General features: G+C 49.1%; 47 protein-coding genes and 1 pseudogene (2 of these 48 only partly in view). 36 read left to right on the top strand and 12 right to left on the bottom strand.

Going from position 1 to position 57,671, the window contains the following annotated elements:
* The 3 genes from XPG1_RS00940 to XPG1_RS00950 all read left to right on the top strand — a co-directional run.
* Positions 1–892: the 3' portion of a M16 family metallopeptidase gene (locus tag XPG1_RS00940; RefSeq protein ID WP_045957418.1), read on the top strand. 578 nt of this gene lie to the left of the window's left edge; 892 of the gene's 1,470 nt are visible here — the last part of the coding sequence; its start codon lies beyond the left edge, outside the window; the stop codon is at positions 890–892.
* Positions 893–1,062: 170 nt separating this feature from the next.
* Positions 1,063–1,797, top strand: a complete 735-nt coding sequence (locus tag XPG1_RS00945) for an AzlC family ABC transporter permease (protein WP_084717243.1) — start codon at positions 1,063–1,065, stop codon at positions 1,795–1,797.
* Complete coding sequence (locus XPG1_RS00950; protein ID WP_045957419.1) at positions 1,794–2,105, top strand: AzlD domain-containing protein; 312 nt, start codon at positions 1,794–1,796, stop codon at positions 2,103–2,105. The genes XPG1_RS00945 and XPG1_RS00950 overlap by 4 nt, the downstream gene beginning before the upstream one ends.
* A gap of 175 nt (positions 2,106–2,280) precedes the next feature.
* Here the strand turns inward: XPG1_RS00950 and XPG1_RS00955 are convergent, their stop codons facing one another.
* The 5 genes from XPG1_RS00955 to XPG1_RS00975 all read right to left on the bottom strand — a co-directional run bounded on the left by XPG1_RS00955 (position 2,281) and on the right by XPG1_RS00975 (position 10,919).
* Entirely contained in the window at positions 2,281–2,487 is a 207-nt protein-coding gene (locus XPG1_RS00955; RefSeq protein WP_045957420.1) for a 2-hydroxymuconate tautomerase family protein, read from the bottom strand.
* Positions 2,488–2,560: 73 nt separating this feature from the next.
* The gene (gene yhjD, locus XPG1_RS00960) at positions 2,561–3,466 is read right to left on the bottom strand and encodes an inner membrane protein YhjD (protein ID WP_269450578.1); all 906 of its coding nucleotides are present in this window, start codon (positions 3,464–3,466) and stop codon (positions 2,561–2,563) included.
* 128 nt (positions 3,467–3,594) lie between these two features.
* Positions 3,595–7,977 carry a hemagglutinin repeat-containing protein gene (locus tag XPG1_RS00965; RefSeq protein WP_045957421.1) on the bottom strand — a complete coding sequence of 1,461 codons (4,383 nt, stop codon included), beginning with the start codon at positions 7,975–7,977 and terminating at the stop codon, positions 3,595–3,597.
* A gap of 100 nt (positions 7,978–8,077) precedes the next feature.
* Positions 8,078–9,769, bottom strand: coding sequence for a ShlB/FhaC/HecB family hemolysin secretion/activation protein (locus tag XPG1_RS00970; protein ID WP_045957422.1), 1,692 nt, complete (start codon positions 9,767–9,769; stop codon positions 8,078–8,080).
* Between the two features lie 631 nt (positions 9,770–10,400).
* Positions 10,401–10,919: an Hcp family type VI secretion system effector gene (locus tag XPG1_RS00975; RefSeq protein WP_045957423.1), complete on the bottom strand. Its 519-nt coding sequence runs from the start codon at positions 10,917–10,919 to the stop codon at positions 10,401–10,403.
* A 919-nt stretch (positions 10,920–11,838) separates the two neighbouring features.
* On the opposite strand from XPG1_RS00975, the gene tssB reads away from it, so the two are divergent.
* The 20 genes from tssB to XPG1_RS01075 all read left to right on the top strand — a co-directional run bounded on the left by tssB (position 11,839) and on the right by XPG1_RS01075 (position 40,633).
* Complete coding sequence (gene tssB, locus XPG1_RS00980) at positions 11,839–12,336, top strand: type VI secretion system contractile sheath small subunit (RefSeq protein ID WP_045957424.1); 498 nt, start codon at positions 11,839–11,841, stop codon at positions 12,334–12,336.
* A gap of 20 nt (positions 12,337–12,356) precedes the next feature.
* On the top strand, positions 12,357–13,835 hold the full coding sequence (tssC, locus tag XPG1_RS00985; protein ID WP_045957425.1) for a type VI secretion system contractile sheath large subunit: 1,479 nt from the start codon (positions 12,357–12,359) through the stop codon (positions 13,833–13,835).
* Positions 13,836–13,837: 2 nt separating this feature from the next.
* Complete coding sequence (tssE, locus tag XPG1_RS00990) at positions 13,838–14,278, top strand: type VI secretion system baseplate subunit TssE (protein ID WP_045957426.1); 441 nt, start codon at positions 13,838–13,840, stop codon at positions 14,276–14,278.
* A complete protein-coding gene (gene tssF / locus XPG1_RS00995) occupies positions 14,279–16,111 on the top strand; it encodes a type VI secretion system baseplate subunit TssF (protein ID WP_045957427.1) in 1,833 nt (610 codons plus the stop codon). It begins immediately after the preceding gene.
* Positions 16,075–17,127 carry a type VI secretion system baseplate subunit TssG gene (gene tssG, locus XPG1_RS01000; RefSeq protein WP_045957428.1) on the top strand — a complete coding sequence of 351 codons (1,053 nt, stop codon included), beginning with the start codon at positions 16,075–16,077 and terminating at the stop codon, positions 17,125–17,127. The genes tssF and tssG overlap by 37 nt, the downstream gene beginning before the upstream one ends.
* A gap of 5 nt (positions 17,128–17,132) precedes the next feature.
* Positions 17,133–18,428, top strand: a complete 1,296-nt coding sequence (tagH, locus tag XPG1_RS01005; protein WP_045957429.1) for a type VI secretion system-associated FHA domain protein TagH — start codon at positions 17,133–17,135, stop codon at positions 18,426–18,428.
* Positions 18,412–18,966: a type VI secretion system lipoprotein TssJ gene (tssJ, locus tag XPG1_RS01010; RefSeq protein WP_045957430.1), complete on the top strand. Its 555-nt coding sequence runs from the start codon at positions 18,412–18,414 to the stop codon at positions 18,964–18,966. Before tagH ends, tssJ begins: the two co-directional genes overlap by 17 nt.
* Before the next feature lie 2 nt (positions 18,967–18,968).
* The gene (gene tssK, locus XPG1_RS01015) at positions 18,969–20,321 is read left to right on the top strand and encodes a type VI secretion system baseplate subunit TssK (protein ID WP_045957431.1); all 1,353 of its coding nucleotides are present in this window, start codon (positions 18,969–18,971) and stop codon (positions 20,319–20,321) included.
* A 2-nt stretch (positions 20,322–20,323) separates the two neighbouring features.
* The gene (gene icmH, locus XPG1_RS01020; protein ID WP_045957432.1) at positions 20,324–21,091 is read left to right on the top strand and encodes a type IVB secretion system protein IcmH/DotU; all 768 of its coding nucleotides are present in this window, start codon (positions 20,324–20,326) and stop codon (positions 21,089–21,091) included.
* A gap of 9 nt (positions 21,092–21,100) precedes the next feature.
* Positions 21,101–23,782, top strand: coding sequence for a type VI secretion system ATPase TssH (gene tssH / locus XPG1_RS01025; protein WP_045957433.1), 2,682 nt, complete (start codon positions 21,101–21,103; stop codon positions 23,780–23,782).
* Positions 23,782–24,579, top strand: coding sequence for a Fis family transcriptional regulator (locus XPG1_RS01030; protein ID WP_045957434.1), 798 nt, complete (start codon positions 23,782–23,784; stop codon positions 24,577–24,579). The genes tssH and XPG1_RS01030 overlap by 1 nt, the downstream gene beginning before the upstream one ends.
* On the top strand, positions 24,576–25,265 hold the full coding sequence (vasI, locus tag XPG1_RS01035) for a type VI secretion system-associated protein VasI (protein WP_045957435.1): 690 nt from the start codon (positions 24,576–24,578) through the stop codon (positions 25,263–25,265). Before XPG1_RS01030 ends, vasI begins: the two co-directional genes overlap by 4 nt.
* A 5-nt stretch (positions 25,266–25,270) precedes the next feature.
* Complete coding sequence (tssA, locus tag XPG1_RS01040; protein ID WP_045957436.1) at positions 25,271–26,743, top strand: type VI secretion system protein TssA; 1,473 nt, start codon at positions 25,271–25,273, stop codon at positions 26,741–26,743.
* Positions 26,740–30,348 carry a type VI secretion system membrane subunit TssM gene (gene tssM, locus XPG1_RS01045; protein ID WP_045957437.1) on the top strand — a complete coding sequence of 1,203 codons (3,609 nt, stop codon included), beginning with the start codon at positions 26,740–26,742 and terminating at the stop codon, positions 30,346–30,348. The genes tssA and tssM overlap by 4 nt, the downstream gene beginning before the upstream one ends.
* Positions 30,349–30,449: 101 nt before the next feature.
* The gene (locus XPG1_RS01050) at positions 30,450–31,817 is read left to right on the top strand and encodes a VasL domain-containing protein (protein WP_045957438.1); all 1,368 of its coding nucleotides are present in this window, start codon (positions 30,450–30,452) and stop codon (positions 31,815–31,817) included.
* Positions 31,818–31,832: 15 nt separating this feature from the next.
* Positions 31,833–34,001 carry a type VI secretion system Vgr family protein gene (locus tag XPG1_RS01055; RefSeq protein WP_045957439.1) on the top strand — a complete coding sequence of 723 codons (2,169 nt, stop codon included), beginning with the start codon at positions 31,833–31,835 and terminating at the stop codon, positions 33,999–34,001.
* 15 nt (positions 34,002–34,016) lie between these two features.
* Positions 34,017–35,234, top strand: a complete 1,218-nt coding sequence (locus XPG1_RS01060) for a DUF2169 family type VI secretion system accessory protein (protein WP_045957440.1) — start codon at positions 34,017–34,019, stop codon at positions 35,232–35,234.
* The gene (locus XPG1_RS01065; RefSeq protein WP_045957441.1) at positions 35,227–35,583 is read left to right on the top strand and encodes a DUF4150 domain-containing protein; all 357 of its coding nucleotides are present in this window, start codon (positions 35,227–35,229) and stop codon (positions 35,581–35,583) included. The genes XPG1_RS01060 and XPG1_RS01065 overlap by 8 nt, the downstream gene beginning before the upstream one ends.
* 12 nt (positions 35,584–35,595) lie before the next feature.
* Complete coding sequence (locus XPG1_RS01070) at positions 35,596–40,293, top strand: RHS repeat-associated core domain-containing protein (RefSeq protein WP_157879411.1); 4,698 nt, start codon at positions 35,596–35,598, stop codon at positions 40,291–40,293.
* 19 nt (positions 40,294–40,312) lie between these two features.
* Positions 40,313–40,633 carry a DUF7716 domain-containing protein gene (locus tag XPG1_RS01075; protein WP_045957442.1) on the top strand — a complete coding sequence of 107 codons (321 nt, stop codon included), beginning with the start codon at positions 40,313–40,315 and terminating at the stop codon, positions 40,631–40,633.
* A gap of 70 nt (positions 40,634–40,703) precedes the next feature.
* On the opposite strand, the gene XPG1_RS01080 is transcribed toward XPG1_RS01075, so the two are convergent.
* Together XPG1_RS01080 and XPG1_RS01085 are read right to left on the bottom strand one after the other, a co-directional pair.
* A complete protein-coding gene (locus XPG1_RS01080; RefSeq protein WP_045957443.1) occupies positions 40,704–41,024 on the bottom strand; it encodes a SymE family type I addiction module toxin in 321 nt (106 codons plus the stop codon).
* A gap of 73 nt (positions 41,025–41,097) precedes the next feature.
* Positions 41,098–41,502, bottom strand: coding sequence for a helix-turn-helix domain-containing protein (locus XPG1_RS01085; protein WP_045957444.1), 405 nt, complete (start codon positions 41,500–41,502; stop codon positions 41,098–41,100).
* A 121-nt stretch (positions 41,503–41,623) separates the two neighbouring features.
* Here XPG1_RS01085 and XPG1_RS01090 point away from each other — a divergent pair, with 121 nt between their 5' ends.
* The 5 genes and pseudogenes from XPG1_RS01090 to XPG1_RS01110 all read left to right on the top strand — a co-directional run bounded on the left by XPG1_RS01090 (position 41,624) and on the right by XPG1_RS01110 (position 47,202).
* Entirely contained in the window at positions 41,624–44,290 is a 2,667-nt protein-coding gene (locus tag XPG1_RS01090; protein WP_045957445.1) for a CHC2 zinc finger domain-containing protein, read from the top strand.
* A 10-nt stretch (positions 44,291–44,300) separates the two neighbouring features.
* The gene (locus XPG1_RS19040; RefSeq protein WP_269450575.1) at positions 44,301–44,432 is read left to right on the top strand and encodes a hypothetical protein; all 132 of its coding nucleotides are present in this window, start codon (positions 44,301–44,303) and stop codon (positions 44,430–44,432) included.
* Between the two features lie 100 nt (positions 44,433–44,532).
* Positions 44,533–45,495: a site-specific tyrosine recombinase XerC gene (gene xerC, locus XPG1_RS01095; protein WP_045957446.1), complete on the top strand. Its 963-nt coding sequence runs from the start codon at positions 44,533–44,535 to the stop codon at positions 45,493–45,495.
* 841 nt (positions 45,496–46,336) lie between these two features.
* Positions 46,337–46,747: pseudogene (locus tag XPG1_RS19115) on the top strand (toxin C-terminal domain-containing protein); the annotation flags it as partial.
* Positions 46,747–47,202 carry a hypothetical protein gene (locus XPG1_RS01110; RefSeq protein WP_045957448.1) on the top strand — a complete coding sequence of 152 codons (456 nt, stop codon included), beginning with the start codon at positions 46,747–46,749 and terminating at the stop codon, positions 47,200–47,202. The pseudogene XPG1_RS19115 and the gene XPG1_RS01110, both read left to right, overlap by 1 nt.
* Positions 47,203–47,334: 132 nt before the next feature.
* Here the strand turns inward: XPG1_RS01110 and tnpC are convergent, their stop codons facing one another.
* The 5 genes from tnpC to XPG1_RS01135 form a co-directional block, all read right to left on the bottom strand.
* Positions 47,335–48,840, bottom strand: a complete 1,506-nt coding sequence (gene tnpC / locus XPG1_RS01115; protein ID WP_045957449.1) for an IS66 family transposase — start codon at positions 48,838–48,840, stop codon at positions 47,335–47,337.
* 70 nt (positions 48,841–48,910) lie between these two features.
* Positions 48,911–49,264 (bottom strand): IS66 family insertion sequence element accessory protein TnpB, encoded by a 354-nt coding sequence (gene tnpB / locus XPG1_RS01120; RefSeq protein WP_012986901.1) that lies wholly within the window; start codon positions 49,262–49,264, stop codon positions 48,911–48,913.
* Positions 49,261–49,590: an IS66 family insertion sequence element accessory protein TnpA gene (gene tnpA / locus XPG1_RS01125; protein WP_231853008.1), complete on the bottom strand. Its 330-nt coding sequence runs from the start codon at positions 49,588–49,590 to the stop codon at positions 49,261–49,263. The genes tnpB and tnpA overlap by 4 nt, the downstream gene beginning before the upstream one ends.
* Before the next feature lie 37 nt (positions 49,591–49,627).
* A complete protein-coding gene (locus XPG1_RS01130; RefSeq protein ID WP_084717245.1) occupies positions 49,628–50,077 on the bottom strand; it encodes an IS3 family transposase in 450 nt (149 codons plus the stop codon).
* A 60-nt stretch (positions 50,078–50,137) separates the two neighbouring features.
* Entirely contained in the window at positions 50,138–50,833 is a 696-nt protein-coding gene (locus XPG1_RS01135; RefSeq protein WP_045957451.1) for an IS6 family transposase, read from the bottom strand.
* A gap of 431 nt (positions 50,834–51,264) precedes the next feature.
* Between XPG1_RS01135 and XPG1_RS01140 the strand changes: the two genes are divergently transcribed.
* The 8 genes from XPG1_RS01140 to recC form a co-directional block, all read left to right on the top strand.
* A complete protein-coding gene (locus XPG1_RS01140; RefSeq protein WP_045957452.1) occupies positions 51,265–52,596 on the top strand; it encodes a PI-PLC domain-containing protein in 1,332 nt (443 codons plus the stop codon).
* Between the two features lie 28 nt (positions 52,597–52,624).
* Complete coding sequence (locus tag XPG1_RS01145; RefSeq protein ID WP_231853035.1) at positions 52,625–53,179, top strand: hypothetical protein; 555 nt, start codon at positions 52,625–52,627, stop codon at positions 53,177–53,179.
* A complete protein-coding gene (locus XPG1_RS01150; protein ID WP_045957453.1) occupies positions 53,180–53,506 on the top strand; it encodes a lysozyme inhibitor LprI family protein in 327 nt (108 codons plus the stop codon).
* Positions 53,507–54,110: 604 nt separating this feature from the next.
* Complete coding sequence (locus XPG1_RS01155) at positions 54,111–54,617, top strand: prepilin peptidase-dependent protein (RefSeq protein ID WP_231853036.1); 507 nt, start codon at positions 54,111–54,113, stop codon at positions 54,615–54,617.
* On the top strand, positions 54,614–55,225 hold the full coding sequence (locus XPG1_RS01160; protein WP_045957455.1) for a prepilin peptidase-dependent protein: 612 nt from the start codon (positions 54,614–54,616) through the stop codon (positions 55,223–55,225). Before XPG1_RS01155 ends, XPG1_RS01160 begins: the two co-directional genes overlap by 4 nt.
* Positions 55,226–55,242: 17 nt before the next feature.
* Positions 55,243–55,707, top strand: coding sequence for a YgdB family protein (locus tag XPG1_RS01165; protein WP_045957456.1), 465 nt, complete (start codon positions 55,243–55,245; stop codon positions 55,705–55,707).
* On the top strand, positions 55,707–56,084 hold the full coding sequence (locus tag XPG1_RS01170; RefSeq protein WP_045957457.1) for a prepilin-type N-terminal cleavage/methylation domain-containing protein: 378 nt from the start codon (positions 55,707–55,709) through the stop codon (positions 56,082–56,084). Before XPG1_RS01165 ends, XPG1_RS01170 begins: the two co-directional genes overlap by 1 nt.
* Positions 56,084–57,671, top strand: the start of a protein-coding gene (gene recC, locus XPG1_RS01175) for an exodeoxyribonuclease V subunit gamma (RefSeq protein WP_045957458.1). The gene runs 1,835 nt beyond the window's last position; the window shows 1,588 of its 3,423 coding nt (coding positions 1–1,588); its start codon is at positions 56,084–56,086; its stop codon lies off the right edge, out of view. Before XPG1_RS01170 ends, recC begins: the two co-directional genes overlap by 1 nt.

Genomic DNA, 57,671 nt, shown 5'->3' on the forward strand with positions numbered 1-57,671 from the left:
TATGCCGGTATCAATCCCGGTGGATGTGAAGAAAATCGAAAATTTTTATCGTCAATGGTATACGCCAGATGCGATCACCCTGTATATCGCGGGGCATGTTGATAGTCGATTAGTGTCAGAGCAGATTAACCGGGCATTTTCGTCATTGGCAGGCAGACGGCAGACACCGGTTTCCGTGCCAACATTGTTGCCATTGAAAGCAGATACCATTAGCGTCGTCAGTGATAAAGCCAAACAGGATCGCCTCTCTTTAACCTGGAGTCTGAACTGGCTGCCGATTAACGATTCGCAGACGCTGATTCAGTACTGGCTGAATGACCTGGCGCGTGAGGCACTTTATCGTTATCTGCAATTGGGGCTGCAAGAAAAGCAGAATGACATGCATCTGGGGCTGGATTGTCGGGTACTCTACCAGCGGGCGAATTGCTCATTAAATCTGGATGTGCCGAATGATAAGCTGAAGGATTCTGCGCTTTATTTAGCGTCTGAATTGTCATCATTGCGTGAAAGCGGATTACCGCAGGAACAATTTGATGAACTCTATGCTCAGAATCGTAATCAGCTCCAGCAGCTATTTGCCATGTATGCCCGTACAGATACGGATGTTTTGATTAATCAACGTTTGTTATCGCAACAAAATAACGTGATAGATATCGCCCCTGAACAATTTCAGCGATTGAGACAGGCGTTTTTAGCCTCTCTGACCCCCCAGCTGTTGAATAAAAACTTGCAAGAGATGCTGTCTCAAGAGATCTCTTTTATTCTGGTGCAACCCAAAGGCGAAGCGCCAGTAGATGTGAATGAAATTAAAAACAGCTTTAACCAGATTATGCGACCGGGACCACTGCCAGAGAAGCCGAAAGCGCCTGAAATGGCAAAAGATGGGGAATAGAGATGTAAACTGGCGTGAATATCCGGCTTGCAACTGACAAAGGGAATTCATCATATCCGGATATGAGAGGCAATGAATATATTATACCCTGCATGAAAAACTAGCCATGTCAGGAACGCATTGATATATTTTGTTGCCTGGAAATTAATAATAATAACGGTATAAATGAAATGGACGATAACGCGATTGTTAAACCTCAAACGCCTCATACGATAAATTCCCCCTGGCGAGAGTTTTGGTCTGGCATGTACAATATGATACCCCTTTGTCTCTCTGTCATCCCCTGGGGGATACTTGCTGGTTCAATGGCGATCCAATCGGGTTTAACGGTTGGACAAAGCATCGGTATGTCGGTGATCTTATTTGCTGGTGCCGCTCAATTAGTGACGCTGGGATTATTGTCATCCGGTGCGAGTATTATCAGTATTATTATTTCTATTTTTTTCATTACGTCACAGCATTTTCTTTATGGATTAACATTACGTGAATATGTCGCCAAATTTAAAATTCACCGCCGTATACCAATAGGGTTTTTATTGACGGATGAATTATTTGCACTCAGTTGTGCCAAGAATAAAAAACAACCTTTAACTTCAAGTTACCTCATTGGGGCGGGTCTGTGTTTTTATTTATGTTGGAATCTATTCAGCTTGATAGGCATATTGATGGCGTCAAAAATTCCAAACCTGGCAGACTATCATCTTGATTTTTCTATCATTGCTACTTTTATCACCATCATTGTTCCTATGATCAAAAAAATCAGCGTATTGTGTGGTGTTTGTTTTTCATTAATTTCATCCATGTTATTGTCTTATTTTCATATTGAAGGCGCTATCATTATTTCTGGCATCGGTGGTATGTTTTTTTCAGTATTTATTTCAAGATTAATAAAGGAGCCAGCATGAGTTGGTTTTTGATTTTGATTTTAGGTGGAATTATATTTTTTAATCGTTATGTGTTTTTAGAACCAAAAATGCCAATAAAATTGCCTAAAATAATTCAAGAGTCGTTAAAATATTCTGCACCTTGTTTGCTAATCGCGATTTGTGGCCCAATTATTTTAATGGAACACGGGGAATTAAGATCATTTCCTAATAATGCTTATTTATGGGGTGCATTGCTGACGGCATTGTTTGCTTTTTTTATCCGCAATCTTGTTGCCTGCGTTATAATTAGTTTGATGGCATTTTATCTATTAATTTTTATTCTATAGTATGATATTGAAGATAATGCACGATTGCGATGTGAACCCGCCACCCAAAATAAATTGCAGACGAAAAACCGGTTTATGATCGCCAGCGGTGGTTGATATTTTGTGGGTTACCCGGGATAGCTTTCCGTAGGATTAAAGGGCAGAGGGATCTGCCCTTGATAATGAAGCGCCGGGATTACTTCTTCGCCGCTGCCCTTAACTCCGTCACATTTTTACCCCCAATTCCCCAGTTATCCGTTTCAACTTCATCGATAATGACAAAGGTGGTTGCCGGGTTTTTGCCAAGCACATCCACTAACAATTGAGTTGCACCTTCAATTAGTTGCTTTTTCTGCTCAGCGGTCGCACCTTCACGGGTAATTCTGATGTTCACAAATGGCATAAAAATGACTCCTTTTAGGGTTGTTATATCACAAGTGGGTACAGCCAAAAAAAACCGTTTTATTTATTGATATTTAATCATTTTTCTTCTCTTCTGCGGTTGCAATCCATGCGGCGCAAAACAGCGTCAGGCGGGCGAAGAAATAGAAGAATGCCATTAAGCCAATCACTGAGCCGAAAGCAGCACCAGAAGGAGAGCTGGCAAGGCGTGGCAGCATCATGGTCATCATATATTTGATCGCTTCAAATCCAATGGCGGCGATTAACGTGCCTTTGAATAGCGCTTTTCTTTCAGGGCGATGGCGCGGCAAAATCCACAATATCCATAGGAATAGCAAATAATTGGCTGAAATGGAAATGGTCATGCCAATGGATGTCCATGCCGGGCGTAACCATTCTATCCCTTCCAGCCCGAGGGCATGGACGATGGAAGCCTGGGCAGAGCCGGCAATGGATGTCAGCGAAAGGGTGATAATTAACGCAAAAAGCAGACCAAATAGAGAGAAAAAGTCGCGAATATACTGAGAATAGATTTTCTCTTTATCTTCATGATGGCGTTCCCAAACGTCACGAGATTGGGCGAGTATCGCTTCGCGTAAGTTGCTGACCCAGTTGACACCGGAATAAAGTGCGATAGCTAACCCCGTCAATCCCACGGTTGTTCTTTGACTGACTGCCGTGTCTACGCTGTTTTTCAGTGTGCCGGCGAGAGCGGGATCGCTGATGCTATTGGCGATGCTATTGATTAAGCGGGTAAGCAAATCTGGGTTGGAAGCCAACACAAAACCCGCGATGGCAAAAGAGAGCATCAGAATGGGGATTAAGGATAGAAATGAGAAATAGGTGATAGCAGCCCCAAACTGGCTGCCCATTCGGTCGTTAAAGCGTTGTGCTGCCCTGATGAAGTGGGCGATGACAGGAATACGTGTGAAACGTTTCCCGATCTTGAGTTGTTCTTTTTTTTCATGATCACTTGGCATTACATCTCCCCTAAATCTGGTCATGCCTTTAAAGATAGCACTTAAGATATCCGGCACTGAACGTCGTTTAAAGCAGTACGGTAGCCTTTTTTGGCTACCGTAAGAAGATTATGCGTTGATCATGATAATCAGTCTAATTGGCGACCTTTCACTTCACTGTGCACAGGGGATATCTCGGTATCGTGGTGCTCATTTTTCACAAAAGGCACTTTACCGGAGAAAATATCTTTTTGGGCAGTGACAGCCAGACTTGCCATCGAGTCTGGGACGTTAATGCCTAAATTTTTACCTCTGTCATAGCCTGCCACAGCATGTTGATTAATCTGCTGGGTATTCAGTGAGACAGATCCTTGTGCGCTGTCAATTTTGCTGCCTGCCAGAGACGTTGTGCCAGAAACATCCAGATTCACGCTTTGAGCACCGGTCAATGTTGTTTGCTGACCAACGGTTTCTTGGTCGAGGGTATCGTAATTACCGTTGAATTTACCCTTAAACCCCTTGAAAGCAGCGGACAATTGATCTTTCAAACTAGGGGCTTCACTGCCGGTTTTGGTATTGTTGGCATCTGCCGATGGCGTTATTTTCGCCGGATTATCGCCTTTGACCGTTTTACTGTAACCCAGACCCGCATCCAGCGCTGTATTCAGGCTATGAGTGCTGTCTTTGAGGCTTTCGACATTAAAATGACCGCCAACGTTGCCCGTGACCTGATCGGCAGTCACATTAACGCCTTTGAGTGAGGTGTTTCCTGTACTGGTCAGGGTGACATGACCACCAGAAATATGAGTATTACGGTGAGTGGTTTTATCCAACTGGTTAACACCGAATTTCACTTCACCCCCGATGTTATATTTGCTGTCGATAATTTTGTTATCCGCCTCTGTGGCCGAACCCCCTCCTTCACTTTTACGCGCAGTAGAAGACATGCCGCCTTGCGCTTTAGCGCCAACGTTCCAGCCATTCTCGTTGACAGTCTCTTGCGCAGACGTTAGTTCGATTTTGCCCTGCTGTGCGGTCAAATCCACCTGTTTACCGGACACGTCGGTGCCTTGTAAGGTCAGATGATTGCCAGCATTCAGATTTACACCCTGTTTCCCCGTCAGATGACCGGTTTGAGCGGTGGTGTGCTGTTTCTCATTGGTGTGATAACCCCCACCGAGACTCCCACTGAAATTCTTGCCATCAGGTTTAGTTCCTACGGTCAGGGACATTTCACCATTGTAGCCATTGCTGCTTTGTTCATTGCGGTTGTTGGCTTGCTGGAATTGGATATTGCCACCCGCATTGACGTTGGCTGAACCGTTGCCCGCATTCATTGACGTTCCCTGGTAGCGTGCATCTCTGGTGACCTGGGTATTGATGCCATTTTGGGCATTGATGCTGCCGGTTACGGCGTTGGAATTTTTGTCAGTGGTTTCCTGATAGCGACCATGACCTTGACCACTGACGGTGATATCTGCTCCCGTTGTCGTGTGAACCCGCAGGCTGGCATTACCGGTAGTATCAGACGTGTGCGTGCTTTGGTGGTTGTATGCGGTTTCACTGGTATGACTGCCGGCCGTTAGCGAAACTCCGCCTTTATTCGCTTGATATTGCGTACCTTGATCGTAGACGTCGCCAGTGGTGGTGACGTTGATATCGCCAGCCTTGATGGTCGTCACCACTGCATCGGACTGATGCTTATTGGTGTCATGGCTGTTACCATTCATCGCCAGTTCAATACCTGCATTGGGTAAGCCAGTCTTCGTGATGGATGTATCCAGTTTCTTATCTGCGGCGGCCTTAGCGGTTTTTTCTACCGGGCGGGTCGTTGCGCTGTAATCGGCAGTCCCACTGATCTCACCCCCAACTTGTAATTGATGGGTTGAGCTGGACTCGGTATTGGCTGTTGCCACATTTTTTATATTACCGGCATTGGCCTGATAGGTACCGTGTACTTGATGCTCCGTCCCCTGTTGCTTCAACTCCCCTCCTGCGTGTAACGCAAGGCTGCCATTGACGTCGGTTTTAGCCACGACGGCTGTGGTCTGGTTCTGGGATTGCCCATTGTTGCTGTAGTGACCTTCAACACCGGTGCCAAACTTGTCCATGCCGCCAGTGGCAAACACGCTGTTATTCAGTTTTTCTTGAGAGGTTGAGGTTGACGTGCTGTTTTCGCCGGCCAGCAACGCAATGTTATCCCCGGTAATTGTTGCATCACCCTGAGTGGTGACCAATTTGGAGCCAGTGACGGTGACATTTTTGCTGGCATTGATCCCCAGGTTGCCCCCGGTCAGCTCTGATGGACGCTGTGTGGTACTTTCAACGTTCTGTTTGTCGGTCACATGTTCAAAGCCTACCCCCGCACGATATTGTTTATCTTGCATCTCCTTAGCGTAGTATTTCCAGTCAAGGTTGGTTTTTTCCTGTTGATTCTGGTTTTTCTCACCATAATTCAGGATGTTGATATTGTCTGACGTTTGCAATTGCAGTTCACCGGCACTTTTTACCAGACTGCCGATGACATTAATATCTTTATTACTGATTAATTTCAAATCTGCTTCGGAAACCAAATGGCTGCCGGAAGATTGCTGCTGCTTGTCGTGTTTTTGGTGGGTATTTTTGGTGATATTAAAGATCGTTCCCTTTCTTTCATCCACATTTTGATAAGTATGGCTGACTGCATTATCAATAGTGAGTTGCCCTTCATTGGCTTCGACATAAGCCCCTTTTTGCGCGTTGACTTTACTCCCTGTAATGGTGACGCCATTGAGACCAGTCAAAAACACATGCTCGTCAGACGTGATGTCGGAAATACGATGCGTTTCTGATTTATCGTGGTTATCTTTCTGGCTGCCACCGAGCATACCGCCCAAAGATGTTTGATCTTTCACCAGACTTTGACCATCGACAAGGGATTGAACCGTAATATTGACTTGTTGACCAGCAGAAATAATCAGATCCTTGCCTGAGTGGAGGCGCGTTCCAACAATATCCGCATTTTCGCCGGCTCGGATGCCTAAAACCCCCCCTGAACTCAGCTCATTGCCCGTGCTGCTTTGGGTCGTCTTGGATTCGTTCCAGTAGCCTGTTTGCAAGGAGGCCGAATGGCGTTTTTTATATCCTTTCTCTGAGCTTTCTTCTGCTTCCACCAGCCCGGCCAGTTTCACCGCTTTGTTCGGGGCAGAGATAGACAATGTGTCTCCGGCTTTGATTTTGCTGCCAAGTATTTCTGCATTGCCTTCCTGGGCAGTGAGTACCACCTTGCCACGGGCGTTGACGGTATTACCTTCGTACTGAGCCTTTTTATTTTTATTGGCGAAAGTATATTGCCAGAACATTTTCCATTGATTGTCAGTGTAATGATCAAGCTGGTGCAGCTGTTGCCCATCCAGCTTCAGATTAGCGCCGATCAGTTCGACATTATCGCCGTCAATATCCGTTGCCATCACATGGTTGTTTTGTTTCGCAATCAGCGTGATATGCTTACCGGTCAATTGGGTACGGGAGACAGATTCACTGATCTGTTTTTTTTCGATATAAACGCCACTGAAGGTACTCTGGCGATTATCACTGCCCTTGGTGTTGGATAAAGACTGATGCAAGCGGCCTTGAGAAAAGAGATTGTTGCCCCGTAAAGCGATATCCCCGCCTGTTAGCGTCGCGGCTTCCAGCTTCACATCACCGTGAGATTCAATGTCAATGCTATCATCGGCCGTCATTTTACCCTGTAAATTGACGCCGCTTCCTTCGGCTGTATTCAGCAGACGAATGCGTCCGGCCTGCATACTGCCAAAATAATAGCTGTCGAGTGTACCAGGATTGGCTTGTTGAGAGGCTAACACGCTGCCATCGGCCGAAATCTGATTATTCCCGGTGATGATATTGAGATTTTTGACTGTGACCACCTGGCCATGGTTGTCAATCTTGGGGGCAATCAAATTCAGAACATCCGTGTGAGACAGGCCATTTTGTCTGATATTCAGGCTGTTCTGATTATCAAAGGTGTTGAAACCTTGTAGCTTCCCATCCTCCACCAGCGGGTTACCAACAACCAGTGATGCCTGCGTCGTATTAATAAAACCACAGCCGTTACAGGTGATGCCGTTGGGATTTGCCAGCACGTAATCGGCGGCTATGCCAAATATTTCCTGTTTTCCGAGCAAGAACGAAGGGTTACGGCTAATCACTTCATTTAAGATCACACTGGCAGCCTGCCCGTTCAGGTTGCTGTTAGCAGACAATTGGCCTGCCAGTTGGGATGTGCCATCTTCCAGGGCGTTATTTAACACCACCCCTGTCGGATCGACATTAAAATCCTGATATTGGTTATGGGATAACCCTGACGCGGAAGGCGCAACGATATTCACCACGGTTGCCCCCGTGTCTGCCTGAATAACATCCGGGCGGTGTTCGGCATCGCCACCAGGCGTAATACCATTGGCAAAACTGACTGAGCAGGTTGCCAGGATAATGGCCATCGATGCGGCCAGTCTTCCCGTTGGAGATAATTTAAATCCTTTAATTTTCATATAATTACCTTTATCTACTTTTTTACTGCCATGTACAGTGTCCTGGGGATTATCCCCAGAACAAGCTGCGGTTAAAAAAACATCAAATAGGTCAAAAAAACTAAAAAGTGTAAGAAAAACGGGTTAACAGTTGTATAGGTTCATCCGTGTGCCTATTTTGATGAGAGAATAATTTGCCCCGGCTTACTTCAACGTCCGCAAACAGATTCTGATAACGTAAAGTCAGGCCGGCACTCAATCCGATGCTGCTGTTCCAGCCATCCTGACTGTGGTGGCCTTTAACTTGCCCAAAGTCTATCCCCGTGTGGAGTGACAGTGAGCCGGTGGAAATGGGAATGACGTGAGAAAGGGTATTGCGCCAATACCAGCCATTATCTGCTGATAACGCATTTTTGCTGATCCCCCGCACGGCATAACGATCGGCAACATTGAGCCACTCAATACCCGGTAGCCCACTTTGACTGTACTGAGCGTAAAACTGGCTATTCAATCGGTAAGGTATCGACAAGAGTGTGAAACGCTGCTGTAAATTTGCCGACAACTTCCCTTTGGTAAATCGTTTATTGAGATCGGCGGTTGCCGTTTCGGCATCAAACCATGGCATTCCCTTCTCAACGCTGATGTTGACGGTGATCAGTCCTGAAGGGATGAGTTGTAAATGGTTCATCCCCAGTTCGAGCACACTTAATGTCTGACTGTTGATCGAAACTTTGCGGTCGATGAAATAGTTCCGGTAATTTTTATAAACAAACTGGCTGTTTAATGTGCTGATTTGCGTTTGATTACGATGGAAAACCCAATCGGTACGTAGCCCTGTTTGTTGTGAATTTCCATTCAGTTTGACGGAGGTTATGTGTAAATGGGGGTGGCTGGTATATTGGGAATAGCTATTAAATCCGCTGAACGTCATTGCGCCATAAGGGAGAGAATAGATCAGGGTATAAGCGCGTTGGTATTGCGTATCAGGTTTATCAATGGTACTGCTGCCGGTGAGACTCACAAAATCAGATAATCCTAATGGGCTATCAACGCTGGCATTGAGTCGCGTGATCCATTTCCCGGTGCTTTTTTGCCCATAATTATCGGTTGTGGTAGTGATTTTCCACGGAGAAGAATGCCGATTATGTAGTCTGACGATGGAGCCGCCATTGACCGTACCCGGTAGAATATCAAGCGTTGTTTTGTTCGATTGCAGACGATTAGCTTGATCCAGCCCTTGATCAAGTTGGTTTAGATTGAGAGGCTTCTTTATTACACCCGGGAACAGTGTCTGGCTGTTCACCCAACGGTCACTTCCTTCTATCGCTTCGACAAAGCCTTCAACGATATTGATCCCCAATTCGCCATTTGCGTTGGGCGGGATAAATTGTACCCGCGCGGTAATGTAGCCTTTAGCAATATAAAGATTGGTGATTTCCGCTGATAGCTGATTGATGCTATTACTGGTGATACAGCTATCGGGCAAGGCGCTGAGTGTATTCAGATCCTTCAACGAGAGTAAGGTGATTCCTTGGAGATAAACCCCGTTGATGGCCAGACAAGGTGGTGCTTCCACCAGCATTGGTGAAACTGTTTGTCGTGACGTGCTGTTGGTGCGATTTATCAATCCTTGATGACGTCGTTCTTCAATGAGTTGGTCTATTTCCCGTGAACTATCCTGTAGGGTTCTTCTTGTCTCATCTGTCGAGAAAGAGTCATTGATTGCCGGAAAAGTGGAATTAAGCGCATCGGACGATGCCCCCGCCGGCAATGAAAGACAGAATAAGATGAAAATGGTCGTCCTGTTAATCATGGAAATACCCAAATGATAAATAGTTGATGGAAAATGTATCTTGTTGGGTTAGAGTTCAACATCCTGGTTTATGAATCATGCATTAGAACATAGAAAATATTTTATGTTGCTCTGATTAATGACGGTATTTTGTTCCGTACTATCATTTATAGTTATAAATTTAGTTTAGTTATTTATAACAAGGCATTTTAGTTATGGATTAAATACCGGATGGTCAGTCAGCGGGATTTAATTTTTTGTTAATCAATATCTCAGCATAATAATAAAAAGAATTGAGTTGTTTCACCCTGTTTTGAATTTTTCATGTATAAATTTAACTTATGTCATTTTGATGCATGGCAATAAACAGAAGATCAGCCAAAATATAAGAAAGCGAGTTTCTTCATTGCTGGGATGGTTTGTTTATTAATTACACATAACAATGATAAATGTTTTCATATTTATTTATGGCACAAATAATGACGGGATAAAAAACTGACAACGGGAATAAATCAGAAACGTCAATATAGGAGGGGAAAAGAGGAATTAATGTAAATTGGCAGGGAATTCAAGATATCTCTGATGGTGATTCAGCCAATGAATAAGATTCATTGGCTGAAAGGTGATTACTTAATACTTAATAAATAAGCGATTAAGCAACAATTGGCGCGCGCCAGTCGTCAGCACCAGAAGTACCTGCAGTTGTGTGTTCCCACTCAATCTTACGGTAAGAAAGAGAAACACGAACTAACTGAGTGAATTCAGATTTCGCAGGATCTTGGCAGTGTGGCATTTTGCAATCGATATCAACGATAGTGGCATCAACCAGTTTAGTGGAGAAGAAATGCTCTTGTTTACCTTCGATTGAAGTGCGGTACCATTTCAATTCTACTGTTGTCAGCATTTCACCAGAAGCCAATGCGTTATAAAGCAGAGGAACGGCTTTATTTAATGCAACGGTAAAGCGGAATGGTTTATGCGCACGCTGGCCAGAAGGCTGTCCTGACTGTGGATCAGTTGGAACAGTAACAATGTGGTCAAATTCTTGAACCAGCATTTCGTCTTCGTGGCCTTGAACAAAGATATTACCTACGGATTCAGCAGTGAATGCGCCAGCGGTAATATTACCCTGAGTTTTACCATTGATAGAAATATAACATGGAGTTGGCATATGAATATCCTATAAAAATTTACCAATATTAGTGTAAGTGTTCGTTCATTTCCTACGTGATAATTCCATTTATTTATCACCAGGAATTATCGCTTACCAAACACTCGGGGCGAATAATAAAGCTGAAATTGTCTCATGCAAAGTCATTTGGAAAATGCAACATACGCGCTCATTCAATGACAAATAAAAATTTTATAATCATTGCCGTTATGAAATTTATCGCTGTTTTTTTATAAAAAATAAGATTATTTAACTGTCTTAAAAATGAGCGGCGATGTTGTTGTTATTTTAACTTATTGATATATAATTGATTTATTTTTATTGTTGAACTATTTTTTATGATCATTTAAAAAGTGTTACCTAGATCAAAAAAATGAAAATAATTGAGATTGTTATGAAACATAATTAATCAAGATAAAATAAAAAATGATATTGATGCGCATAATTAACGCGAATTTTGATGGTTGTATTTTATTCGATTGAAGGATGGGGACTATTTTTCATCCCATATATAGGGAATGAAGTTGCATACTCATACAAAGGGTAAAACCAAACTTTTCTCCATTTTTAGAGGGAAAAATGTTTATAATTTTCTGTGAATTGCAATAAATAGATTAAAAGCGAGAATAGAGGACGTTATCAATTTGTGTTTAGGCTTTACATCAAAAAAATAAAATGTCAAACTCGAAGTCGACGATTTTTAATATCGATGCTATTTCCACGAATGGATAGGGCATGTCTGATCATTTAACTATATGTTGATATAGCCCTATTCATGCCGACAAATAGAATTATCTTCTTTTTCTGTTTTTTTAGGGAGATGTTCTGTATTTGTTAAATGAGTAAACATTGGAAACATTCTCTCACCAATAATGGGTTGTTAGACAGTTCATGGTTGTATTAGCCAAAGGATTCAAATATGAGTAAGAATAGTCCAGGTAGCGTAGCTCCGAAAGAAAGAATTAATATTAAGTATGTTCCTAATACGGGTGATCAGACAGCAGAAGTAGAATTACCTCTGAATCTGTTGGTTGTTGGTGACTTGAAAGGAAAAAGCGAAGATACGCCCATTGAAGAACGGCCAACCGTTTCTATCAATAAGAATAATTTTAATGCCGTCATGAATGAGGCAAACATCAACTTGACTTTTAATGTCCCTAACCGCCTCGATGAAAAAAGTGAAGAAGATTTACCGGTTAATCTGGAAATAAAATCACTGAGTGATTTTTCACCCGATAACGTCGCGAAGAAAGTCCCCGAATTAAAAAAACTGCTTGAACTGCGTGAGGCATTAGTTGCACTAAAAGGCCCATTGGGAAATATCCCAGCATTTCGTGCTCGCTTGCAGTCACTGCTGGATGATGAATCCGTTCGTGAGCAACTCCTGAAAGAACTTGAAATCGTCAATAAAAAATAACTGGTTAAAGGAATTTTTAAATGGCTCAGCACGAAGAAAACGGCACCGCTATTGCTTCTGGCGCAACAACCTCCCTGCTTGATGAGATTATGTCTCAAGCGAGAATGACCCCGGAAAATGACGGCTATTATATTGCTAAGCAAGGTGTTGCTGCGTTTATCGGTAGCATTCTGGATACCGGCTCTAACGAAGAACCCATCAACAAATTGCTCGTTGATAAAATGATCGTTGAGCTGGATAAAAAACTCAGTGAGCAGATGGATGAAATTCTGCACGCAAAGCCGTTCCAGGAACTGGAATCTTCTTGGCGTTCACTGAAAATCCTGGTGGATCGTACTGATTTCCGCGAAAACATCAGAATCAACATTATTCATGCGACGAAAGATGAATTGCTGGAGGATTTCGAATTCTCCCCTGAGATTATTCAGTCCGGCTTCTACAAACACGTTTATTCCGCAGGTTACGGTCAATTCGGTGGTGAACCGGTTGCAGCCGTCATCGGTAACTACGCGTTCAGTAACACCACGCCTGATATCAAATTGATGCAGTATGTCAGTTCAGTGGGTGCGATGGCTCATGCGCCATTCCTCTCCTCTGTTTCACCTGAATTCTTTGGCATTAACAGCTTTACTGAACTGCCAGCCATTAAAGATCTGAAGTCTGTCTTCGAAGGCCCTTCACATACAAAATGGCGTGTACTGCGTGAGTCTGAAGATTCACGTTACTTAGGTCTGACTGCTCCTCGTTTCTTGTTGCGTCTGCCTTATTCCACAGTTGAAAACCCCATCAAAAACTTCAACTATCAGGAAAATGTCAGCCGTGATCATGAACATTTCCTGTGGGGTAATACCGCATACCTGTTGGCGGGTTGCCTGACTGACAGTTTTGCTAAATATCGCTGGTGTCCGAACATCATCGGCCCACAAAGCGGTGGTGCTGTCAGCGATCTGCCTGTTCATCTGTACGAAGCAATGGGTCAGGTTCAGGCGAAGATCCCAACGGAAGTGCTGGTCACTGACCGTCGTGAATTCGAATTAGCAGAAGAAGGCTTTATCACCTTGACCATGCGTAAAGGTAGCGATAACGCGGCATTCTTCTCTGCAAACTCAGTGCAAAAACCCAAAGTATTCCCGAATACCCGTGAAGGGAAAATCGCGGAAACCAACTATAAGTTGGGCACTCAGCTTCCTTATATGTTCATCATCAACCGTCTGGCTCACTACATCAAAGTGTTGCAGCGTGAACAGATCGGCTCCTGGAAAGAGCGCCAGGATCTGGAGCGCGAACTGAACATGTGGCTGAAACAGTACATTGCTGATCAGGAAAACCCACCGACTGACGTTCGTAGTCGTCGTCCTCTGCGTGCTGCTGAGATCAAGGTGCTGGACGTTGAAGGCGATCCAGGCTGGTATCAGGTTGCAATGCAAGTTCGCCCGCACTTCAAATATATGGGTGCCAGTTTCGAACTGTCTCTGGTTGGACGTTTGGATAAGGAATAATCATGGCTGCGCTGTACAGTTGGAACAGAGGCAGCTCTGCCAGTCTGTTTGAGCGCATTCAAGGGAAGAGCTCCGGCTCTTCCCGTCAATCAAGGATGCGTGCATTGCTTGATTCTATCAAGAAGCATTTGAATGAAGTGCTGAATTCCCGTCCCGGTGCCTGCCAGAGTGCGGTTGAATTAGGGGTGATTGATCTGAATGATGCGACCGCGACATCGGTGGATTTCAAGCAAAATATCGAATGGGCGATTGAAGAGTGCATCAGAAATTATGAGCCAAGAATATCAGCGGTTTCTGTCAGTGCCATTCATGATGATTCAGATCCGTTGCTGTTGAGCTTTCATATCAGTGCTGAAATCTCTCTGGATGAGATCAACGATCTTGTGGAATTTAGCATCCAGTTAGATAACAACCGGCGCTATTGCCTGGAGCGAACTCAATAAATGTCATTTGAAAAATATTTCAGAGATGAGCTGAACTATCTGCGGCAACTGGGAAAAGAAGCCGCCGTTGAACGTCCTCATCTTGCTGCATTTTTGTCAGAACAAGGATCTGACCCCGACGTTGAACGTTTGCTTGAAGGTTTTGCCTTCCTGACGGGTAATCTGCGGGCAAAGATTGATGATCAGTTCCCTGAATTGACCCACGGTCTGCTCAATATGCTTTGGCCGAACTATTTGCGTCCGACGCCCAGCATGACCATCATCGAATATACCCCTGATGAGAGTGTTGTGACGAAAGCGACGCAGGTTAAGCGTGGCACGCAGATTATGAGTCATACGCTGGCAACTCAAGATGATATTTATTCAGACGAAAAATCAGGTGGCAAAAAAGAGGATCACGGCCGTTGTACTTTTACCCTTTGCCGTGATGTTTGGCTGTTTCCGTTTTCTATCCGTGATATCACCGTCAATAACAGTAATGAAACCGGGATTATCAACCTGAATTTTGCGTCGAAAACGGAACTGGATCTGCATGAATTGGATCTGGGTAAGCTGCGCTTCTATCTGAGTGGTGATAACTATACAACGTCCCAGCTCTATTTCTGGATCTGTTACTACTTTAGAAAAGCCGAATTGGTGGTCGGGGATACCATCATTCCTCTGCCGGATTTTGATTTTGTGCCGGTGGGATTTGAACGGGAAGATGCGTTATTGCCGTACCCGAAAAATGCCTATATGGGATATCGCATTTTGCAGGAATACTTCTGTTTTGCAGAAAGTTTCCTGTTCTTTGATGTGAAAGGCTTTCCGCAATTGCCTGACAATCTCAAAACTAAAAATTTCAAACTGAATTTACATTTTTCTCAGGCGCTGCCACCTGAAGCCAAAATTCGTCATGACACTTTCCGTCTGCACTGTACACCGGCAATCAACCTGTTCCCCACGGACAGCGAAGCGATTGAACTCAATGGTAGCCAGACTGAATATCCATTGAAAGCCAGTTATAGCTTTCCTGATAACTACGACATTTTTTCTGTCGATAGCGTAGAAAGTTGGCTCACCGGTGAAAATGGCGAACGCAGTCGTGCCCGTCTGGGTGAACGAATTTATACCCCGTTTGAAAGTTTCAACCATCAAATGGATACCGACGATGTACATTCAATGCGTTATTACCGTCTGCGGGTGAAAGAGTCGCCCTTCCGTCGGGGGCTGGAACATTTCATCTCATTTGTACGGGGCGATGAGTCAGATTTGCTCAGGCTCAAACTGAAAGAAAATGTTTCGATCAGATTAACCTGTACCAACCGGGAATTACCTTTGGCGCTACGTGTTGGCGACATTAATTATCCGTCAATCGGCAGCCCGACATTTGCCACATTCCGCAATATCACGCGCCCATCAGTGCCACTTTATCCTCTGCTGGACGGCGGATTGCACTGGTCATTGCTGTCAAATATGTCACTTAACTATATGTCCTTGCTGGATAAAGATGCACTGAAACAGGTGCTGCGTACCTACGACTTCCCAAGCATTCATAATCGACAATCCAAGCGGTCATCGCAGAAACGGCTTGATGCCATTGAGAGGATTGAAACAGAGCCGACAGATCGCTTATTCCGGGGTCTGCCTGTGCGTGGATTGCGTTCAACCTTATATATCCGGCAACAGGCATTCAGTTCGGAAGGTGAGCTTTATCTATTCAGTACGATTTTGTCTCGGTTTTTCTCACTGTATGCCAGCGTCAACGCTTTTCATATGTTGAAGGTAATCAATTTAGATAATCAGGAATGTTATGAATGGCCGGTACAGATAGGTCAACACTCGTTGATGTAATCACTGAGCAGGAATCTGCCACACCGCTGGCATTGGACATCTCACGGTATAACTTTTACCAGTTAGTTGAATTGCTCAATCAGCTGGCGGTAGCGTGGGATAAAACCGGGGAAACAGATCGTCCTGATTTGGAATCCGTCCGTTTCCGTTCCAGTGCCAGTCTGGCTTTTCCGACTCGTGATGTCATCTCACTGACGCAATCCAAGAAGGGGTACTTCGAACTGGAAGTGTCCTTCATGGGATTGCATGGCAGCCAGTCGCCGATGCCGGGTTATTACCTGGATTCACTGGCATGGGAAGATGCTCAAGGGGAAAATCGCCTGACGGATTTTCTCAACCTTTTCAACCATCGTTTAATTACGCTCCTGCATCAGATTTGGCGGAAATACCGCTATTACATCTGTTTTAAACCAGGGGGAGAAGATAACTTTTCCCAACGTATGTTCTCCCTTGTCGGGTTAGGCAGTGATGTCAACCGCCGGATGCTGAACATTAATCACAGCAAAATGTTGGCATATGCCGGATTACTGGCCAGCCCCGGCCGTTCACCGGAAGTGATATGTAGCCTTGTTTCCCACTGTTTTGATTTGCAGGACGTCACGTTGCACGGCTGGCAATTCCGGAAAGTGGCTGTTCCAGAGGCTCAACAGAATCGGCTGGGAGGAACCAATAAGGGACAGAAAATCAGTGATCCTGAACTGTCCGTATTGGGGCGCAACTTCACCATCGGCTCCTGGGTCGGGGATTACAGTGGAAAATTCCTTCTCAGCATCAACAACTTGACGCGTGATCGGTTTCTCTCATTCCTGCCTGACGGCAAGAATTATCTCCCATTGGTGATGTTCATTTCTTTTGTCATGCGCAGCCAGTTCGCCTGGGAACTGCGGCTTGGTCTGGCTGAAAATCAGGTCAGTGGCATGGTATTGGGGGCGAAGCAGAATAATCATCTGGGGTGGACCAGTTTTCTCGGCGAACCGGACAAGAAACCCTTTGTCACAATTTCAGTTATGGAATAACGACTATGGAAAAACATCAACCCACCCTTTCACTGCGGGTGCTAAATAGTGAACAGCTAGAAAGTGGTAAATCCGCCAATTGCCAGTTTTCGGTACAGGGCGGCACGGTCGGTAGCAGTGAAAGCCATCTGTGGTCCGTGCAGGATCAGCAGGGCAATATTCCCCCATCGCAATTCGCTATCAAATGGCAGGACGGGGCATTCTGCCTGCAAGTACTGTCTGAATTCGTGCAGATCAACAGTGCAATGCTGCCCCCTGAATCGGGTTTGATCCTCTTGCAACAAGGCGATCAAATCAAAATGGGGAATTTGACGATCAAGATCCATATCAGTTTCTCTGAAACCGATCGCGTAGATCCCTCAACGATATCTCCTGAATCACTGGTATCCAGCTATAGCAACCCACTGGATGCCATGATGGAAGGCATACCCGCGCAAAAATCGCTATTTGCCCGCGATGAAAGCATTGCGCCGACGGTGATGCACCGTTTCAGTGATGATCCACTGCGGGTACTGGATAGCGAGAGCCTGACGACGTTGAAACCTCAGGTGGAGGCCGATGACACGGAACAGCTTTTACCCCCGGATCATGACTTATCCCCCCCATTTGCTAACCCTATTTCTGATAACCGAGGCAGTGTTATGGATCAGGAGTTCCTTGATTTACCGGACATCGATTCCGCTAGGCAGTACGAAAATATGGATGTTGACCATGTTGCTATTACGCCCCTGATGCGGGGACTGGAAGCGCGTTTGCCGTTGCAAGACAGCCAGCAGGCGAATGATTTTCTGCAAGAGATGGGTAAAGCCATGAAAGCGGCCATTGAAGGGCTATTGGCGCTTCAGCGTGAACAACATGGATTACGTGATAAACAGCTTCGTCCTATTGAAGATAACCCACTGCGCCTGAACATGGATTATGACACCACCATGCAGGTGATGTTCTCTGATCAGAAAAGCCCGGTACATCTCTCCGCACCGGCAGCGGTAGCAGAAAGTCTGCAAAACCTGAAACTGCACTATCAGGCTAACCAAATTGCCATTTCTGCCGCGCTGAACACCATGTTGGACGCTTTTTCCCCAGAGCAATTACTCCGTCGTTTCTCTCATTATCGTCGTAGCAACGAAGTCAGAAACCAAGATGCTTCCTGGGCCTGGGAAATGTACACCAATTATTACCGTGAGCTTGCGTCCAGCCGCCAGCAGGGATTCGAAAAATTATTCCGCGAGGTTTATGAACAAGCTTATGACCGCGCATTGCGTCAGGGCTTGGAGGAATCCAGCAATGACACATTCCGCTAGTCGCCGTGTTTGGGCGGTAGGGATTTTATTGCTGTCAGTGATGTTGTTGAACGGCTGTAGCAGTGCATGGAACGCAACAAAAAAAGTGGGGCAGGTTATCTGGGACCCTTCCACGCCGGTAGGTAAACCCGATGAACAGGCTTCTGTTGCCAACATAACATTGTTAGCCGAACCCGACATCAACCCTAATGCCAGCGGTGAAGCGGCGCCTGTTGAGATGAATTTGGTTTATCTCAGTGAAGATTCACGTTTTCTGGCGGCTGATTATGACCAGCTTGTCAGCGACAAACTCGAAAAGGCACTGGGGAAAAACTATCTCGATCATCAGGATTACACCCTGCTGCCGGGGCAATATAAGCCTCTGGAAGCCATCACACTGGAAAAGAAAAACCGTTACATCGGTGTCATCGTTCACTATGCAGATGCAAATCAATCTGAATGGAAAAAGATCATCCGAGTAAAAGACATCGGCCGCCATTATCACATCTTGGTGCATGTCAGAAATAACGACGTCGAACTTAGAAGAGAGGAGGAGTAATCATGCCGGGTAAAAATCGGGTGATTTGGCACGAAGGATTATTCATCAAGCCACAACATTTTCAGCAACAACAAAAACACATTGATTATCTGGCTCACAGCCTTGTTTCCATCTTGACGCCTTATGCTCACGGTTTTAGCTCCCTGAGTATCAATGATGATTTGCTTAAACTGGGACGTATCGGCATTACCGAAGCCAGCGGTATTATGCCGGATGGCACCGTTTTTTCTGCGCCGGGTCAGGATTTGCTGCCAAAACCACTGGATATCGAAAATATTAATGACCTGAAAAGCAAAGATATTTATCTGGCATTACCGATGTCCAGCGAAACCATTCGGGAAATTGCAGATCTGGATGCAGACACTCAGAGCGCGGTGCGTTACCGGAAATTGCCGACGGATGTCCGTGACCTGCATACCAAGGGGGGAGACTCCTCAGCACTGGAGCTTGCACAACTGACCCCCGTTCTGATGCAAGGTTCCGAGGATATGAGCGCTTACACGTCTATCCCCGTATGCCGCATTCTGGAAAAACAAAAAGATGGCAAAATTGTACTGGATGAAGAATTCATCCCAACCTGTTTATCCATTTTCGTCGCCGACAAACTCAAGCGTTTCATGGTGGAAATCGACGGGCTGCTGACTGAACGTTCCAGAACATTAGCTAAACGTATTGGTTCACCGGGTCAGCAAGGGGTTGCGGATGTGGCGGAGTTTATGATGCTGCAACTGCTTAACCGTGTTCAGCCGTTGTTCAACCATTATGCAAAACAAACCGTTCTGCACCCACTGCATTTATATACCGAGTTGCTCCAGACTTGTGGTGAGCTGAGAACGTTCACCGATGCGAGTCGCTTGCCGGGGAATATGCTGACCTATGACCATAATAACCTGACAGACACTTTCCAGGATGCGATGCATTCGATCCGTGATGCGCTGAACGTCGTACTGACTCCTCGTGCAACATCGATTGCCCTGAAACAGAACGAAGGTGGCATTCGTGTGGCAACGCTCCATGATAATGACCTGTTGCGCAAAGCGGAATTTGTTTTGGCAATCAGTGCCAGCACGCCGCAAGAACAGTTACGTCGTCAGTTCGTCCAGCAGACCAAAGTGACCTCAATGGAAAGGATCCGCGATCTGGTCAGCGTTCAGCTGCCGGGCGTTCCTCTGATTGCCCTGTCCGCAGCGCCTCGCCAGTTGCCGTATCACTCTGGATATACCTATTTCCGCCTGGATCAGAAGAGTCCGGCATGGAAGGAGATCCAGCAAGGAAATTCCATCGCATTCCACGTATCAGGGGATTTCCCGGACTTAGATATGCAGCTCTGGGCGATCAGGGGTGGTAAGGAATAATCATGAGCGATATCAATGTTGACAGTCTGTCGCTGGAAAAATCTGACACAGTGAAAACGTTTCAGCGTCAGTACCAGCTACCGTTGCGTGGTGAAAGCCTCAATCCCATGATCGATGCCGCCACTCCTTTGTTGGGGATGGTTTTGCGTTTGCAGGATATGAATGATCAGGCACTGCCAGACAAACTTTATCAACAGGTGGTGACGGATATCCGGGCGATTGAGCAGTACCTGCAAACCAAAGGCTATGAACCCGGTGCGATTGTGTCATTCCGTTACGTACTGTGCACCTTCATTGATGAAACCGCATTGGGGCACGGCTGGAACAGTCAGAATGGCTGGTTAAAGCAATCACTCTTGGTGCACTTCCACAATGAAACCTGGGGAGGTGAGAAGGTCTTTGTATTGCTTGAACGCCTGATGGGAGAGGCTCAGCGCTATCAGCACTTGCTGGAGTTTATTTTTCTCTGCCTCTGTCTGGGGTATCGCGGACGCTACAAAGTCAGCACCCAAAAAAGTGATGATTTTGAGCGTTTGTTCCGTCGCTTACAGCAACAACTTCACGCACTGCGTGGGGAGACACCACCGACCACGCTGTATGTCAATATTAACGAAAGTGACGCGCGTTATCGCCTGAGCAGACGGTGGACGATCAAGCACCTGTTCTGCATTAGCGTGGGCTTATTGGTGGCTATTTACAGCTTTTATGCCATTCGCCTCGGTGATCAAACCCAAGACATATTAAAGCAGCTAAATAACTTATTAAGATAGGAAGTCGCCATGATCCAGATTGATCTGCCCACCCTTGTAAATCGTTTAAACCCGATAACCCGTCATGCACTGGAGTCAGCCGCGGCATCTTGCGTCAGTCAGCAACAACCTGAAATCACGGTTGCACAATTACTGCGGCAAATGATCGATACGCCACTGAGTGACGTGCGGTTGATTCTAAGTAAAGCAGACATCGACAACGATCTGCTGAAAGAACAACTTGATCAGATCATCACACACCATCAATCGATTGTACAAAATTACCCCAATTTTTCCCCCATGCTGGTGGAATGGTTACAGGATAGCTGGCTGCTGGCTTCTACAGAGATGCAACACAGCGAGCTGCGCAGTGGAGTGATGCTGATCGCATTACTGTTCAGCCCGCTGCGTTATCTGGCGCCACAAAGTGCGCGTTTATTGGCAGGTATCAACCGCGAGTTATTGCGCCAGAACTTCGTTGAATGGACAAATGGTTCGGCTGAGCAGCCACTTGCCGCCAGTGATAAAGACGGGCAGGGCGTCCATCCGGCCAACAGCGACAGCTTGCTGGCACGCTTTACCCAGAACATGACCGATCAGGCTCGTCAGGGTAAGCTGGACCCGGTTTTGTGCCGCGATAATGAAATCGATCTGATGATTGACATTCTTTGCCGCCGCCGCAAAAACAATCCCATCGTCGTGGGTGAAGCGGGCGTGGGTAAAAGTGCGCTGATCGAAGGACTGGCGCTGCGCATTATTCACGATCGCGTACCGGATAAATTGCGCGATAGCGAACTGATGACCCTGGATCTGGGTGCATTGCAGGCCGGAGCCGCGGTCAAAGGGGAATTTGAAAAACGCTTCAAAGGCATCATGGCGGAAATCAGCCAGTCGCCAAAACCCATCATCCTGTTTATTGATGAAGCTCACACCCTGATCGGCGCCGGCAACCAGGCGGGAGGGCTGGATATCTCCAACCTGCTTAAACCGGCGCTGGCGCGTGGTGAACTGAAAACGATCGCGGCCACCACATGGAGCGAGTACAAAAAATATTTTGAAAAAGACGCTGCCCTGTCCCGTCGTTTCCAGCTGGTGAAGGTTTCTGAACCAACGGCAGACGAGGCGACCGTTATCATGCGTGGCCTGCGTGCCATTTATGAGAAGGCGCATGGCGTTCTGATTGATGATGAAGCACTGAAAGCGTCCGCGCTATTGAGTGACCGTTATCTTTCCGGCCGTCAACTGCCGGACAAAGCCATTGATGTACTGGATACTGCCTGTGCTCGTGTGGCCATCAACCTGACATCACCACCGCGTCAGATCTCTGCGTTGACGACAGAATTGCACCAGATACAAATGGAAATCGACGTACTGGCAAGAGAGCAACGCATGGGGCTGAACGTTCATGCTGAACGATTAGACGCGTTGCAAAACCAGCAGGAAGAGGTTCAGGCACAGCTCACCATGCTGGAAAGTTGCTGGCAAGAACAGCAGACGCTGGTGAAACAAATCATCGAACTGCGCAGCCAGTTGCTGGCTGATGATGCGCCCGTTGAAACGCAATCTGACACTGCGGAGTCTGACATTGCGGAGTCTGACATTGCGGATAGAGTGGATACAGCAACCGCGGAAGAACAATCGCAGATCGAAAAACTGGCCGTCCTCAACACAAAGCTGGCGGAACTCCAGCAGCAACAAACCCTGGTTTCCCCCCATGTGGACAAAACCCAGATCGCATCGGTGATCGCTGAATGGACTGGCGTGCCATTGAACCGCCTGTCACAAAGCGAATTAGCCATTGTGACTGAACTGCCTACTCACCTGGGACAAAACATCAAAGGGCAGACGATGGCGATTCAGTGCCTGCATAAACACTTACTGACCGCCCGTGCTGATTTGCGTCGTCCGGGACGTCCGCTTGGTGCTTTCCTGTTGGTTGGGCCAAGTGGTGTCGGGAAAACCGAAACCGTTTTGCAGATTGCGGAGCTGATGTTCGGTGGCCGTCAATACCTGACGACTATCAACATGTCCGAATTTCAGGAAAAACACACCGTTTCCCGCTTGATTGGTTCACCGCCGGGCTACGTGGGATATGGCGAAGGTGGCGTATTGACCGAAGCTATTCGTCAGAAACCGTACTCAGTGGTCTTGCTGGATGAAGTGGAGAAAGCCCACCCGGACGTTCTGAACCTGTTCTATCAGGCTTTCGACAAAGGGGAACTGGCGGATGGAGAAGGGCGCATCATCGACTGTAAAAACGTCGTGTTCTTCCTGACGTCGAATCTGGGTTATCAGACTATCGTCGATCATGCAGAACAACCAGAGCAGATCAACGACCAGCTTTACCCGGAACTGGCGGCATTCTTCAAGCCGGCACTGTTGGCACGGATGGAAGTCATCCCTTATCTGCCGCTGGGTCATGAAACGCTGAAAACGATCATTCAGGGCAAACTGGCTCGGCTGGATACCCTGTTGACTCAGCGTTTCAACGCGGAAGTCACTATCAGCGATGATGTATCCGAAGAGATCCTGCAACGGGCTACCCGTGCAGAAAATGGTGCCCGTATGCTGGAATCCATTATTGATGGCGCATTGCTACCGCCGGTTTCCCTGCTGCTGTTGCAGAAAATGGCTGCGGGAGCCGCCATCAAAGCGATTCGCTTAACCGTGGCTGAGCATGAATTCCGGGCAGAGGTTGAGGAGGCAGAATAATGAAACAGCGGCTGAAAAGCGCGTTAGCGTTATTGGAAGATGACACTATAGAACAACTGGTTGATCATTTTTTGCAGGTCAGCCATAGCTCGCGTTTTGATGCCCTGTTGGTTTTCCTGCTTAACATCAATGAAAACAGGTTGGAATGCTACAACTTACCGGCGCTTCAGCAAACCAATTCGCGCCGGTTGCAAGTAGACATTGATGACGTCAATAACCCGTTAATACAGGTACTGCGTAAGGGGAGCCCGGTGGTTTGGGATTCCCTCAACCACGGGGCACGCCTTGACGATCCGCATTTCCGCACGTTTATTGCAGAGCTGCCGCATAACTGCGGGCTATACAGCATACCGCTGTTTGACTGCAATGGGCGGGCTTGTGGTGTGATTGCCATCTTTGCCGAAAATGTCCACCTTTTCACTAACAATGAAAACATGTTCGGCATTTATTGCCATGTTATGCAGCATCGCCTGAAAAAATTGCAGGAACTCGAACAACTGCGCGGACAGTTACGCCAAATCCACCAGGTTTTTCAGGTTCAACGTCAAAAAGAAAAACAATTGGATGAATTGCTGGCTTCCCTGAGTGAATCGAAAAAATCGGCGGCGGTCAGCAGTATCTCCGTGGATTACAGTCATATCGATAATCTGCCAAAGGCCATAGAAGAATTTGAAAGTGCCGTGTTGGTTCAACGTCAGCGTCAGTTTGGCAGCGATACCAGATTGATAGCACAAAGTTTGGGCATTCCCCAACGGACGTTGGTTTACAAACTGGCTAAATACGGGTGTAGATTATGAATATTGTTTTAATTATCAGTTCATTGCTCGCTTCATTGACAGGGAACCCCAAGTTTGCGGAGGGCATACAATCAACGGAAACGGTGAAACTAACGGAATCTATTGCGGCAGAACAGGAAAAGCAGAACGTGGATGAACTGTATAAATGCCGCTTTGAGCCGTCTCCGCTCATCCGGCTGGCATGTTATGACAGTGCATTGAACAACCTCAAGTTCAAAACGGTACGCATTCCTATCGAAAATATGGGGCCTTCGTGGCGGAAAGCGATGGAACAGGAGATGAAACGCAGCGATTACTCCACCCGTTTCATTGTGACGCAGGGAGAAAATGGCACGACCCCCATCATCTTAACCACGCCGGCGATTGGTGTACCGCCGCCACGTCCGGTCTTAATGCTGAGTTGCATTGACAGCATCACCCGTTTGCAGGTGGCGTTGCCTAAACCGGTGGAGTCCGGGGCGGTTACCGTAGAAACAGACAGAACGGAGTTCCGAACGGAATGGTTCGTGCGGGAACAGGGCTACCTATGGGAATCCAGCCGGGGCTTACCGGGTATCGACGAAATCAAGCGCCTGATGAACAGCGAACGGGTGAGCATTACGGGCAGTAATGGTAACCAGATAACCTTTAACATTTCTCAGTTGGAGCAGGCAGTGAAGCCATTACGCGCTGCTTGCCGTTGGTAATCGACATGGATATCAGAACACAATTCGACTGGTTCGGCGCTCTGCTAGCCCCTCTCGCCGACGAACAGATTGGCAAGGCGCTGGGCGAAAACGAACCTGCATGGGAATACATTGACGGCGAAATGATAAAATTCGGTTCGCTGTCACATGGCTCGCTGGATGTGGCAGAAATCCAGCGTCAGGCATTGCAACTGCTGAGTGAAAACAGCAAAGACTTTCGGTTGGTGGTTCATTTGCTGCGAACCCTGCAACATGCCGGCAACGCGGCTGAGCTCATTCTTGCGCTGGAGCTACTGACCGATTATGTCAAAAACTACTGGGAGAAAGCCTGGCCAGCCAAACTCCCGTTAAAACGTCGGCTGGCACAACAAGTCCTTAAACGTTTTGACTCAGCCCAGGGCAATTTCACTGAACAGGCGAGCAAAAGTGAACGGGATGATGCACAAGGCGTATTGGCGCACCTTGCCCAATGCTGGCATAGCAGCGAGCCGGATCTTGCCAAAGAAGTTGACCAGTTGCGTATTCGCTATAACCGTCAGCCAGAATCGGTGCCCGTGGAGACAAAACCCGCACCGGCGGCGTCAGCCCCGGCAGATGCGTTGACGACGCAACCTGCCCGAAGCGATAGCCAGCATCCTGCCGCCGCACCGATAGCGCCAATGCCGGAAATCGACGTCAACAGTTCGAGCGAAAAGGCCTGGAAACAGACGCTGATGACCGTCGCCGATTTACTGTGTGAGCGGTATCCTGAATTGCCGGTGGGGTATGCTCTGCGTCGCCACGCGGTATGGCACACCATCACCACGGCACCGATGGCAAATTCGGCCGGTAAAACCCCCTTAGCGCCGGCTTCTGCCGATCGAACAGCCGACTATTTGGCGAGATTGCCCATGGCAGACAACTTATTGCTCCAGCAAATCGAGCAAAGTCTGACGCTTGCCCCTTATTGGCTGGAGGGGCATGCCATTGCGGCACAAACTGCGTTGCAGTTGGGTTACGGAAATGTCGCGCAGGCAATTCGTGATGAGCTGACGGCGTTTTTGGATCGGTTACCGGTGCTGAAAACCTTAAGTTTCTCTGACATGAGTCCGTTTATTTCGCCTGAAACCCTCGACTGGCTGACCCCTGAACCGGTGGCGACGGGAACGACGCCAGTCTCGGCGGATCAGGAGGTGATCTGGCAATGTTTTCGACAGCAGGGGCTGGAAGCCGCGCTAAATATGCTGGAAGACCATCAACAGCAACTGACCGAGCCACGGGATCAATTTTATGGTCAATTGCTCAATGCCCAATTGCTTGCCGAAGCCGGCATGACAGCGCTGGCTCAGCAGCATTACCGGAATTTGTTACACACGGGACAACACATGCAACTTACTCAATGGGAGCCGAGCCTATTGGCTTTATTGGCTGAAAAATTAACTGAAAAACTCCCTTCGCCTTCTAAGGACACAGCTTCAAACAGGAGTGTTAACCCATGAAATGGCCCTCTTTGTCCTCTTTGGCACCCTTGAAATCTGCCTTGCCAGCGCTGGCGAAGTTTAAATCTTTGCCCCGCCTGAAGGCATTGATGGCACTGATCCTAGCTCTTATCCCCTGCCTGCTCCTGATTGCGGTCTGGTGGTGGGGACCAGAATGGAAGATCCGTAACGACTATCCATTGGAAAGCCTCGCGGCGCGCTGGCTGGCAACCGCCATTATCATCATGATGGTGTTGTTCTGGGTGGGTATGAAAGCGTGGCGTCGCCTGCGAACACTGGAAAAACTGAACCTTGATGTTGAACTGAAAGTGGTCGATCCGGTTCGTGTCGATATCGAATATCAGGATCGCTATCTCGACCACTGGAAATCCCAGTTGCAACGCCATCTGGACTCGTACAATTATCTGTATGAACGCCCCTGGTACATGGTGATCGGTAGCCAGAAAAGCGGAAAAACGTCACTGATTAAGGAAGGCCATAAGTTATCTGAAATCGCGGCACCGGAATATTTGCGTCAGGACGCAGACGTGCCTTTGATGTTGCGTTGCTGGTTGGGTGAAAAAGCCGTCATCATCGATCCGAAAGGCCAGTTGATTGATCAACCTGTCCCGCTTGACAGTGACAAACCTCAAATTAACAGTCGTCTGTGGGAAGCGCTGCTGAACTGGTTGGCTGAAAACCGCCAGCGCCAGCCACTCAACGGGGTGATTCTGACCGTTGATACCCTGCGCCTGCTCAGTGACAATCGTGAACAGCGCGAACGCTATGTGCGGGAAATTCACCAGCGTCTGCAAGATATTCGTCTGACCTTCCACAGTCAGTTGCCGCTCTATCTGGTGATGACCAAAATCGACCTGCTGCACGGTTTTGAGGCCATGTTCCAGTCACTCGATCGCAAACTGCGGGACGAGATCCTCGGCGTAACATTCAGTCTCAACAATCGCGATGAAAAAGCGTGGCGCAGTGAACTGGAACAGTTCTGGAAACAGTGGATGAGCAACCTGAATGTGGCGATGCCGGATATGATGCTAAATCATGTGGATGCCAACCAGCGCAGTGCGCTGTTCAGTTTCACCCGCCAAATCCAGGGGTTGCACAGCTACATTACTCAAATGCTGGAAGACATCCTGTATAACGATGAACATCATCGCCCGACCCTGCGCGGGGTTTATCTGACGTCGGCGCATCAGGTAGGACAGATGGATGACCTGTTCACGCAATCCGCTTCGGCGCAATATCATCTGGGATCGCAAGCGTTCCCCACCTGGCCGGTGGGTGACACGTTGCCCTATTTCACACACGCCCTGTTTGAAAATGTTCTGCTGGCTGAGCCGAATCTGGCGGCCGAAAACCGGATCTGGCTGAGCCGCAACCGCCGCCAGTTATACACCTTCTCCACCGTCAGTGCGCTGGCCATTGTAGCGATGTGGGGCGGCTGGCATTACTTCTACCAGAAAAACTATCGGGCGGGTGAAGAAGTGCTGGCGCAGGCGAAAAACTTCCTGTCCGTTCCGGCACCGAAAGGGGATGACCACGATGGCAATCTCCAGTTGCCTTTGCTTAACCCGATCCGCGACGCGACTCTGGCTTATGGTGACTATCACGAAAACACCTCTTTCCTGACCGATATGGCATTGTATCAGGGGGGCAGCGTCGGGCCGTATGTGGCAAGTACCTACCTGAAACTACTGGAACAGCGTTTCCTGCCCTCCCTGATGTCGGGATTGCTGGATGATCTGAATCAAGCGCCGGTCGGTAGTGAGGAAAAACTCGAGATCCTGCGTGTCATGCGCATGATGGAAGATAAGAGCAAACGCAACAACAGCTTGGTGGTGCAGTACATGCGTGAGCGCTGGAGTAAAGCATTTCACGGCCAGCGTGATGTACAGGAGGCGTTGCTGACCCATCTGGATTACGCGCTGGCACGTACCGACTGGAAAAAGGCGCGTGATGCAGGTAACCAGGAAGCCATTGCCAGCTTCACCCCGTTTGTCAAACCGATCCGACAGGCGCAACAGGAGCTGAAAACCCTTTCCGTCAAACAACGGGTGTATCAGAACCTGCGTATCCGAGCGCAGGATATCCTGGCCGCGCCGATCAACCTGCGTGACCAGATTGGCCCAAGTTTTGATGATGTGTTTTTGGCCAGTAACGAAAAACGGCTGGTGATCCCTCAACTTCTGACCCGCCACGGTTTGATGGATTATTTCGTCCAGCAGAAAGACGAACTGACCAAACTGACCGAGATGGACAGTTGGGTGCTGAATATCGCGAAGAATAATCAGGATAAATCCAGTGAGGCTGACGCGTCACAAAATCACGACCAGTACAGCGACAAAGATCAGGACAGGATATTGAAAGAAATCAATGAACTGTATCTGTCCGAGTACACCGCCACTTGGCGGGCGGCGATGAACAATCTGGAAGTCCGTGACTTTGATGATCTGCCTCAGGCTATCAGTGCCATCGAACAGGTGATCAGTGGTGAGCAACCCGTTAAGCGGGCATTGCAAATCCTGAGCGAGAATACCAATCCGCCGCAGGTTAACAGTGCGCTGAGCAGCAAGGAAAAAGAAGACTTGCTGAAACAGCCCGATTATAAGCTGTTAAACCGTATCAGCCATGATTTTGCGCAGGAAACGGGGGTGTTATCTGAATACGGCGATAAGGGCAGTACGCTGCAAAGTGTCTACCAGAAACTGATGGCGTTGCACCGTTACCTGTTGGCTATCCAGAACTCACCGGTGCCGGGTAAGGAAGCCCTGAAAGCGGTGCAACTGCGTCTGGATAAAAATAACAGTGACGCCATTTTTGAAGCACAGCAGATGGCGAAAAACCTGCCGGAGCCGCTGAGCCGCTGGGTCGGTGAACTGGCTGAACAGGCGTGGCGCGTCGTGATGATGGAAGCGGTCCGTTCGCTGGAAGTGGAATGGAATAACACCGTGGTCAAACAATACAAGACCTATCTGGCGGGGCGTTATCCCTTTAATCCACAGGCCACCGAAGAAGTTCCGCTGAGTGAGTTTGACCGATTCTTCCAGCCAGACGGCACGCTGGATACCTTTTATAAGCAGAACCTGAAACCATTTGTGGAGTTCAACCTGACGACAGGCACGGACGGCAAGATGCTGATCCGGCCGGACGTGATGAAACAACTGGCGGTGGCGAACCGCATTCGAACCACCTTCTTTACGCCGCAAAACGGCCTCGGTGCTCAGTTTGCCATTGAGCCGGTGAGCCTGACCGGTAACAAACGTCGGGCGTTGCTCAACCTTGACGGCCAGTTGGTGGATTACTCTCACGGGCGCAGCAATGTGGCGCGGCTAATCTGGCCAAACTCCATGCGTGCCGGTACCGAAAGTCAGCTCACCCTGATGCCAGCGAAAAGCAACCAGGCACCGCGTGCCATCAGCTTTAGCGGTCCGTGGGCGCAGTTACGGCTGATTAACAGCGGCAAACTGACCCATGTTCAGCCAGGCTTCTTTGATGTGCGTTTCAGCGTTGATGGCGGCGAGATGACCTACCGTATCTATGTGGACGAATCGGACAACCCGTTTGCCGGCGGGCTGTTCAGCCAGTTCAAACTGCCGGATACCCTCTATTGATAAGAATCCGTTCCCCGATGGCGGCGTGGGTCGCCGCCCTGTCTTAAACGCTAATGCCCCCTGCCTTCAGGCGGGGGGATTTTTAAGGAGAAAAGTAAAATATGAGCGGACACCCTGAAAATCTTATCATCCGGGCGGGCGGTAGTCCGCTGAACCTGCCCGAATTTGCGGTTATCCGCGATGAAATCAACAAAACCAGCCATCCGGCTCAACCGGAAGTGAACTGGCCGCTGGTGGAATCCCTCTCCCTGACGCTGTTTAGAAGCAACGGCGTGGATTTGCAGACCGCGATTTACTACACGCTGGCACGGATGCAACTGAATGGGCTGGCCGGGTTCACCGAGGGCTGTGAACTGCTGGCGGGAGTTATCGTCAGTGAATGGGATACCCTGTGGCCGCCTCAGCCACAGGTACGTACCGACCTGCTGGAATGGTTTCATACCCGTACCGGCAGCGGGTTACGTCAACAGGATTTTACGGCCAGTGACCTGCGGTTGATTTACCGCGCTGAACGGGCACTTCAGTTGATTATCGACCGGTTACAGCAATCTGATCTGAAACGTCTGCCACGAGTGGAAAACCTATTGTGGTTTTTCCAAAACGCGGCGAAAAAGCTGGAAAAACCGCGGCAGGCCGCGAAACCGGCGGCGCCGGTGCAGATGCCCCCGCTGGTCTACCTGTCCCAGTCCGAAACCGGGTCGGACGCCCCGCCTCCCCCTCCGCGCCATGAGCCTCAGCCCGCAGACGATACGCCCCAGCGGGTTAGGGTGCAGTTCCCGCCTGTCCCACCACCCCGCGGTTTCAGTGCGTGGCAGGGTTTTGGTCTGGGAGCGTTATTGGGCGTGCTGGTACTGGTGGGCAGTTGGTTGTTGTTCTACAAACCGCTGCAACATCAGCTCACGGCTATCACCGGGCAACCGGCCGGAGCCAGGCTGGCGTGGTTGTATCAGCCTGATATGGGTAGCTACCAGTATCAGTTGGATAAGTTGGCGGAGACTCACCCGCTGGCCACATGGGAGAGCGCCCGCAGCGTGACAAGCCTTGCAGCACAGCGCTGGCCCGACTCCCCAACCCAGAAACTTATTACCCACCAATGGGAGCAGCAAATGGCGGGGCGGATTGACAGCGTGCCGCTGAAAGACAGTTGGCAGGTCACCCGCGACCAGCTCCAGCAACTGGCGGATAAAATTTTGTTGCAGGAGCGCACCCGTGGCAGCTTCACCCTGTCTTACCTGAAAACTGCCATCTATGACATTCAGCGCAGCCACGGCAGCGACGTTCCGCTGGAAGAATTGTTACGTCAGTTAAGTGTCTATGCCGCGAAAGGCGACAGTGCCCCGCCGGTATTACTGAAAGGCATTGATGACCGCTTTAACGCGTTGCTCGGCCGTTATGACCGGTTGCGTCAGGCCACAGAACAGCAAACAGGTAACCAGACTCCCGCCGTCACCCCGGACCGCGGGTATTAATCAGGGAGACAGTGTATGTCAATAAAAAAAACCAGAGCGAAACTTCAGCAGGGGCAGGCGCTTGTCCAGCAGGGACAGCAGGCCGGCCAACGCGTCCAACAGGCTGCCGAGTTGCTGCGCGGCGCAGGGAGCAGCGTGGGGGGTGGTTCGGCCGGGACAGCGGGCTTAATTCCGGGCGGCGGTTTTGGCGGGGGGCTGCGTGGTGATGCGGGACTGGCCGCGCGTGCCGCCAGTGGGCAGCAATCAGCCACCAAAGCACTGCAAAAAGTCGGTGAACTGTTGGGGCTGAGCGTCCCGAGTGGCCTGCAATTTACCCTGACAGCCGGCAGTTTGCCCCCGGCGACCTTTGTTGTCACCGATTTTGACCTGACGGAAGGCTTTTCCCAGTCGTTCAGTCTGCATGTCGGGCTGGCCAGTGCCGACCCGGCGATTGACTTTCCGGCGGTGCTTGATCGCAGTGCAACGCTCACCATCACTCAGGATGGGATTGAGCAACGCAGCATTACTGGCATGGTAGCCCGGTTCGAACAGGGTAACACCGGGTTGCATCAGACCACTTACCAGATGACCATTTGCCCGGACTTATGGCGCACCACGTTGCGCCAGAACTCGCGCATTTTCCAGCAGCAGGATATCGCTACCATCCTCACCACTCTCCTGAAAGAACACAACATCCGCGATGTGATTTTCAGCCTGCGCCATCCTCACCCGGCGCGCGAATTTTGCGTTCAGTATCAGGAAAGCGACTTCGCCTTCCTGCAACGGTTAACGGCGGAAGAGGGTATTTTCTACTTCTTCGAATGCAGTAACGGGCGCAACACACTGGTGTTTGCCGACGATTGCGGTTCAGTTCCGCCGGGCATAATGATCCCGTATCAGCCCGGTGACGTCAGTACCGTGGGTGAACCTGCCATCAGCAGCCTGACATGCAGCGCTCAGGTGCGGCCGGCACAGGTTCAGCTTAAGGATTACACCTTCAAGAATCCGGCGTGGCCGGCAGAATTTCACCAGCAAATGCGGGATGAAAATCTGCAACAGCTGTACTACGAGCACTATGACTACCCCGGTCGCTTCAAAGACGAAGCACATGGCAAGGATTTTACCCGTTACCGACTGGAAGCGCTACGTAGCGACGCCGTGACCGGACAGGGCAGCGGCCATGCTATCGCCCTGCAACCGGGCAAATTGTTCATTCTCGATAACCATCCACGGGAAGATCTGAATCAGTCATGGCAGACTGTTTCCGCCAGTCACAGTGGCCGCCAGCCGGGAGCGCTTGAAACCGCCACTGGAGACAGCGGCACTACGTTGCACAGCCAGTTCAGTTTTATCCGCCAGAACCAGCACTGGCGCCCGACACCGTTACCCAAACCGGTGATTGATGGCCCACAGATTGCCAAAGTGGTAGGGCCGGCTGGCGAGGAAATCTTCTGTGACCAGTACGGCCGTGTCCGCCTCCAGTTCCCGTGGGACCGATACGGCAAGAGCGACGACCAAAGCTCTTGCTGGATACGGGTAACCCAGCCGTGGGCGGGTCAGGGCTGGGGGATGTTGGCCATCCCGCGTATCGGTCAGGAAGTGGTGGTGGATTTTCTGCACGGTGACCCTGACCAGCCCATCGTCACCGGCCGGACTTACCATGCCAGCAATATCCCGCCGGGGTCGCTGCCGGGCAGCAAAACCCAGATGGCGTTCCGCTCCAAAACCCACAAGGGCGAAGGCTATAACGAGTTGCTGTTTGAGGATGCGAAAGGCAGCGAATTGTTGTCCCTGCACGCGCAGAAGGACATGCACACCAAAGTGCTCAATAACCGGGATACCCGGGTGCTGGCCAACCACACCGAAACCGTGGAGAAAAACCAGACCCTCACGGTGCACGGTCACAAAATGGAGTCGGTGACACTGACCCGTAATGAAGCGGTCGGTCTGGCCCACACCCTGACCGTCGGCGGTGCCATGAATACGGCCGTCGCTTTAAGCCAGAGCGAACAGGTGGGCGTCCATAAGTCGGTTATCGTCGGCAACACCCTGTCCATCAAGGCCGGGGATGTGATTGAGTTGCAATGCGGTGCCAGTACCCTGCGCATGGACAGCAGCGGCAAAATTACCCTGATTGGCACCGAGTTTAAGTTCGAGGCGAGTGGCCCGGTACAAATCACCGGCAAAGACATCGACCTGAACTAAGGAGGACGCACTGAGATGGAATTTCGTAACCTGACCCCCTTTGCGGTGATGAACTACTCAATGCTGGATGTGGCGGATACAGAGCACCATGTGATGGTGATGAAAATCGGCTACCAGTTACTGCCTGACCGTCGCGGCCATTGTCTGGCCGAACTGTTGCCGGCACCGCCGCTGTGTTTACAGGATGAATACCGCGGGCAGATGAATGCCTCACCGGTGTTGCAGGAGAGTGACCTGGCGCCGTTTAAACCGCGCTGTGACGTGATTGTTAACGGTACCGCGTATGCACCGGATAACCGCCCCTGCACGGCGTTTCCGGTTCGGCTGCATGTGCAAAGCAAACAGGGTCAGACCCTGCTCGACAAAACCCTGACCGTGACCGGTGAACGGGAATTTATCCGTGATGCTGGCGGTCAGTGGCAACTGACCGACCCGAAACCGTTTTCAACACTGCCGCTGGATTATCGCTACGCCTTTGGGGGCGAATGCAGAATTCAGGCGGATGATAAAGCAGTTGCACAGCTTAAGGAAAGCGATCGGCTGACATCAGAACAGCGCCGGCAACACCCGGACGGCGAAAAAGCGCCGGTTGCTCATGCCACCTGCGAAACCAATCCGCTGGGAATGGGATTTATCACGCCGTGGTATGCCAACGCCAAACAATTTACTCGTTACCCTGCCCCCCGTATTACCCGACCGGAGGCGCCGTTCACCGCGCCGCATTTTACCGCTCAACTGGATGGAACGTTGGCACCTGATACCCCCGCCTGCCAGCCGCAGGGGCTGGGCTTTATCGGCCGGCCGTGGCTGCCCCGCCGCCAGCTTGCCGGGACTTACGATGCCGACTGGCTGGAACACCGCCACCCCTATCTGCCGAAAGATTTTGACTTTGGTTACTGGAACGGTGCGCCCGCCGACCAGCAAATTGACTGGCCTGACCCTGATATCTCGCTGCACCTGCAAGGCATGACACCCGGCGGGCACCTGCATGTCACCCTGCCGGGGCATCGCCCGTTTATTTTGCTGCGGCTGCATGACGGGAGGATGTTGCCTGTACCGATGCGCCTCGATACGTTAATGCTCGACAGCGAGGCGCTGACGCTGCATCTGACCTGTCGGCTGAATGTGAAAACCGCGCTGCCCGTTCGGGTGGCGGAAGCGCGCTTTGAAATCAACCCGGATGCGCCGTTGCTCAAAATGGCGCCACGGGCAGAGGAGAAACAGGATGGCTGAGAACTATATCGCCCGTACCGCAGGCGAATGGCTGATAGTCGGTATGTTGCCAGACGTATGCAAAACCCCGATGGGATCTTCCACACCACCGATCCCCTATCCGGTAGTAGCGAAACTGGCCGACAGTTCCGCACCGGAAAAGACCGTGCGCGCCAATGGTCAGCCGGTGGTGGTGTTTGCCCGGAGTTTTGTGCCGCAAACCCTCGGTGACGAGCCGGGCGTGGCGAATGGCGTCAAAAGTGGCACGGTCGGCGGCAAATGCCACCCACAGGAACATACCAGGACGGTGCGGGCCGGCAACAAACTGGTGCTGCGCCACGGGGATAAATTTTGGATGAATGGGGCATAAGGAGGGTCACCGATGTCAGACAGCATGATCGTCACACCGGATAGCGCCGATGTTCGCGCCGAAAAGTATTGTAAAGAGTTTAATATCCGCACACAGGCTGAGGCTGAGCAGGCGCTCAACAATGTGGATACGTTATACCGGCAAAGTTCCCGCTTTTACGGTGATTACGGCGCCGATCCGGAATTAGACGTTGACTATAATCAGCTCGATGCGGATTTCACTGCGCAGGAGTTTAAGGAAACCGCGCAACATACCGTTGACAAATTTAAAAGCGGGGAGTTTCCAAAGCAAGAATGGGAAGAGGAGGAGGAAGAAGACGATCATCCTCAACCCAATGCGGCTCTGCCGGCCAAAGCGCGGGATGACAGCCCCACAGGAACAGGCAACACCACCGGGATTATTACTGCACAGGCGGCTTCATCCTCAGGGTCAGCGACAGAAGCCAACCCGATACCCAAAGCCGAAACACCGGAAGAAAAGAATTGGCAGACAAAAGCGTGGGACGCGATGGTGGAAGCTAAAAACGATGTCGTTGATTGGGCGAAAGAAAAGGCGATTAATCATGTCGAAGGGTTAAAACATCCCGTTGAGCGGGCTAAAGGTCAGGTAAAAGGTGCCTATAATGTCGTGGTTGACACGGTAGAATCCTATATCCAAGGGGCTTATTTTGAAAGTGCCAAAGACGCAGAGGATTCAGCCCGGTGGCTTGAAATATATGGCGAAACTGAAAAAGCGAAGACGGTACGTGAAGTCGCCGTCCTTCAGAAAAAACAAAGTGGGGAATTTAATCTGAATGACTGGAAAGCCACGTCCAGCAATCGAGCACAAGAAGCGGGAATATTTGATGTTAAGGTTATTGAGGCGATTGGTTTGCCTTCTGGAAAAAACCGCGTTCTCCAAAATGGCGCGGATGAATTAGCCTCTGCGGCGAACAAAGCTGAAAGAAAAGTGCTTACTGAAGATGTCAAAGCCGCAGACGGTGCGAAAATCGAAGGCCAGTCGACGAAAACGAATACGCCTTCACACGATAAACCCCAAAACGCGAAAGAAGACCCTGTTGATAACAAGTCTACCGACAAAGACGGTAGCTGTACCGGTATCTGTAAAACAGAAAGTGAACCGGTCGATATGGCTACCGGCGACTTCCTGCAAGTCTGGCCGGTTATCGCCATTCCCGGCTTGTTGCCCATCACCCTGACCCGAACCTACCGTTCCACCGCCAAATTAAACGGTCTGTTTGGCGCGAAATGGGCGGATGACTGGTCACGTCAGTTAGTGTTGAGCGACGGTAAGGTGAATTTCACCGATGCGGACGGCGTCATTTACGATTTTAATACGCCGGATAACACGGTGCTCGCCCGTAACCAGCATATTCCCCATTTCCTGCTGACCGGCGAACTGAAAGGTGAATTACAACTGACCGATCGTCGCGCCCAGCTTAGCTACCATTTCAATCATGCAGTCGGCAATCTCCGCAGGCTGTCTGCCATCACCGATCGCCGTCAGAACGCGATCCGGTTTATTTACGATAAACAGGCCCGGCTGATCGAAGTCACCCGCACCGATGGCTTCCGGCTGGTGTTGGGCTATCAGGGGCAGCAACTCCAGAGCGTGGATTATCTGGAACAGCAAAAACAGCAGCGGCTGGTGACCTGCCACTATGATCCGCAGGGTTACCTGCATGAATGTGACGTTTTCCAGCATAACCACCTGTGGCATGAATATGATGCTCAGGGACGGATGACCCGCTGGCACGATACTGACCAGACGGATTTTTACCTCACCTACGATGAACGGGGGCGGGTCATCAGCACCGACTCCCCCAGTGGTTACTGGCATGACCGCTTCCGCTACGATGACCATGCCCGCATCACCACTTATCTTGACGGGGAAGGCGGTGAAAGCCACTACCATTACGATCCGAACGGGCTGGTGATCCGGGAAGTGGATCCGCTGGGGCGCATTACCCGCCGCCAGTGGCGTCACAGTCAAATCGTCTGGGAAGCCGATCCGGCCGGCGGGATCACCACCTTCGATTACAACCCTGACGGGGCGCTGACCGCAGTGAAACTGCCGACGGGCGACACCTTTGCTTACGGTTATGACGAACACGGGCAGCTGATCGACAGTGTCCTGCCAACCGGTGAACGCTGGCAATTTCACTATGATGAGCAGGGTAACCTGACGACACTGACCAACCCGCTCGGCCACCAGGAAGCCTACCAATACGGCAGCCACGGGGAATTGCGCCAACGCCTGCTACCGGATGGCCGTCAGTGGCACTACGCCTATGACGAGAAACAACGGCTGGCCGCCGTGATGACCCCGGATGGGCAAACGACCGGGTTGCAGCTGGATGAACTGGGGCGTTTGCGCCAATTCACCGATGCGCTAAAACAACAGACGCACTACCGCTATAGCGATAGCCATGCCAGCCTGAATGGCAGCCTGACTGAAGTTGAATTGCCGGATGGTGTTACCCAGCAGCTGGCCTATGACAGCGAACGGCGGGTGGTGGCCGTCACCGATGGCGAAGGCCGTACCACTCGTTACACCTACGGCGCGTTTGACCTGCTCAGTCAGGTTATCAGACCCGATGGCACGGTATTACACTTTGGCTATGACCGACTGACCCGGCTGAATTCAGTCACGGCCTCCACGGGTGAAACCTACCGCTATGAGCGGGATGCGGCCGGTCAGATTATCCGGGAAACCGATTTTACCGGCCGAACCCTCGACTATCAGTACGATAAGCTGGGGCGGCGGACACAGACTCAATACCCCGATGGTCAGCAGCTGCGCTGGCATTATAATGCGCACGGCCAGCTTATCCGCGAAGAAAGCTGGCAGCCGACAGAGGGTGCACTGACACTCACCGCCACGACCCGTTACGAATACAACCCGCGGCATCAGCTGGTGAAAGCGACGAATGCCGATGCCGTTGTGGAATACGAATATGACAAGAGCACGGGGCTGCCCACCTGTGAGCGCATCAACGGACGGGCAATCACGCGCGAATGGGACAGCCTGAGCGGGCGTCCGGTCAGTGAAAACCTGGATGGCCACACCCTGCACTTTGGTTATAACGCCACAGGTGCCCTGAACCATTTTCGGCTCAATCAGCATGCCCCGCTGACGTTACAGCATGATGTCCTGGGACGGGAAACGGTACGCGAAAGTGCCAACGGCTTTATTCTGGCCAGTCGCTACACCGCGACCGGTTTACTGGCTCATCAGGCCGCCGGGCAGGCGACCGCCTTTTTCCGGGAAACGCAGGCCCAACAGGACCCGCACTTCCCGCCGCAGGGCACCGCAGTCAACCGGAGCTGGCAATACGACCGGGCGCATAATGTGCGGGTGATTGATGACAGTCGCTGGGGACAGACCCGTTACCGTTACAATGCCAATGACCAGATACTGCATAGCCTGTTCGCGGGCGCGCGTCCGCATGAAGAGCAATTTAGCTATGATGCCAACGGCAATCTAAACCAACATTTGCCGATCGATACACGGGGTGCGGTGGGACAAATTACGCAGCGCCAGAAAGCCGGGCGCGTCGTGCAACAAGGCGATATCCGCTATCGCTATGATGATAACGGCCGGCTGGTCGAAAAAACCGAGCAACGTGATGGCTTTCGGCCGCAAATCTGGCGCTACCGCTGGGACACGCAAAACCAGCTCACTCACGTCGAGACACCGGATGGCTCACGCTGGCAATATTTCTACGATGCGTTTGGCCGGAGAATACGCAAACTTAAAGTTCGTGATGGCAAACTGACTGCGATCAATCTGCAACGGTGGCTCGCAGGTAAACCGGATTTAGCGCCAAGAACCGATGCCATTATGGGGCAAGATTACCTGTGGAGCGGCGATCAGCTTATCGAAGAAGTGCCGATTGACGCCGATGGCACACCGGTGGAAGATCAGCGTGTCCGCTGGCTCTACGAACCCGGCTCATTAACCCCGTCAGCCCGCTATGAAAAAGGCAAACTGCATTATGTGGTCAGCGACCATCAGGGCACGGTGCGCGAAATGTTCAACGAAAACGGCACGCTGGTCTGGGCGCAGCGGCTGACGACGTGGGGAAAAGCGGAGAAGTCGCAGGTCATTGCCTCGAATGACCCGGATTATCATGTGGGGTGTCCTTTCAGGTTTTTAGGCCAATACTTTGATGAAGAATCCGGGCTTTACTATAATCGCCATCGCTATTATTCGCCGGAGACCGGGCAGTATATTTCGCCAGACCCCATTGGCCTATTGGGCGGGCTGAATCCGTATGGGTATGTGCATAATCCGGTGGGTTGGGTTGATCCTTGGGGATTAAGTGGTACAGATGCAACAGGAAGGCCATTATCCAGTCCTAATTACAGTGTTTGGTATCAAACTGAAATCCCTGAAGAGTTGCATTCAGGTTCTCGAAGTTCTCACTTCAGAAATGCCAATGGGCAGCTTTACGATACAATTCGAAATAATCCAGAATTGAAAAGCAAATTACCAGCAGAAGTTGTAAATCATGTACAACCTGGGGCACGAGGCGGTTTCAAAGGTAGCAGCCCTCCTGGTCACTCATGGCATCATAATGCTCAAGATCCGACTAAAATAGAGCTTATTCCAAGACCACAGCATCAAGCTCCTGGTGAAGTACAAAAAAGTCTCCATCCTAAACAGGAAGGGGGATTTAAAAAGTTACAGGATAAGTCATGCAAATAATAATAGAGAGGATAGTCTTATGAATTTAGTGTCTATCAGTGAGATTTTGTTAGTTCCAGAGGCAAACCCTGAAGGATGGTTTTATTTACCACCTGATGAAAGTAGTTGGAACCTGAAAACTGAAGGAGTTTTTTCTTTGGATAGTGCCGATTTCCCACCTGATTCTGATGAATTTTTGCCTATTCAAGCAAAAGAAAATGGATGGGTTGAAACATTAGATAATGGCTTAATTGAAGAAGTTGTAGAAAATGCTAAAGCACAATTAGGTAATCCCTCTATTGATGATTTGTTTAATGCTTTTATTTTTTATTTCCAACATGATGCTTTTATAGAGTTTTAATTGCTGAAACCGGAAGAGCTATGTGATCTTCCGGCTTCATTCTTTTTTAAGAGTAGCTCAATCTCTGTTCTTAGCTGCTTTTATAGTCCCCAATCAGTTCCCGCATCCGCAGTTTAATCTCACTGAGTTGCGCCCGCTGGCGCTGGTATTGCTGCCGGAGGCTGTGGGTCTCGTCATTGTCGGGGATCAATACCAGACAGCCCGCCATGATTTTTACCGTGAGCGAGCCGCCAATCTCAAAGCCGGCGGTTTTAAGCCATCTTCCCGTTAAATTTATCGCGGGTCTGGGGTTCGGCCTGCCATTTTGCGGCACGTATCCCACGGTGTAATAACGTTCTGTTTTAGCTGCTTTATTTTGAGCACGGTTTTGCTTAGAATGCGCCTTAGCCATTATTCAACTCCTAGTCAGTTGGTTGTGGTGAGCGGCGTTGTTGTGGTCTCAACACATCAGCGCCGCGTTATTTTTATCCCTCCGGTTCATCAACCGGCAGCAATGCAGATTCCATGCGCTGCTTGGCGATCATGGCATCAATGATCTTGATAACCGTTTCCTGATCTTCCGGCTCTAGTTGTTCCAGAACCTGAAAGCGTCGAAATAATCGAGAGCTAGCCAACGGTGAATCTTCAACAGGGTTCCCTGTTAACAGATAATCTACCGTTACGCCCAGTACATCAGCCAGTTTAACCATCATCTCAGCAGGCGGTATATTAAGTCCGCTTTCGTATTTATTCAGTTGCTGAAAACGGACTTCTACCTTAGCCGCCAGTTCTTTCTGAGGCCAGCCCTTCTGTTTACGTAGTCCCTTGAGACGTACTCCAAACTCTTTACGAAGTACAGCATTTTGCATAATCAAAAACTCTGTTTGCATAGTGACTCCGTTAGTGTAAGGGGTTGTCTGAAATAGGACTTGCACATTGCTCTTTAAAGGATTATAAATGAATCCAATTAGGAGTCAATTTAAATCTTGACAGGATTTAGGAGTACAAAGCATGGCACGGATACCCGAAGCAGAATTACAGCACCTGAAAGCCGCCGTCTCGTTAGTGGCGGTGATTGAGCAACAAGGGCGGCCGCTGGTTAAGCGCGGTAAAGACATGATCGTGCTGTGCCCGTTCCATCAGGAGAAAACCCCGTCGATGGTGATCACGCCGGCGAAGAACCTTTATCACTGCTTTGGCTGCGATGCCGGCGGTTCGGTGCTGGACTGGGTGATGAAAACCGAAGGCTTAAGCCTGCGCCATGCCGTGGAGCGTCTGCGGGCGATGCTCGGCAGCAATCCGGCCGTTGAACCGCTCCTTGATGCCTCGGAACTGATCCGGGAGACGGTCGGACAACAGGCACTGCTGTTACGGGTGGTTGAGTTTTATCACCAGACTTTGCTCAATGCGCCGGAAGCCCATCAGTACCTGAAAAAACGCCGTCTTGATCATCCCGAACTGGTCAGCCATTTTAAACTCGGCTTTGCCAATCGCACCCTCGGTTACCGCTTGCCGGAGAAAAAACGGAAGGCCGGCGCCGGGATCCGTGCCCGGCTTCAGGCGGTCGGGGTGTTGCGTGAGAGCGGCCATGAACACTTCAGCGGTTCGCTGGTCATTCCGGTGATCGGCCTGAAGGGCGAGGTACAGGAAATGTATGGCCGCAAAATCACGGACCGCCTGCGGGCAGGTACACCGCTGCATCTGTATCTGCCGGGCGCGCATGGCGGGGTCTGGAATGAAGCCGGGCTGGCCGGTTCGGCCTCGGTTATCTTATGCGAATCGCTGATTGATGCGATGTCGTTCTGGTGTGCGGGGTATCGCCATGTAACCTGCGCGTACGGGGTACACGGGTTTACCGATGCGCACCGGGCGGCCTTCCGGCAGCATGACATCCGGCAGGTGCATATTGCCTATGACAATGACAAAGCCGGCAATGAAGCGGCGGCGCGACTGGCGGCCGAGCTGCAACTGGCCGGGCTGGCTGTCTGGCGGGTCGTATTCCCCGAAGGCTGTGATGCCAACCGGTTTAGCTGCGAGGTGGCGAACCCGGAAAACGCCTTCGGCCAGTTACTGGATGCGGCACAGTGGCTCGGTGAACCCACCAAAACGCCGCGGGCAAACCAAAATGCCGCCGCCACGGTGTCAGTCCCGGCGGCGGCTTTGGTGCCTGAGCCGGGTGTGGTGACGCAGCTTGCCGACAACGGGGATATCGTTGTCCGGCAGGACGGGCAGGAATGGCGGATACGCGGGGCGCAACAGAAAGCCGGTGCCACGGTGATGAAAGTGAATGTGCAGTTAACCGACAAACCCAGCGGGGCGCTGTTCGTGGACAGCCTCGATATCCTGAGCGCCCGTGCCCGGTCGGCCTTCGTGCGTCAGGCCAGTACCGAACTGGCCTTGCCGGAAACGCTGATTAAGCGTGAGCTGGGGCGGGTGTTACTGGTGCTGGAACAACGGGCATGGGCAGATGCGGACACGGCGCAGGCCGCTAACGCCCTGAGTGCTGATGAACAACACGCCGCCGAAGCCTTGCTGAAAGACCCCGAACTTATCCGCCGTATCACCGCTGACCTGAGCGCCTGTGGGGTTGTCGGCGAATCAACCAACCTGTTGGCGGGCTATCTGGCGGCGGTGAGCCGCAAACTGCCCAAACCCTTAGCTGTCCTGATACAGAGCAGCAGCGCCGCCGGGAAATCGTCATTAATGGAGGCGGTGCTGAACCTGATACCGGAAGAAGAGCGGGTGCAATACAGCGCCATGACCGGCCAGAGCCTGTTTTATCTGGGTGAAACCAATCTCCAGCACAAGATACTGGCTATCGCCGAAGAAGAAGGGGTACGGCAGGCGGCCTATGCGTTGAAGCTGTTGCAAAGTGATGGTGAGCTGACCATGGCGAGCACTGGCAAGGATGAAGCGACCGGGAACCTCGTCACCAAAAGCTACACCGTGAAAGGCCCGGTGATGCTGATGCTGACCACGACCGCCATTGATGTGGATGAAGAGTTATTGAATCGCTGTCTGGTGCTGACGGTGAATGAATCCCGCGAACAGACCGAAGCTATCCATGCGGCGCAGCGCCAGAAGCAAACCCTTGAGGGCTTACTGGCCGAGAACGAGCGGGACTATCTCACCACGTTGCACCAGAACGCCCAGCGGCTGTTAAGGCCGCTCAATGTGGTCAACCCTTACGCAGCGCAACTGACCTTTATGTCCGACAAAACCCGCACCCGCCGTGACCACATGAAATACCTGACGCTGATTCAGAGCATCGCCCTGTTGCACCAGTACCAGCGGGAAATCAAGACCGCCGGGCATCGCGGCAGGCGGCTTGAATATATCGAAGTCACGAAAGACGATATCCGGCTGGCGAACCAGCTCGCCCACGAAATCTTAGGCCGGACGCTCGACGAGATGCCGCCGCAGACGCGCAAGCTCCTGAGGCTGATACAGGCGTGGGTCAGGGACAGCGGCCAGCCCCGCCATGAGATGATTTTTACCCGCAAACAACTGCGGGATGCGGTGCAGTGGGGTGATACGCAACTGAAAGTACACCTGTCGCGGCTGGTCGAAATGGAATACCTGCTGTTGCACCGGCGCGGGCTGACGTTCGCCTATGAACTGCTGTTTGACGGCGAAGACGGTGACACGGCGCACTTGTGCGGCCTCATTGTGCCGTGAACGGGAAAGTATGACGTGTTCCGGTCGGGGTCAAAGGCTAAGCGGTCGCCCCTCAGTCGGGGTGCAGTCGGCAGGCGGTCGGGTGCGTGAAATCATCGCCAGGGCAGAGACAGCAAGGCATGACGGCAAAGCGGTCGGGTAACCGCAAAAAACACAGTTCCAGAGGGACTGACTGAATCACATCGTAACACATCGTCACTGACCTTTGACCTTTTCTTACTCACACAGACAGGAGGTTTACCATGGCATCACTGACACTCAGGCAACACATCCAGCACTTCCTTGACCACCTCGACGCGCTGCGCTACACACGGGAAACCCGGGCACACTACCGCAGTTACCTGCGGGAATTTGTCCAGTGGTGTGACGAACGGGGTATCACGACGGCGCAGCAAGTCAGCTTCCCGCAGCTGGAAAGCTGGCAGCAATACATGGTGGCCCAGAAAAACCGGCATGGCCGCCCGATAACGGCCAGCACGGTCATCAAAAAACTGACCAGCGTGCGCCACCTGTTCCGCTGGCTGGTGAAGCGACAGCACCTGCGGTATAACCCGGCGCGGGAGCTGGAGCTGCCCCGGCGGGAGCGCCGGTTGCCGTGGGGACTGCTGAGCGAGCAGGAAACCCGGCAGGTGCTGGCCATGACCGGCAGTGACAATCCGCTCAGTGTCCGGGACCGGGCGATACTGGAAACGCTGTGGAGCAGTGGTATCCGGCGTTCAGAACTCGCGCGGTTGCAGCTCAGTGAGGTGGATTTAGCGGGCGGCATGCTGTTTGTCCGGCAGGGCAAAGGCCGTCAGGACCGGGTCGTTCCGCTGGGTGAGTCAGCACGGCACTGGTTACAGCACTATCTTAACGATGTCCGTCCGCGTCTGGTGTGGGGAAAAGACCCAGATTACCTGTTTGTGTCACAACACGGAAGGGGTCTGACCGACAACAGCCTGACCCAGATAGTACGCAATGCGCTCCATCGCGCCGGCATCGACAAACCCGGCGGCTGCCATCTGTTCCGGCATGGCATGGCCACGCAGATGCTGGAGAACGGCGCGGATACCCGGCATATCCAGGCGATATTAGGCCATGCCAGTCTGGAATCGACCCAGATATATACCCGGGTGGCGATTGGTCATTTAAAAGCAGTGCATCAGCAGACCCATCCGGCCGAGCGTGAGCATCCGGCCGAGCCAGACACCGAACCGAAACCCTGACGCACCGGACAGCCCGATAATCCCCGTTGAGTTCGCCGGGTGCGGTGCGGGGGCAGACCGTGGCCGGCCTGCCCGGCAGCCCCGGTGATAGCGGGGGTGAATAGGCAATGCGCGGCCTGAGCTGTGGTGTCCCCGTTCAGTCTGGCGTGGCCGCCCAAAGCCTATTCAACATAATGTGCGGGAATTATACGCCACTCACCGGGTGGCCACGTCGTTGATCCCCCTCTCCGAAGCGCGGTTCGCAGCGTATAATACACATTATGTCTGGCGCCCCCGCTGGCTGGCCTCGTCAGGGTGCCGCCGCACAAGGCTGCGCCTTCTGCTCTGACCGGCTCCGTCAATCCCGGCCAAAAACCCGTGTTCTTCTTTAGCGGCCTTGCCACGTCAGGCCAACACCCCTGAAGGCCGGTCGGCCTGACGGCCTCCGCTTTTACCTCCCCCCGCCCCGACCCCGCGGCGACTGGCTGCGCGCGGCTCGCACTGCGCTGCGCTGCGTTGCTCGTTGCCGTGCTCGCCATCGCCGCCCCGTGCAGCCCCCGCAGGGGGCTTCCCTGACCTGACGCGGTCATGCAAAGTCGTGCCCCTTCTTAAGCTGTCGCGCACCAGAGCGTCGCAGGGGCGCCGCTTGCAGGCTCTATGCCGCCCGCACCCGCAGAACGGTCGCCCGGCGTCCGGCCAGCCGGCCCCCGTTCGCCCGTTGCCGATGAAAAACAATCCAAAAGTGCACGTCGGGGTCAAAAAAATGGCCGGGCTAAATCGGCGTAACCTGCTATTCTGAAAGCCTTGCCCTGCACGGGCTGGCATCGTCTTACGGGTATGATGGCATCGGGGATGATGCCCCTTCTGCGGGCAATATGAGGATGAAGAGAGCGGGTTGTATTATAACCGTTTTCGTTACTATAATCCGCAAACGGGGCAGTATATTTCGCCGGACCCCATAGGACTTGCGGGGGGCGTGAATCCTTACGGGTATGTCGATAATCCGGTCAATTTTATTGATCCTTACGGTCTGGCAAAGTGTAACTTTGCAGAGATGGCTAAAAAGCTCGGATATACAAAAATTAACGAGCGTTCTCATGGACAGCCTATCTATATGAATAAAAAAGCCCCGAACAAAATGAAATATATTACACCTGATGTTGATCAGCATAATGGTGGTGTCTGGAAAGCTGCCGATAGTGTGAAAAATCTAGGCAGTAGAAAAACAAGATCAGGAACGTATGACGCTGACCTGAATAGAATAGGTGATTAATGAAATATTCATACAGAATAACAAAATATACTAATATCAATGAAAATGGCGATGTTTTTTCTGGTTCTGATGAATGGACTAGCTTTTTTGATATTGGTCAAAAAGTAGAAAAAGATGAATATGAAAAGGTTGAAAATCAATATATAGATTATGCTGTTAACTTATGTCACTGCTTAAATATTAAGTTATTTACAATCAAAGAGTTAGAGGTAAATATTGATGAGGCTTCTTATATTGATGGTGAGTCTATAGATATCAATCAATTAAGAAATGTAATTCGATCAATCTTGAGAGAAGATATATGGTGCAAGCTTATATCAGATAAATGTGAATTCCATTTTGGATATGATTTCTATATGTATTTTGTATCAAAAATAAATCCACAGGAATGTATAGAAAAAATAAACACTTTACTTACAGTACAAAAATATAGGTCTCCATATTTAGATGAATAATATTTAATGTAATACAAAAGCCGGAAAGATGAACTGACCCCAGAAAGTTGGACATTTTAGTTAAACGGCGTGTAAGGCCTGATTTCGATATGCTATCGGAGTTAGGCCTTTTAATTGTAAGCGTCAACTAAACTACACCTTGCTTATCACTTTTTTCCAGGGCAGTAGTTTTTCCAGATCCGGGGTGGGTTGGCATAACTCATCCAGGCAAGTCATGACATAATCGAAAGGGATCAATCCATTGGCTTTGGCCGTTTCAATGACGCTGTAGAGGATCGCACTGGCTTGTGCACCGCGCGAGGTATGGCTGAACAGCCACGCCTTTCGCCCGATGACAAACGGTTTGATCGCCCTTTCGGCCCGGTTATTGTCGATTGACAAGCGGCCATCCTCACGATAGCGGATCAGTTTTGCCCATTGATTGCTCAGATAAGTGACGGCCTCACCCAGCTTGCTTTTGGGGATCACCTGGGATTGGGTTTTAACCAGCCAGGCCGATAACTTATCCCAGATAGGAAGCGCTTTTTCCTGGCGGATCCGGTATTTTTCTGCCGGGCTTAACTCCTTGATCTGATGCTCGACCCGGTACAGTGACTGGATCAGGCTCAGCGCGATATCGGCTTTGCCCGTTTTGTTTTTTCCCTGCGCCTGCTTCGCTTCCATAAATTTACGACGGGCATGGGCCATGCAACCGACCAGCCGGGCACCGGTCTGCTCATAGCCTTGATAGCCATCCACCTGCAGATAACCTTGGAAACCGGCGAGATAGTCAGCAGCGCAGGTGCCTGAACGGCTGGCCTGGTGGTCATACAGCACAATATTCGGTGTGAGCGCCGCCGGTTCGGGGGTATCAGTGCCCACACAATAGACCCACATGTAATGGGTCGTTTTTTCAGACGTCACCCCCTTCACCGGGGTTTCATCCGCATGGAGAACCGGTTGTTGCAACAGCATTTCCCTGAACCTGGCCACCAACGGCGTAAACAACTGCGCGGATTTTAATATCCAGTCACTCTGGGTCTGGCGGCTGAGGTCAATGCCATACTGTTTGAACACACTTTCCTGACGGTACAGCGGTAACCCATACTGATATTTACTGGTGATAAGCTGGCTGAGCAGGCTGCTGGTCGCCATACCTTTCCTGATGGGCATCGCTGGCAGGGAGGCTTGTTTGACAGGCGTCTGAATGCCGGATTTTTCACATTCACGGCAGGCGTATTTGGGGCGGACATGCTCAACCACCCTGATTTGAGCGGGAATGAACAACAGTTTTTCACTGCGATCTGCCCCCATCTGATGCAACCTGCCGCCACAGCACGCACACTGTTTTTCTTCCTCGGCGATATCATGGAACACGGTTTCGCGCGGTAAATCTTTGGGCAGGGGGTTGCGTGTCGGCTTACGGCGGGGAAGTGTGAGGGTTTCCTGTGCGGCGGCCGTTTCAGCCGGCAGCGCAATTTCTTCCGCTTCGTTAAACAACTCCCCCTGGCCGGGGAACGCTTCCGAGGAAGCCCCAAACCGTTTTTGTTGGGCTAAACGGAACTGCTCTTCCAAAAAGGCCAGCCGCTGCGACTGCTTAATCAGCAGCCGTTTCAGTTCAGCGGGGTCATTGGGCAGGGCATCAATATCAATTTTCATGGGGACATTTTATGCCATCCCCGGCGAAAAAGCGTAATTAATGCCCGTTGGTTTGATGATCATCAAGGGATCAGGCGACATGGCAATCCTGTACGGAGAAGGGCTGGTGCCCGATGACATCATAACCCGATAACAACCCGTGCAGTTGCTGCTCTGTCAGGGTCAGGGAGGCGCTGTTGACGGCGGTGGGCCATTTGAATTTCGCGTTCTCCAGCCGTTTGTACCAGAGCGCAAACCCGGTTTTATCCCAGTAGAGGATTTTGAGTTTATCCCGCTTCTTGTTGCAAAAGAGGAATAACGCGGTTTGCGTCGGAGACAGTTGCATTTCCAGCTCCACCCAGACCGCCAGCCCGTTGATGGATTTTCGGAAGTCGATAAATGAGCGGCACAAATACACCTCCGGCACATCCACAAACATTTTCATGCGGCGAGCCCCCGAATAATCGCAATGATAACATGCTTATCCGTGCCGGCAGGAAAACGCAGTGTGCCATGTGGTGTCTCAAATAAGATGGGGAGTGTGCTGGATGAGGCGGATTTTTTCTGAGCGGTGCTGACTTTAATAAAAGCAGACGGTGAAGCCAGCCCAGACGGCTTGTCTGGTGGATGGGAGGTGCGTTGGCGGTGGTGATAGAACCGGGTTGTCGACACACCGATTTTTTGGCAAAACTGCGGGACAGTCAGTTCGGATTTTTTCTGCTGTTCAAACAGGTCCCGCCACTCGGCTTGAGTAAACCTGGATTGGCTCATGTGAGTTTTTTCCATCATCATAATAGGTGAAACTAGTTTAATCAATGGATTTATCCTGGCTAGGTGGGGTTCCCCGTACGCTTACTTTTAATTTCACCTTGATCCGTTTTGTATTGTAATATTCAATGTATTCTTCTATTTTTTCAATCAGTTCATCCGCACTTTTAAAGTGCTGCTGGTGATACATTTCTGTTTTGAGTAAGGCAAAAAAGTTTTCTGCCATCGCATTATCCAAACAGTTCCCTTTCCTCGACATACTTTGTTTAATATCTTTATCAGCAAGTTGCTTTTGATAAGCCTTATGCCGATATTGCCAACCTTGATCACTGTGAATGAGTGGCTTAGAGTGAGCATCTAGCCCATCTAATGCCTCTTTTAGCATCTCTGTCACTAAAGGCAGACTCGCCTTTTTCGCCACGTTGTAAGCGATAACCTCTTGATTAAATAAGTCAATAATAGGTGACAGATAGACTTTTTGTTCATTCACTTTAAATCGCTCTGTCGCATTAACGGAGGCAAGTCAGCAAAAAGCGGCGTTGTCGATTATTTAGGCAGCTAACCGATAAAATTGCTCTGCAGGTGACAATTCACCCCCGTGTGGAAGTTGATATTGCCCTTTGCGTATCATGTGGATCAGTTCGATGCCAGCCAAGAACGTTTGTGCCCGACGAAACGATTTGAACCCCAGTATCTGTCGTATTCGACGTTTGATATTACGGTGGTCTTGTTCAATCAAATTGTTGAGGTATTTGTTCTGCCGGATAGCAATGTGGTCTTCTTTGGTCTTTCCTGCGTTGAGTGAGTCTAAGGCTGCCGTGTTAGCACCACTTTTGTCAATGGTCACGATTTCAGGTTCGCCGTGGTGACGGATGGCTTTGCGAAAGAAACGCCGCGCCGCTGGCGCATCCCGTTTGGCGGTGAGCAGAAAGTCAATGGTTTGCCCTGAGCTGTCGACAGCTAGGTACAGGTATTTCCATTGACCTCTAACTTTGATGTATGTTTCATCCATTCGCCAACGACGCCCGACGGGACATTTATGGCGGCGAAACACCTTATCCAGCAACGGTACCAATCGAATGACCCAACGGTGCAACGTCGCGTGGTCAACCTCAATACCGCGCTCGGCCATCATCTCTTCGAGATTACGTAGGCTAAGGGCATAAGCGAGATACCATCGCACGCATTGGGCGATAATATCAATCGGAGTGTGAAGACGTTTAAAGGCGTTTCGGATTAACGACATGGGAGACTGGCTCGGTAAATACAGGTAGGTTACCTGATCTCACCGCTTAATGCGACAGAACCGACGCCACCCCATATGATGATTTTTACCGAGAAATTGGTGTGGTCATTATGGGTGCTGAAACTTATGAATGGATCATGAAATTAAGCTTAAACCTTATGAATCAATATAGTTAATATCTAAATGACGATATGATTGATCTATGATCATTTATCATAATAAGCTGTTTATAAAACCTTTTAAAAAACCATGACTCGCTAAAAATAAGGCGAAGTATGGTTGCTCATTTCAAAAATATAATAATATTTTATGTTTACTCGATATAACAAAAATTCTTTAAATCCAACTTGATATTTGATAATCCTTGCTATAATTAAAAGTAACATATAGAGATAATAATATATAGTTATATTTAATGAGGAGAGATAATCATGTTTCAAATCGCAAATTTCATGCCAGTTAATGGCACAGATTCTGTTTGGAAAAAAATATCTGAAACATCACAAAATGTAGATACTTCTGTCTTCCCTGATTTAATTAATCCACATGAAAATAAACATTTTTTTATTTTCGGCTCTGATGAGAATAACATAGTAAATTGTTACTTTGATGTCCAATACCAAATAATGGATTCAAAAAATAGTTGCTTCAGAATACTTGGAAGGTATCAAATTAATTTTGGACGACTAGGTTTAGAAATTTATTTGGAAAATATAGAAACACTCAATCATAAAAAAGGGGATACAGTCAGCCTTGATTGGAAATCAAAGGAATTAACGTACTTATTTCTTATTGGTGATGCTGGTTATTATATAGGGCCTGATATAAATGCTGAATCTTGGATGCAAGACCACCTTCATCTTTTAGGGAATCATTCACTAAAAGAGATCTGTATCCCAGGCTCTCACGATGCAGGAATGAGTGTCGTTACATGGAAAACATTTTTGGCTGCCGAATGTAATACATTAACTCAAACAAATAATATCTTAGGGCAGTTGAAATTAGGCATAAGATATTTTGATATTAGACCTGCCCTTAGCGATGGGAAGTTTTTTACTGAGCATTTTAGTAAAGTTGGCATTTGGGAAGGTGCCCTTGGTGAATCAATAGAATCTATTATTAATGGAATTAATCTATTTGCAAAATACAATAATGAATTGATTATGATAAAACTTTCACATTCTCTTAATTTAGATGTCGGTTTCTTTGAGACATATCGTCCTTTTAACAAAGATCAGTGGTTTGATTTATTCGATCAATTATCTAACATTAATCATTTATTCTACCATAACGGTGTAGGTAACGTCTCCGACTCAACGATTAATACCCTGACCGCTAATGGAACGCGCACAGCCATTTTATTCTTTGTCGATAAAGAAGGAGAATCTGATGTTGATTTAGGTGAATATGAGGATGCAGGATTTTTTTACCTTAGTGAATTAGATATGTATGCTAAGTTTTCTAATTCAGATGATGATACTTTCATGATTCATGACCAAATTCAAAAGATGCATGACCATGCACCAACACAATACTTTGAAATACAGTGGACTCTGACTCAGCAAATTACAGAGGTTGCATCATGTTCCACCGGGATTGGCTATAGTATTAGAGAATTAGGCGATATAGCAAATAATAAGTTGGTAGAAAATCTTCATCCGTATATCACAAAAACAGAATATCCTAATATCATCCTTATCGATAATGTGAAAGATACAATATCGACAATATTATCCTTAGCGATCAATTGGAAGGTACTTTAATGAAGACTCATACAGTGGCAGTATATTAATGGCATTTGCCAAAAATCTGTGCCATACTTTTTTAATCTCAAACAAGGGGTATGCCATTATGTTTTACTCAAGATACTTAACTTATTTGGGGGCCATCAGTCTACTCTCCTCTGTCTTTGCGCTATCTGCCTTTGCACAAGCACAAGTACCCTCTCAACAATTATCTCCAAACCAGAAAAAATACCTTCAACAGCAGATTAATGAACAAGTTATCGATAAATCTGCCCTATCAATGGTAGAGGGTTGGTCAGAGACCAAAAAAGTGGCAGAGTTTATTTGTCGCCCTTTTGCCTTACCCGTTATTCAGAAATATCATAAAGACGCGGATAAAGTTTTTCTTGGTATTGATTCACCAGAGGATATTAATCTCAAAAACACGTCTGAATTGGTCGGCATAGGTATGTACAGAACTGATGATGGCTGGCACAACATACGATTTTCCTGCAAGTTAGATGTCACCGGCAAAGCCCGGTCATTCAAGTTCGAAAACATTGTGCCGCCAAAATTGCAAACCGGGCCAGGGCCTGTCATCCTTCCTCATAAGGAGAAGTAAATGAAATATCTCTGGTTTATGTTACTTATTTTCTCCCCACTGAGTTTTGCTGCCAGTTTTGACTGTGCAAAAGCTAAGGCACCGGATGAGAAAAGCATTTGTTCAAATCCAAAACTCAATGATCTGGATGTGGAGTTAAGTGTGAAATACCACTTTCTGCGTGGATTGTTTGCCATGGGTGTATCAGGCGAGATGTATGATAGCCAAAATGCCTGGCTGAAACAGCGCCAAAAATGCAAGGGAAATACAACCTGCCTGCTACAAAGTTACCGCCAACGCATTCATCAACTTGATATGCTGTATAAATCAATAGAGAAACCGATTTGATAATAATTCATTGGAACTCAAGGAAGGATTTTTTTCCTTGATTTATTTTTAAAATCGGGTTGCCGCCGATTGCCGGTTTTAACCTATAGCAGAATAAGTATAACCTGACGCAGTATACATGCCTCATAAGTAATATTACCTTGTCATTTGAATTTAGCTGTTATACCAGCCCGCCCCGGAGTAGCTTCCTGTTTTTATTTATAAAACAGAATATTAATCTTTTTTCTCAGCCCTGATTTATTTAACTGACCGCAAAGCAATCTAAGTACGCCACATGTTTTGATAAAATCATTATGTGCTAATTTTTCGCAATTTAAATGACACATTTTTTCAATTCACGCGGCGCGCTACAGGGAATTTACGTGTTAGTGATAATAATCGATACGTACATGAGCATTCGGCGTTTATACCGGGTTATTTTTTTACCCCACGTAATGATACGTTTATTTTGTGAACTGTTACGCAATGAGAATGTAATAAAGTAACATACCTGATTTTTCTTCAAATCCCTTCGCATAATCAAGCAATGAGTCTGTTCATTTGTCTCCGGATCGTCAATATTTAACTTAGTTAAAAATAGGCGTGATATATAAATCAGGACATAATGGTGTACAAAAATAGTAACAAGCACCAGGGATTTACATTATTGGAGCTAATGATCGCGATGATCATTATTTCGATTAGCTTATCCTGGGGATTATCTCATTGGGGAAAATATCAACATCGCCTGCATTTACAATCTGCAGTGAATAATGTGTTGTCTTTTATGGAAAGGCAGCAGGCTTTGGCAAACTATTTGAATCAGGATCGTACATTGTGGTTGGTCGCAGGGCAGGGTTGGTGTTTAGTCTCGTCAGTCACCAAAATGACTGATTGTAATGCGGGTGAAGGTGAGCGGGTGAACTCTCCCCATGAAGATGTCTTTTTGCCATTTTCCACAACGGATCATATTGATTTTTATGGCATCAGAAATACAGCCATGCCAGCGAGTTTCACTTTGGCAAATTCGGCAGGGGAAATTAGCGTTGTCATTTCAGGGCGCGGCCGGATCAGGACATGCAGCAATACCCTTAACCCGCTACCGAATTGCGAGGGAATAAAAAATTCATGACTCTGACTATCTTTTGTTTTAAACAAAAACAGGCAGGATTTTCTTTATTGGAAATAGTGATTGCCTTGCTAATCAGCAGTGTGATTTTTATGGCTATGACGAAAACGTATCCTGCACTATCAAATCAAATCCTCGATCTCTATCGTAAATATAGATTGCATTATTTAGTCAATAGGGTCGGCCATTTGATGGAGAAAGATATTCGGCGGGCCGGTTATTGTCAGGAGAGAAAACAGTGTGAAGGCGATCCCTTGGTCATTAAAAATAAACATGCGGAAACAGAAAATTCCTGTTTTATTGTTGCTTTTGATCTCAATTTAAATAACAGATGGGAAAAACCGGGTCATATTGAAGCTGAGTTTTTTGGTTATCGCTTAAATAATCGAACCCTTGAATGGAAGAGAGGGGCAGGAGATTGTCAGGAAAGTGGTTGGGAGCGGCTATTTGATCCAAAAGAGATCGTCATTGATACCTTTCATCTTGAAAAATCACGTGCAAAAGGGGGGATAATTTTTATCACTTTGTCCATGGAAGGTCATTGGCTGAAATCTTCATCAATTGTGCATCGTCAGCAAACAACGATTCGGCTGCGCAATATCAGGGAATAAATAGATCAGGGCATGAAATGCATATGGCAGAAGACAAGCAACAGGGCAATATTTTGCTGGTATCGATAATGATGCTATTGGCGCTGAGTTTGATGATGTTAAAAGCGCTCCACTATCAACAGCAAAGCGCGATGAGGATGATGTTGGATGAACAAAATTATTTGAATGCCTTTTTGCAGGCAGAATCTTCACTGGCCTGGGGAAAAATCCAATTATGGCAGATTGATCAGCAAAAAATAAATGATTGGTTCTGCGTACAGCAAGCTGAATTTAATTTGAAAAGTTGTCTAAGGCATTATTCTGACAATGTGTTTCTCCTAAAAGGGATTGCGCAATGGACTTCAGGAGAAAAACTCGAACTTTATCAATGGATGAAACAGATGAAACCCTTAAATCAAGATACACTTATTGCTGTGCAACTCATGCCAGTTGAAAGCGGTTGGCTGGATTTTTGCCCGGTGTCTCAGGCCGAATTTTGTTAATGAAAATCCCCGGATTACGTGAGTGGCAAGCGGGCATGACTTTACCCGAAGTTATGGTGGCATCCGCTGTATTTGCGATCTCTTTATTGGGCTTAATGCGTTACCATCAGGGGCTGTCAGCCAACTTTCAGCAATATTGGGGGCAGCTCAAGGCGGTTCGATATGCGCATGATCAACTGGAACAATATGAACGTTGGGAAGGCCGGTTTGATCTACAGAAAACAGAGATTGAGGCATTGAAACAACAGGGATGGGAAATGGAATTTCAGCGAGAATTTTACGCATTGGGATGTTATAAGGCCATGATTAAACTGACAGTACATTATAATAAACCAAGTAAATTAGAGCGTTGGTTTTGTGCAAGTGGGGAGCATTGATGTTTAGCGTATATCATTCAAATCAACTCGATATTCTTAAGGAGTTGATGGCGAACTTGATCGGGAATAATCCTCTGCCTGACCCATTTGACAAAGAAATCATTTTGGTTCAAAGCCCCGGAATGTCACAGTGGTTGCAGATTCAATTGGCAGAAAAATTGGGTATTGCGGCGAACATGGAATTTCCATTACCTGCCACCTTTATCTGGCAGATGTTTGCTCGGCTATTGCCCGATATTCCCCAGGATAGCGCTTTCAGTAAGGATGCCATGAAATGGAAATTGATGATCCTGCTGCCTGAGTTATTGACGGAGCCGGAGTTTTCAGCACTCAGGCATTACCTTGATCAAGACATCGATAAACGTAAAATCCACCAGTTGGCTGGCCGGATAGCTGACTTGTTTGACCAATATCTGGTTTATCGCCCACAGTGGTTAACATATTGGGAAAATGATCAACTCATTGATGGCCTTAGCAGCAATCAGTTATGGCAAAAAAGATTATGGTCTGCGCTGACAGAATATACACGCCAGCTACAACAACCTTTGGGGCACCGCGCTAATTTATACCATCGATTTATCACGATGTTGGAAGAAGGGAATTTTCCACCGGAGAAGCTTCCCCAACGCATTTTTATTTGCGGCATTTCCGTATTACCCCCCACTTATCTGCAAGTATTTAAGGTGTTAGGCAAACATATTGATATTCATCTGATGTTTACGAATCCATGCCAATATTATTGGGGTGATATTCAGAGCTATGCATTTCTTGCCAGGCTGAATAGCCGTAAACCAAAACATTACAAAAACCAAAAATTGCTGGAACGGTTTAAAAATCCAGAAGGTGCACCATCGCTGTTTAATGCGGAGGGGGAGCAGGCGCTGAATAATCCATTATTGGCATCCTGGGGAAAACTGGGCCGGGATAATCTCTATTTGTTGTCACAATTAGAGCCTGATGCCGATATTCACGCTTTTGTGGAGCTGGAGTCTGATTGTCTCTTGCATCAAATTCAGCGGGATATTCTCAATCTTGAAGATCATTCCCAGATTGGCTCTACCGAAAATACCTTTAACAATAGTCTGAAAAAACGTCCGATTGATTATGACGATCGCTCTCTGTCTTTTCATTCATGCCATAGCCCGCAGAGGGAGGTAGAAGTATTACAGGATCAAATTCTGCGTTTGCTGGATGATGACCCGTTACTGACACCAAGGGATATCATTGTGATGATGGCAGATATCGATAGCTATACGCCTTATATTCAGGCTGTTTTTGGCAATGCTCCCAATGATCGTTATATCCCTTTTGCCATTTCTGACCGTAAAGCGCGTCAGGCGCATCCCGTCTTACAGGCGTTTATTACACTGCTGGATTTACCACAGAGTCGATTTACGGCAGAGCAGGTGTTGGCGTTATTAGAGGTTCCCGCGTTAGCCAACAAATTTGCGATTCAGGAGGAAGGGCTGCGTTTATTGCGGCGTTGGGTCAAAGAATCCGGGATTTGTTGGGGGTTGGATGATGACAATATTGAGGCACTGTCATTGCCCGCTACGGGGCAGAATACCTGGCGTTTTGGTCTGACGC

The sequence above is a fragment of the Xenorhabdus poinarii G6 genome (assembly GCF_000968175.1).
In the GTDB taxonomy this organism is placed as follows: domain Bacteria; phylum Pseudomonadota; class Gammaproteobacteria; order Enterobacterales; family Enterobacteriaceae; genus Xenorhabdus; species Xenorhabdus poinarii.

Bases quoted from the DNA above. Each gene is read 5' to 3' on its own strand.
- XPG1_RS00945 (WP_084717243.1), top strand. From the start codon at position 1,063: ATGGACGATAACGCGATTGTTAAACCTCAAACGCCTCATACGATAAAT.
- XPG1_RS00950 (WP_045957419.1), top strand. From the start codon at position 1,794: ATGAGTTGGTTTTTGATTTTGATTTTAGGTGGAATTATATTTTTTAAT.
- XPG1_RS00955 (WP_045957420.1), bottom strand. From the start codon at position 2,487: ATGCCATTTGTGAACATCAGAATTACCCGTGAAGGTGCGACCGCTGAG.
- yhjD (WP_269450578.1), bottom strand. From the start codon at position 3,466: ATGCCAAGTGATCATGAAAAAAAAGAACAACTCAAGATCGGGAAACGT.
- XPG1_RS00965 (WP_045957421.1), bottom strand. From the start codon at position 7,977: ATGAAAATTAAAGGATTTAAATTATCTCCAACGGGAAGACTGGCCGCA.
- XPG1_RS00970 (WP_045957422.1), bottom strand. From the start codon at position 9,769: ATGATTAACAGGACGACCATTTTCATCTTATTCTGTCTTTCATTGCCG.
- XPG1_RS00975 (WP_045957423.1), bottom strand. From the start codon at position 10,919: ATGCCAACTCCATGTTATATTTCTATCAATGGTAAAACTCAGGGTAAT.
- tssB (WP_045957424.1), top strand. From the start codon at position 11,839: ATGAGTAAGAATAGTCCAGGTAGCGTAGCTCCGAAAGAAAGAATTAAT.
- tssC (WP_045957425.1), top strand. From the start codon at position 12,357: ATGGCTCAGCACGAAGAAAACGGCACCGCTATTGCTTCTGGCGCAACA.
- tssE (WP_045957426.1), top strand. From the start codon at position 13,838: ATGGCTGCGCTGTACAGTTGGAACAGAGGCAGCTCTGCCAGTCTGTTT.
- tssF (WP_045957427.1), top strand. From the start codon at position 14,279: ATGTCATTTGAAAAATATTTCAGAGATGAGCTGAACTATCTGCGGCAA.
- tssG (WP_045957428.1), top strand. From the start codon at position 16,075: ATGGCCGGTACAGATAGGTCAACACTCGTTGATGTAATCACTGAGCAG.
- tagH (WP_045957429.1), top strand. From the start codon at position 17,133: ATGGAAAAACATCAACCCACCCTTTCACTGCGGGTGCTAAATAGTGAA.
- tssJ (WP_045957430.1), top strand. From the start codon at position 18,412: ATGACACATTCCGCTAGTCGCCGTGTTTGGGCGGTAGGGATTTTATTG.
- tssK (WP_045957431.1), top strand. From the start codon at position 18,969: ATGCCGGGTAAAAATCGGGTGATTTGGCACGAAGGATTATTCATCAAG.
- icmH (WP_045957432.1), top strand. From the start codon at position 20,324: ATGAGCGATATCAATGTTGACAGTCTGTCGCTGGAAAAATCTGACACA.
- tssH (WP_045957433.1), top strand. From the start codon at position 21,101: ATGATCCAGATTGATCTGCCCACCCTTGTAAATCGTTTAAACCCGATA.
- XPG1_RS01030 (WP_045957434.1), top strand. From the start codon at position 23,782: ATGAAACAGCGGCTGAAAAGCGCGTTAGCGTTATTGGAAGATGACACT.
- vasI (WP_045957435.1), top strand. From the start codon at position 24,576: ATGAATATTGTTTTAATTATCAGTTCATTGCTCGCTTCATTGACAGGG.
- tssA (WP_045957436.1), top strand. From the start codon at position 25,271: ATGGATATCAGAACACAATTCGACTGGTTCGGCGCTCTGCTAGCCCCT.
- tssM (WP_045957437.1), top strand. From the start codon at position 26,740: ATGAAATGGCCCTCTTTGTCCTCTTTGGCACCCTTGAAATCTGCCTTG.
- XPG1_RS01050 (WP_045957438.1), top strand. From the start codon at position 30,450: ATGAGCGGACACCCTGAAAATCTTATCATCCGGGCGGGCGGTAGTCCG.
- XPG1_RS01055 (WP_045957439.1), top strand. From the start codon at position 31,833: ATGTCAATAAAAAAAACCAGAGCGAAACTTCAGCAGGGGCAGGCGCTT.
- XPG1_RS01060 (WP_045957440.1), top strand. From the start codon at position 34,017: ATGGAATTTCGTAACCTGACCCCCTTTGCGGTGATGAACTACTCAATG.
- XPG1_RS01065 (WP_045957441.1), top strand. From the start codon at position 35,227: ATGGCTGAGAACTATATCGCCCGTACCGCAGGCGAATGGCTGATAGTC.
- XPG1_RS01070 (WP_157879411.1), top strand. From the start codon at position 35,596: ATGTCAGACAGCATGATCGTCACACCGGATAGCGCCGATGTTCGCGCC.
- XPG1_RS01075 (WP_045957442.1), top strand. From the start codon at position 40,313: ATGAATTTAGTGTCTATCAGTGAGATTTTGTTAGTTCCAGAGGCAAAC.
- XPG1_RS01080 (WP_045957443.1), bottom strand. From the start codon at position 41,024: ATGGCTAAGGCGCATTCTAAGCAAAACCGTGCTCAAAATAAAGCAGCT.
- XPG1_RS01085 (WP_045957444.1), bottom strand. From the start codon at position 41,502: ATGCAAACAGAGTTTTTGATTATGCAAAATGCTGTACTTCGTAAAGAG.
- XPG1_RS01090 (WP_045957445.1), top strand. From the start codon at position 41,624: ATGGCACGGATACCCGAAGCAGAATTACAGCACCTGAAAGCCGCCGTC.
- XPG1_RS19040 (WP_269450575.1), top strand. From the start codon at position 44,301: ATGACGTGTTCCGGTCGGGGTCAAAGGCTAAGCGGTCGCCCCTCAGTC.
- xerC (WP_045957446.1), top strand. From the start codon at position 44,533: ATGGCATCACTGACACTCAGGCAACACATCCAGCACTTCCTTGACCAC.
- XPG1_RS01110 (WP_045957448.1), top strand. From the start codon at position 46,747: ATGAAATATTCATACAGAATAACAAAATATACTAATATCAATGAAAAT.
- tnpC (WP_045957449.1), bottom strand. From the start codon at position 48,840: ATGAAAATTGATATTGATGCCCTGCCCAATGACCCCGCTGAACTGAAA.
- tnpB (WP_012986901.1), bottom strand. From the start codon at position 49,264: ATGAAAATGTTTGTGGATGTGCCGGAGGTGTATTTGTGCCGCTCATTT.
- tnpA (WP_231853008.1), bottom strand. From the start codon at position 49,590: ATGAGCCAATCCAGGTTTACTCAAGCCGAGTGGCGGGACCTGTTTGAA.
- XPG1_RS01135 (WP_045957451.1), bottom strand. From the start codon at position 50,833: ATGTCGTTAATCCGAAACGCCTTTAAACGTCTTCACACTCCGATTGAT.
- XPG1_RS01140 (WP_045957452.1), top strand. From the start codon at position 51,265: ATGTTTCAAATCGCAAATTTCATGCCAGTTAATGGCACAGATTCTGTT.
- XPG1_RS01145 (WP_231853035.1), top strand. From the start codon at position 52,625: ATGGCATTTGCCAAAAATCTGTGCCATACTTTTTTAATCTCAAACAAG.
- XPG1_RS01150 (WP_045957453.1), top strand. From the start codon at position 53,180: ATGAAATATCTCTGGTTTATGTTACTTATTTTCTCCCCACTGAGTTTT.
- XPG1_RS01155 (WP_231853036.1), top strand. From the start codon at position 54,111: ATGGTGTACAAAAATAGTAACAAGCACCAGGGATTTACATTATTGGAG.
- XPG1_RS01160 (WP_045957455.1), top strand. From the start codon at position 54,614: ATGACTCTGACTATCTTTTGTTTTAAACAAAAACAGGCAGGATTTTCT.
- XPG1_RS01165 (WP_045957456.1), top strand. From the start codon at position 55,243: ATGCATATGGCAGAAGACAAGCAACAGGGCAATATTTTGCTGGTATCG.
- XPG1_RS01170 (WP_045957457.1), top strand. From the start codon at position 55,707: ATGAAAATCCCCGGATTACGTGAGTGGCAAGCGGGCATGACTTTACCC.